The sequence below is a fragment of the Kitasatospora sp. NPDC036934 genome, assembly GCF_055608425.1.
Window position 1 is genome coordinate 168,338 of the sequence record NZ_JBVJQR010000014.1, and the last position, 54,451, is coordinate 222,788.

At 73.3% G+C, this 54,451-nt stretch carries 54 protein-coding genes and 1 riboswitch (2 of these 55 cut by a window edge); of the genes, 33 read left to right on the forward strand and 21 right to left on the reverse strand.

Annotated features, from left to right (window positions below):
• Positions 1-106: riboswitch (FMN riboswitch) on the forward strand (it extends 22 nt beyond the left edge of the window).
• A 217-nt stretch (positions 107-323) separates the two neighbouring features.
• The 10 genes from ACZ7BZ_RS22755 (at position 324) to ACZ7BZ_RS22800 (ending at position 9,077) form a co-directional block, all read left to right on the forward strand.
• Entirely contained in the window at positions 324-1,070 is a 747-nt protein-coding gene (locus ACZ7BZ_RS22755; RefSeq protein ID WP_470359975.1) for a riboflavin synthase, read from the forward strand.
• The gene (locus ACZ7BZ_RS22760; protein ID WP_380457558.1) at positions 1,067-1,714 is read left to right on the forward strand and encodes a nicotinamide mononucleotide transporter family protein; all 648 of its coding nucleotides are present in this window, start codon (positions 1,067-1,069) and stop codon (positions 1,712-1,714) included. The genes ACZ7BZ_RS22755 and ACZ7BZ_RS22760 overlap by 4 nt, the downstream gene beginning before the upstream one ends.
• The gene (locus ACZ7BZ_RS22765) at positions 1,711-3,006 is read left to right on the forward strand and encodes a bifunctional 3,4-dihydroxy-2-butanone-4-phosphate synthase/GTP cyclohydrolase II (protein WP_470359881.1); all 1,296 of its coding nucleotides are present in this window, start codon (positions 1,711-1,713) and stop codon (positions 3,004-3,006) included. The genes ACZ7BZ_RS22760 and ACZ7BZ_RS22765 overlap by 4 nt, the downstream gene beginning before the upstream one ends.
• Before the next feature lie 112 nt (positions 3,007-3,118).
• Positions 3,119-3,592 carry a 6,7-dimethyl-8-ribityllumazine synthase gene (gene ribH, locus ACZ7BZ_RS22770; protein WP_380457562.1) on the forward strand — a complete coding sequence of 158 codons (474 nt, stop codon included), beginning with the start codon at positions 3,119-3,121 and terminating at the stop codon, positions 3,590-3,592.
• A 102-nt stretch (positions 3,593-3,694) separates the two neighbouring features.
• On the forward strand, positions 3,695-3,967 hold the full coding sequence (locus ACZ7BZ_RS22775) for a phosphoribosyl-ATP diphosphatase (RefSeq protein WP_470359882.1): 273 nt from the start codon (positions 3,695-3,697) through the stop codon (positions 3,965-3,967).
• A gap of 67 nt (positions 3,968-4,034) precedes the next feature.
• On the forward strand, positions 4,035-4,883 hold the full coding sequence (gene hisG / locus ACZ7BZ_RS22780; protein ID WP_380457565.1) for an ATP phosphoribosyltransferase: 849 nt from the start codon (positions 4,035-4,037) through the stop codon (positions 4,881-4,883).
• A gap of 103 nt (positions 4,884-4,986) precedes the next feature.
• A complete protein-coding gene (locus ACZ7BZ_RS22785; RefSeq protein WP_470359883.1) occupies positions 4,987-5,427 on the forward strand; it encodes a PH domain-containing protein in 441 nt (146 codons plus the stop codon).
• A 193-nt stretch (positions 5,428-5,620) separates the two neighbouring features.
• A complete protein-coding gene (locus tag ACZ7BZ_RS22790; protein WP_470359884.1) occupies positions 5,621-6,964 on the forward strand; it encodes a hemolysin family protein in 1,344 nt (447 codons plus the stop codon).
• Positions 6,961-8,007 (forward strand): hemolysin family protein, encoded by a 1,047-nt coding sequence (locus ACZ7BZ_RS22795; protein WP_470359885.1) that lies wholly within the window; start codon positions 6,961-6,963, stop codon positions 8,005-8,007. The genes ACZ7BZ_RS22790 and ACZ7BZ_RS22795 overlap by 4 nt, the downstream gene beginning before the upstream one ends.
• Positions 8,008-8,090: 83 nt before the next feature.
• The gene (locus ACZ7BZ_RS22800) at positions 8,091-9,077 is read left to right on the forward strand and encodes an NAD-dependent epimerase/dehydratase family protein (RefSeq protein WP_470359886.1); all 987 of its coding nucleotides are present in this window, start codon (positions 8,091-8,093) and stop codon (positions 9,075-9,077) included.
• Positions 9,078-9,200: 123 nt separating this feature from the next.
• On the opposite strand, the gene ACZ7BZ_RS22805 is transcribed toward ACZ7BZ_RS22800, so the two are convergent.
• Positions 9,201-11,183, reverse strand: coding sequence for an AAA family ATPase (locus tag ACZ7BZ_RS22805; RefSeq protein ID WP_470359976.1), 1,983 nt, complete (start codon positions 11,181-11,183; stop codon positions 9,201-9,203).
• Between the two features lie 389 nt (positions 11,184-11,572).
• Complete coding sequence (locus ACZ7BZ_RS22810; protein ID WP_470359977.1) at positions 11,573-12,202, reverse strand: uridine kinase family protein; 630 nt, start codon at positions 12,200-12,202, stop codon at positions 11,573-11,575.
• A gap of 336 nt (positions 12,203-12,538) precedes the next feature.
• On the opposite strand from ACZ7BZ_RS22810, the gene ACZ7BZ_RS22815 reads away from it, so the two are divergent.
• A complete protein-coding gene (locus ACZ7BZ_RS22815) occupies positions 12,539-13,702 on the forward strand; it encodes an acyl-CoA dehydrogenase family protein (RefSeq protein ID WP_470359887.1) in 1,164 nt (387 codons plus the stop codon).
• A 124-nt stretch (positions 13,703-13,826) separates the two neighbouring features.
• Here the strand turns inward: ACZ7BZ_RS22815 and ACZ7BZ_RS22820 are convergent, their stop codons facing one another.
• Entirely contained in the window at positions 13,827-14,327 is a 501-nt protein-coding gene (locus ACZ7BZ_RS22820) for a hypothetical protein (protein ID WP_470359888.1), read from the reverse strand.
• A 415-nt stretch (positions 14,328-14,742) separates the two neighbouring features.
• Between ACZ7BZ_RS22820 and ACZ7BZ_RS22825 the strand changes: the two genes are divergently transcribed.
• The 5 genes from ACZ7BZ_RS22825 (at position 14,743) to fxsA (ending at position 19,784) form a co-directional block, all read left to right on the forward strand.
• On the forward strand, positions 14,743-15,183 hold the full coding sequence (locus ACZ7BZ_RS22825) for an Lrp/AsnC family transcriptional regulator (protein ID WP_030058365.1): 441 nt from the start codon (positions 14,743-14,745) through the stop codon (positions 15,181-15,183).
• A 50-nt stretch (positions 15,184-15,233) separates the two neighbouring features.
• Positions 15,234-16,850: an amidohydrolase gene (locus ACZ7BZ_RS22830; protein WP_470359889.1), complete on the forward strand. Its 1,617-nt coding sequence runs from the start codon at positions 15,234-15,236 to the stop codon at positions 16,848-16,850.
• A 32-nt stretch (positions 16,851-16,882) separates the two neighbouring features.
• Complete coding sequence (locus tag ACZ7BZ_RS22835; protein ID WP_470359890.1) at positions 16,883-17,335, forward strand: GNAT family N-acetyltransferase; 453 nt, start codon at positions 16,883-16,885, stop codon at positions 17,333-17,335.
• Positions 17,336-17,509: 174 nt separating this feature from the next.
• Positions 17,510-19,150: an apolipoprotein N-acyltransferase gene (lnt, locus tag ACZ7BZ_RS22840; protein WP_470359978.1), complete on the forward strand. Its 1,641-nt coding sequence runs from the start codon at positions 17,510-17,512 to the stop codon at positions 19,148-19,150.
• 55 nt (positions 19,151-19,205) lie between these two features.
• A complete protein-coding gene (fxsA, locus tag ACZ7BZ_RS22845; protein ID WP_470359891.1) occupies positions 19,206-19,784 on the forward strand; it encodes an FxsA family membrane protein in 579 nt (192 codons plus the stop codon).
• Between the two features lie 203 nt (positions 19,785-19,987).
• On the opposite strand, the gene ACZ7BZ_RS22850 is transcribed toward fxsA, so the two are convergent.
• The 3 genes from ACZ7BZ_RS22850 to ACZ7BZ_RS22860 all read right to left on the reverse strand — a co-directional run bounded on the left by ACZ7BZ_RS22850 (position 19,988) and on the right by ACZ7BZ_RS22860 (position 22,558).
• Positions 19,988-20,362, reverse strand: coding sequence for an RNA polymerase-binding protein RbpA (locus ACZ7BZ_RS22850; protein ID WP_380457589.1), 375 nt, complete (start codon positions 20,360-20,362; stop codon positions 19,988-19,990).
• 277 nt (positions 20,363-20,639) lie between these two features.
• The gene (locus ACZ7BZ_RS22855) at positions 20,640-22,250 is read right to left on the reverse strand and encodes a hypothetical protein (protein ID WP_470359892.1); all 1,611 of its coding nucleotides are present in this window, start codon (positions 22,248-22,250) and stop codon (positions 20,640-20,642) included.
• 113 nt (positions 22,251-22,363) lie between these two features.
• Entirely contained in the window at positions 22,364-22,558 is a 195-nt protein-coding gene (locus tag ACZ7BZ_RS22860) for a hypothetical protein (protein ID WP_097238968.1), read from the reverse strand.
• Between the two features lie 449 nt (positions 22,559-23,007).
• Here ACZ7BZ_RS22860 and ACZ7BZ_RS22865 point away from each other — a divergent pair, with 449 nt between their 5' ends.
• From ACZ7BZ_RS22865 to ACZ7BZ_RS22880, 4 genes are all read left to right on the forward strand, one after another.
• On the forward strand, positions 23,008-23,400 hold the full coding sequence (locus ACZ7BZ_RS22865; RefSeq protein WP_470359893.1) for an ankyrin repeat domain-containing protein: 393 nt from the start codon (positions 23,008-23,010) through the stop codon (positions 23,398-23,400).
• 24 nt (positions 23,401-23,424) lie between these two features.
• Positions 23,425-23,943: a GNAT family N-acetyltransferase gene (locus ACZ7BZ_RS22870; protein ID WP_470359894.1), complete on the forward strand. Its 519-nt coding sequence runs from the start codon at positions 23,425-23,427 to the stop codon at positions 23,941-23,943.
• Between the two features lie 29 nt (positions 23,944-23,972).
• Positions 23,973-25,046, forward strand: a complete 1,074-nt coding sequence (locus ACZ7BZ_RS22875; protein WP_470359895.1) for a serine hydrolase domain-containing protein — start codon at positions 23,973-23,975, stop codon at positions 25,044-25,046.
• Between the two features lie 105 nt (positions 25,047-25,151).
• Entirely contained in the window at positions 25,152-25,652 is a 501-nt protein-coding gene (locus tag ACZ7BZ_RS22880) for an NUDIX domain-containing protein (RefSeq protein ID WP_470359896.1), read from the forward strand.
• A 15-nt stretch (positions 25,653-25,667) separates the two neighbouring features.
• Here the strand turns inward: ACZ7BZ_RS22880 and ACZ7BZ_RS22885 are convergent, their stop codons facing one another.
• From ACZ7BZ_RS22885 to ACZ7BZ_RS22895, 3 genes are all read right to left on the reverse strand, one after another.
• Positions 25,668-26,321: a vitamin K epoxide reductase family protein gene (locus tag ACZ7BZ_RS22885; RefSeq protein ID WP_470359897.1), complete on the reverse strand. Its 654-nt coding sequence runs from the start codon at positions 26,319-26,321 to the stop codon at positions 25,668-25,670.
• A gap of 98 nt (positions 26,322-26,419) precedes the next feature.
• Entirely contained in the window at positions 26,420-27,238 is an 819-nt protein-coding gene (locus ACZ7BZ_RS22890) for a DsbA family protein (RefSeq protein WP_470359898.1), read from the reverse strand.
• Positions 27,239-27,373: 135 nt separating this feature from the next.
• The gene (locus ACZ7BZ_RS22895; RefSeq protein ID WP_470359899.1) at positions 27,374-28,045 is read right to left on the reverse strand and encodes a hypothetical protein; all 672 of its coding nucleotides are present in this window, start codon (positions 28,043-28,045) and stop codon (positions 27,374-27,376) included.
• Between the two features lie 239 nt (positions 28,046-28,284).
• On the opposite strand from ACZ7BZ_RS22895, the gene ACZ7BZ_RS22900 reads away from it, so the two are divergent.
• On the forward strand, positions 28,285-29,163 hold the full coding sequence (locus tag ACZ7BZ_RS22900) for a CHAD domain-containing protein (protein ID WP_470359900.1): 879 nt from the start codon (positions 28,285-28,287) through the stop codon (positions 29,161-29,163).
• Positions 29,164-29,255: 92 nt separating this feature from the next.
• Here the strand turns inward: ACZ7BZ_RS22900 and ACZ7BZ_RS22905 are convergent, their stop codons facing one another.
• Positions 29,256-30,029, reverse strand: a complete 774-nt coding sequence (locus tag ACZ7BZ_RS22905; protein WP_470359901.1) for a uracil-DNA glycosylase — start codon at positions 30,027-30,029, stop codon at positions 29,256-29,258.
• Between the two features lie 154 nt (positions 30,030-30,183).
• Here ACZ7BZ_RS22905 and ACZ7BZ_RS22910 point away from each other — a divergent pair, with 154 nt between their 5' ends.
• Entirely contained in the window at positions 30,184-31,230 is a 1,047-nt protein-coding gene (locus ACZ7BZ_RS22910; protein ID WP_470359979.1) for a slipin family protein, read from the forward strand.
• Between the two features lie 97 nt (positions 31,231-31,327).
• Complete coding sequence (locus tag ACZ7BZ_RS22915) at positions 31,328-31,780, forward strand: CBS domain-containing protein (protein ID WP_470359902.1); 453 nt, start codon at positions 31,328-31,330, stop codon at positions 31,778-31,780.
• A gap of 216 nt (positions 31,781-31,996) precedes the next feature.
• Here the strand turns inward: ACZ7BZ_RS22915 and ACZ7BZ_RS22920 are convergent, their stop codons facing one another.
• From ACZ7BZ_RS22920 to ACZ7BZ_RS22935, 4 genes are all read right to left on the reverse strand, one after another.
• Complete coding sequence (locus tag ACZ7BZ_RS22920; RefSeq protein WP_470359903.1) at positions 31,997-34,882, reverse strand: FAD-binding and (Fe-S)-binding domain-containing protein; 2,886 nt, start codon at positions 34,880-34,882, stop codon at positions 31,997-31,999.
• Between the two features lie 91 nt (positions 34,883-34,973).
• Positions 34,974-35,978 carry a glycosyltransferase family 2 protein gene (locus ACZ7BZ_RS22925; protein ID WP_470359904.1) on the reverse strand — a complete coding sequence of 335 codons (1,005 nt, stop codon included), beginning with the start codon at positions 35,976-35,978 and terminating at the stop codon, positions 34,974-34,976.
• A gap of 212 nt (positions 35,979-36,190) precedes the next feature.
• The gene (locus ACZ7BZ_RS22930; protein ID WP_470359905.1) at positions 36,191-36,859 is read right to left on the reverse strand and encodes an aggregation-promoting factor C-terminal-like domain-containing protein; all 669 of its coding nucleotides are present in this window, start codon (positions 36,857-36,859) and stop codon (positions 36,191-36,193) included.
• Between the two features lie 686 nt (positions 36,860-37,545).
• Positions 37,546-38,988, reverse strand: a complete 1,443-nt coding sequence (locus ACZ7BZ_RS22935) for an amino acid permease (protein WP_380463241.1) — start codon at positions 38,986-38,988, stop codon at positions 37,546-37,548.
• Between the two features lie 331 nt (positions 38,989-39,319).
• Here ACZ7BZ_RS22935 and ku point away from each other — a divergent pair, with 331 nt between their 5' ends.
• Together ku and ACZ7BZ_RS22945 are read left to right on the forward strand one after the other, a co-directional pair.
• On the forward strand, positions 39,320-40,330 hold the full coding sequence (gene ku, locus ACZ7BZ_RS22940) for a non-homologous end joining protein Ku (protein ID WP_470359906.1): 1,011 nt from the start codon (positions 39,320-39,322) through the stop codon (positions 40,328-40,330).
• 43 nt (positions 40,331-40,373) lie between these two features.
• On the forward strand, positions 40,374-40,655 hold the full coding sequence (locus ACZ7BZ_RS22945) for a hypothetical protein (protein WP_380463236.1): 282 nt from the start codon (positions 40,374-40,376) through the stop codon (positions 40,653-40,655).
• A gap of 35 nt (positions 40,656-40,690) precedes the next feature.
• Here ACZ7BZ_RS22945 and ACZ7BZ_RS22950 read toward each other — a convergent pair whose 3' ends face one another.
• Both ACZ7BZ_RS22950 and ACZ7BZ_RS22955 read right to left on the reverse strand, forming a co-directional pair.
• Positions 40,691-42,079 carry an NADP-dependent succinic semialdehyde dehydrogenase gene (locus ACZ7BZ_RS22950; protein WP_470359907.1) on the reverse strand — a complete coding sequence of 463 codons (1,389 nt, stop codon included), beginning with the start codon at positions 42,077-42,079 and terminating at the stop codon, positions 40,691-40,693.
• 119 nt (positions 42,080-42,198) lie between these two features.
• The gene (locus ACZ7BZ_RS22955; RefSeq protein ID WP_380463231.1) at positions 42,199-42,480 is read right to left on the reverse strand and encodes a DUF6158 family protein; all 282 of its coding nucleotides are present in this window, start codon (positions 42,478-42,480) and stop codon (positions 42,199-42,201) included.
• Positions 42,481-42,619: 139 nt separating this feature from the next.
• Here ACZ7BZ_RS22955 and ACZ7BZ_RS22960 point away from each other — a divergent pair, with 139 nt between their 5' ends.
• Genes ACZ7BZ_RS22960 through ACZ7BZ_RS22970 form a run of 3 tightly spaced genes read left to right on the forward strand, consistent with a single transcriptional unit; the run spans position 42,620 to position 45,548 of the window.
• Positions 42,620-43,213: an ArsR/SmtB family transcription factor gene (locus ACZ7BZ_RS22960; protein WP_470359908.1), complete on the forward strand. Its 594-nt coding sequence runs from the start codon at positions 42,620-42,622 to the stop codon at positions 43,211-43,213.
• Positions 43,210-44,502, forward strand: coding sequence for an MFS transporter (locus tag ACZ7BZ_RS22965; RefSeq protein ID WP_470359909.1), 1,293 nt, complete (start codon positions 43,210-43,212; stop codon positions 44,500-44,502). Before ACZ7BZ_RS22960 ends, ACZ7BZ_RS22965 begins: the two co-directional genes overlap by 4 nt.
• 47 nt (positions 44,503-44,549) lie before the next feature.
• Positions 44,550-45,548: an adenosine deaminase gene (locus tag ACZ7BZ_RS22970; RefSeq protein ID WP_470359910.1), complete on the forward strand. Its 999-nt coding sequence runs from the start codon at positions 44,550-44,552 to the stop codon at positions 45,546-45,548.
• A 154-nt stretch (positions 45,549-45,702) separates the two neighbouring features.
• Here the strand turns inward: ACZ7BZ_RS22970 and ACZ7BZ_RS22975 are convergent, their stop codons facing one another.
• The 5 genes from ACZ7BZ_RS22975 to ACZ7BZ_RS22995 all read right to left on the reverse strand — a co-directional run bounded on the left by ACZ7BZ_RS22975 (position 45,703) and on the right by ACZ7BZ_RS22995 (position 49,159).
• Complete coding sequence (locus ACZ7BZ_RS22975; protein ID WP_470359911.1) at positions 45,703-46,290, reverse strand: dihydrofolate reductase family protein; 588 nt, start codon at positions 46,288-46,290, stop codon at positions 45,703-45,705.
• A gap of 70 nt (positions 46,291-46,360) precedes the next feature.
• Positions 46,361-47,008, reverse strand: coding sequence for a vitamin K epoxide reductase family protein (locus tag ACZ7BZ_RS22980; RefSeq protein WP_470359912.1), 648 nt, complete (start codon positions 47,006-47,008; stop codon positions 46,361-46,363).
• Entirely contained in the window at positions 47,005-47,799 is a 795-nt protein-coding gene (locus ACZ7BZ_RS22985; protein ID WP_470359913.1) for a DsbA family protein, read from the reverse strand. The genes ACZ7BZ_RS22980 and ACZ7BZ_RS22985 overlap by 4 nt, the downstream gene beginning before the upstream one ends.
• A 92-nt stretch (positions 47,800-47,891) precedes the next feature.
• Entirely contained in the window at positions 47,892-48,551 is a 660-nt protein-coding gene (locus ACZ7BZ_RS22990; protein WP_470359914.1) for a hypothetical protein, read from the reverse strand.
• A 98-nt stretch (positions 48,552-48,649) separates the two neighbouring features.
• Positions 48,650-49,159 carry an SRPBCC family protein gene (locus ACZ7BZ_RS22995; protein WP_470359915.1) on the reverse strand — a complete coding sequence of 170 codons (510 nt, stop codon included), beginning with the start codon at positions 49,157-49,159 and terminating at the stop codon, positions 48,650-48,652.
• A 360-nt stretch (positions 49,160-49,519) separates the two neighbouring features.
• Here ACZ7BZ_RS22995 and ACZ7BZ_RS23000 point away from each other — a divergent pair, with 360 nt between their 5' ends.
• The 5 genes from ACZ7BZ_RS23000 to ACZ7BZ_RS23020 form a co-directional block, all read left to right on the forward strand.
• The gene (locus tag ACZ7BZ_RS23000; protein WP_470359916.1) at positions 49,520-50,389 is read left to right on the forward strand and encodes an Fpg/Nei family DNA glycosylase; all 870 of its coding nucleotides are present in this window, start codon (positions 49,520-49,522) and stop codon (positions 50,387-50,389) included.
• A 606-nt stretch (positions 50,390-50,995) separates the two neighbouring features.
• Positions 50,996-51,733: a polysaccharide deacetylase family protein gene (locus ACZ7BZ_RS23005; protein WP_470359917.1), complete on the forward strand. Its 738-nt coding sequence runs from the start codon at positions 50,996-50,998 to the stop codon at positions 51,731-51,733.
• Between the two features lie 192 nt (positions 51,734-51,925).
• A complete protein-coding gene (locus tag ACZ7BZ_RS23010) occupies positions 51,926-52,252 on the forward strand; it encodes a hypothetical protein (protein ID WP_470359918.1) in 327 nt (108 codons plus the stop codon).
• A gap of 131 nt (positions 52,253-52,383) precedes the next feature.
• A complete protein-coding gene (locus ACZ7BZ_RS23015) occupies positions 52,384-53,256 on the forward strand; it encodes a sulfurtransferase (RefSeq protein WP_470359919.1) in 873 nt (290 codons plus the stop codon).
• A 170-nt stretch (positions 53,257-53,426) separates the two neighbouring features.
• Positions 53,427-54,451: the 5' portion of a M1 family metallopeptidase gene (locus tag ACZ7BZ_RS23020; RefSeq protein WP_470359920.1), read on the forward strand. 502 nt of this gene lie beyond the right edge of the window; only the first 1,025 of its 1,527 coding nucleotides appear in the window; its start codon is at positions 53,427-53,429; the stop codon falls past the right edge of the window.

Consider the following 54,451-nt stretch of genomic DNA (forward strand, 5'->3'; position numbering starts at 1 on the left):
AATCCGAACCGGCGGTTACAGTCCGCGACCCGTCCGCAGCCAGCGGCCGGTTGACCAGGTGAAATTCCTGGACCGACGGTTAAAGTCCGGATGGGAGGCGTGCGCGGGCGGACGAAGAGCAGTATCCGTGGTCCATCACGTACCGGACCGGACCACGGCCAGGTGAGCGGCGGGAGAGGTGTCTCCCGGGTCGGGTGAGCGATCTCCCGGCGGCTTCGGCACCCCGGCGACGGGACGTGTCGACAGCACTGCGAACCGTTGCCCGTCCGTGTCATCTCCCCATGCCGCCCCGGAGTCCGCGCCCCAAGCGCGAGGAGACCCGGGTGTTCACCGGCATCATCGAAGAGCTCGGCGAGGTCGTGTCGATCGAGGAGATCGGCGACTCCTCGCGAATCCGCCTGCGTGGCCCGGTGGTTCGGGACGGCGCACGCCACGGGGACTCCATCGCGGTCAACGGCGTCTGTCTGACGGTCGTCGACAGTGCTGAGCAACTGGCCGACCAGCCGGGTGAGTTCAGTGCCGACGTGATGGCGGAGACGCTGCACCGGTCCAGCCTGGGCGAGTTGGAGCCCGGCTCCCCGGTCAACCTGGAGCGCGCGATGGCGCTCGGTGCTCGGCTCGGCGGCCACCTGGTCCAGGGCCATGTCGACGCCACCGGAAGGCTGTTGAGCCGCGAGCCCGGCGAGCGCGACGCGGACGGCAACCTGCGCTGGGAGGTGCTGCGCTTCTCGCTGCCCGAGTCCGTCTCCCGCTACCTGGTGGAGAAGGGCTCGATCACGGTCGACGGCGTCAGCCTCACCGTGGTGGAGGCCGCCCGCGACAGCTTCACCGTCAGCCTCATCCCGGCCACCCTCGCACTGACCACGCTCGGCTCGAAGGCCGTCGGCGGCAGCGTCAACCTGGAGGTGGACGTCCTCGCCAAGTACGTGGAGCGGCTGCTCGAATCGCGCACTCTGCCCAACCTGCCCAACCCGCCGATCGACCTGCTCGACGCGACAACCAAGCTGCCGGACCGCGCGGCCGGGCCGTCCGCCCCGGCCGCCGACCACACCACGGGGGAGAACAAGTGAGCTGGCTCAGTGGAGAGGCGTTCAGCGTCCTCGGTGAACACGTGAAATGGGCCGACATGATCGGCAACCTGCTCGGCTTCGGCGGTCTGGCGCTCGGCTGGCGCCGCTCGGTGTGGAGCTGGCCGGTCCAACTCCTGTCCGGCGCCGTGCTGATCGCCGCCTACCTCGGGGGCCACGTCCCCGGCCTGATCGGCAAGCAGCTGATCGTCATCGTCACCGCTGCCTGGGGCTGGGCGCAGTGGCGGCGCGGCCGCCGTGACACCGGCACGATCTCGGTGCGGTTCGCGAGCTGGCCGGAGCGGGCCGCCCTGGTGGCCGGCACGGCCGTCGGCACCGTGGCCCTGGCGCTGCTGTTCACCGCCTACCCCAGCCTGTCCTGGAGCCCGTGGTCGGACGCCTACATCTTCGTCGGCACGCTCGCCGCGATGGTCGCCCAGGCACGCGGCTGGCTGGAGTTCTGGTTCGCCTGGATCGCGGTCGACGTGGTCGGCGTCCCGCTCGCCTTCAACAGCGGCTACACCTTCTCCGGCCTCACCTACTCCGTCTACTTCGTCCTGGTGCTGCTCGGCCTGCGTTCCTGGTGGCTGAGCACCCGTGAGCCGCGAGTCACGTCCTCCAACGTCCCGCAGGGAGCCACGGCATGACCGAGAACCAGAACCCCGGCAGCGGCAGCGCCCACGGCACCGCCCACGGCGCCGACGACGAGTTCGTGCTCGACCCCGTCGAGCGGGCGATCGCCGACATCGCGGTCGGCCGCGCGGTGATCGTGGTCGACGACGAGGACCGCGAGAACGAGGGCGACCTCGTCTTCGCCGCCTCCGCCGCGACGCCCGAGCTGATGGCCTTCACCATCCGCTACAGCTCCGGCGTGATCTGCGTCCCGATGACCGGCGAAGAGCTGGACCGCCTCAAGCTCCCGCCGATGACCCAGGTCAACGAGGACCGCAAGGGCACCGCGTACACCGTCTCGGTGGACGCCCGCGAGGGCGTGGACACCGGCATCTCCGCCGCCGACCGCGCCCGGACGGTACGGCTGCTCTCCTCCCCCGGCACTGAGCCGGGTGACCTGACCCGCCCCGGGCACGTCTTCCCGCTGCGCGCCGTCGAGGGCGGGGTGCTGGTCCGCCCCGGGCACACCGAGGCCGCCGTCGACCTGGCCCGGCTCGCCGGGCTGGCGCCGGCCGGCGCGATCGCCGAGGTGGTCAACGACGACGGGACGATGGCCCGGCTGCCCGAGCTGATGGCCTTCGCCCGCGAGCACGGCCTGGCGATCATCTCCATCGAGGACCTCATCGCCTACCGCCGCCGCACCGAGCTGCACGTGGACCGGGCCGCCGTCACCGCCCTGCCCACCGTGCACGGCGAGTTCACCGCGGTCGGTTACCAGGGCATGATCGACGGCGTCGAGCACATCGCGCTGGTGGCCGGCGGCCTCGGCGCGGACGGACGGCTGCCGGACGGCGAGGACGTGCTGGTGCGGGTCCACTCCGAGTGCCTGACCGGCGACGTCCTCGGTTCGCTGCGCTGCGACTGCGGCCCGCAGTTGGAGGCCTCGCTGCAGCGGGTCGCCGAGTCCGGCCGCGGCGTGGTTCTCTACCTGCGCGGCCACGAGGGCCGGGGGATCGGCCTGGCCCACAAGCTGCGCGCGTACGAGCTGCAGGAGCAGGGCCGGGACACCGTCGACGCCAACCTGGACCTCGGCCTGCCCGCCGACGCCCGTGACTACAGCATCGCGGCGCAGATGCTGGTGGACCTCGGCGTCCGCTCGCTCACCCTGCTGACCAACAACCCGCAGAAGCTGAACGCGCTCACCGACCACGGGCTCAAGGTCAAGGGACGCGAGGCGGTCGAGATCGCGCCCGGCGAGCACAACCTGCGCTACCTGCGCACCAAGCGCGACCGGATGGGCCACGACCTGCCCGGCCTCGGCTCCTGACACGACGCGGGCAGTCGAACCCGTAGCGGGTGCGACGCAAGGACCCGAACCCGTAGCGAGTGCGACGCAAGCACCCGAACCCCCGTACCGAGCAAGGACAGGAAGTAGAGACATGAGCGGCCACGGAGCCCCCGAGCTGACCATCGACGGCGCCGCCGACCTCAAGGTCGCGGTGATCGCCGCCCAGTGGCACGACCAGGTCATGAACGGCCTGCTGGACGGCGCCCACCGCGCGCTCAAGGAGCTGGGCGTGTCCGAGCCGACCGTCCTGCGCGTCCCGGGCACCTTCGAGCTGCCGGTCGCCGCCAAGCGCCTCGCCGAGCGCGGCTACGACGCCGTCGTCGCCCTCGGCGTGGTGATCCGCGGCGGCACCCCGCACTTCGACTACGTCTGCCAGGCGGCCACCGCGGGCCTCACCCAGGTCAGCGTGGACACCGGTGTCCCGGTCGGCTTCGGCGTGCTGACCTGCGACAACGAGCAGCAGGCACTCGACCGGGCCGGCCTGCCGGGCTCCGCCGAGGACAAGGGCCACGAGGCCGTCACCGCCGCCGTCGCCACCGCGGTGACGCTGCGTTCCGTGCTCTGACGCGAACTCCTGTGGCCCCGGACCGTGGACGTCCAGCCGACCGTCCACGGTCCGGGACCGTTTACCGTCCGTCCGCCCGCACGCCGTATGGTGAGTCCCATCATGGCTTCGAAGACATTCGAGGAGCTCTTCGCCGAGCTCCAGCAGAAGGCCGCCACCGGCGACCCCTCGTCCTCCCGTACCGCGCAGCTCGTCCAGCAGGGCGTCCATTCGATCGGCAAGAAGGTCGTCGAGGAGGCCGCCGAGGTCTGGATGGCCGCCGAGTTCCAGTCGGACGAGCAGACCGCGGAGGAGATCTCGCAGCTCCTCTACCACGTTCAGGTGATGATGATCGCCCGTGGGCTGACGCTCGACGACGTCTACAAGTACCTCTAGAACGCCCGTGCCCGCACTGGCACGCCTCCCTCTCCCGCAGGTCCGACAGGTAAGGAAGCAACCTCCCATGCTGCGCATCGCCGTCCCCAACAAGGGTTCGCTCTCGGGTCCCGCGGCGGAGATGCTCCATGAGGCCGGCTACCGCCAGCGCAAGGACCCCAAGGAGCTCGTGCTCGTCGACCCCAACAACGACGTCGAGTTCTTCTTCCTCCGCCCGCGCGACATCGCCGTCTACGTCGGCTCCGGCCGCCTCGACGTCGGCATCACCGGCCGCGACCTGCTGCTGGACTCGCACTCCAACGCGGAGGAGGTGCTCGCCCTCGGCTTCGCCGGGTCGACCTTCCGCTTCGCCCGCCCCGAGGGCCTGGACGTGAAGGACGTCCAGGGCCTGGAGGGCCTGCGGATCGCGACCTCCTACACGGGCCTGGTCGAACAGCACCTGGCCGACCACGGCGTGACGGCGACGGTCACCAAGCTGGACGGCGCGGTCGAGACCGCGGTGCAGCTGGGCGTCGCCGACGTGATCGCCGACGTGGTGGAAACCGGCACCAGCCTGCGCAACGCCGGCCTGGAGGTCTTCGGCGAGCCGATCCTGATCTCGGACTCCGTGGTGATCCGGCCCAAGGGCGCCGGCGAGGACGCGCGGGTCGAGCAGTTCCTGCGCCGGCTGCAGGGCGTGCTGGTGGCCCGCCGCTACGTGCTGATGGACTACGACATCCGCGCCGAGAAGGTCGGGGCCGCCGTTGCGCTCACCCCCGGCCTGGAGTCGCCGACCGTCTCCCCGCTGCACACCGAGGGCTGGGTGGCGGTCCGGTCGATGGTGCTCCGCAAGGAGGCCCAGCAGATCATGGACGATCTGTGGGGCATCGGCGCCCGGGCGATCCTGGTCACCAACATCCACGCCTGCCGCCTCTGACCTGCCCGCACGTCCGAGAGTAAAGAACGGTTCAATAGGGCGGGGATGCCGGTCGGCGTCCCCGCCCTACTGCTGTCGCATCCAGAACCACCGGAGACCCCACGTGACCACGCCGCCCGTCGAGTTCCCCGTCACCTGGGCGCCCCGCCGCACCCGCGCGGTGCTGCTGCCGGTCTGCGCCGTGCTCGTCGTCTTGTTCGTGGTGCTGGCCCTGCTGCTCCCGGCGAACTGGCAGCTCAACGACCGGATCATGATGATCGCCAGCGGTGTGCTGTTCGCCGGCGCGGGCCTGATGCTGGCCCGTCCGCGGGTGACCGCCGACGCGGAGGGCGTGACGGTGGTCAACTTCGTCCGTCGGCGCCGGCTGTCCTGGGCCGAGATCGTCCGGGTCAACTTCCGCCAGGGCGACCCGTGGGCCACCCTCGACCTGTCCGACGGCACCTCGCTCGCCGCGGTCGGCATCCAGTCCGGGGTCGGCAAGGCCCGGGCGATCGCGGACGCCCGGGCGCTGCGCGACCTGGTCGAGCACCACGCCCAGCTCTGACCGGAGGCTGCGAACACGCTTCCTACCGGCGCGCCGGTATGGTCTACGCTGGTAAAAGCGGGGCAAAACTTCGGCCCCGCCCAGAACGACCAGTACCGTACCGACCTGAGGAGTGACACTCCCCCTCGATGGACGACCCGTCCGGTAGTACCTGCGCCGCCTCGCTTCCGCTTCCCGGAAGGCAGGCGGCACTGTGATCACCGCCTGGCTGCTGTTGCTCGCCGCCCTGCTCCTGATCCTCGCCAACGGTCTCTTCGTGGCCGCCGAGTTCGCCTTCGTGACCGCCGACCGCGGCGAGGTGGAACGTTCCGCCGGGACCGGCGATGCCAAGTCCCGCCGGGTTTCCCGGGCCCTGCGGCACCTCTCCTTCGAGCTCTCCGGCGCCCAGCTGGGCATCACCGTCACCTCGCTGGTGGTCGGCATGCTCGCCGAGCCGGCCCTGTCCACCCTGCTCCAGCCCGTGATGTCGGGCATCGGGGTGCCCGACTCGGCCGCCCGAGGCGTCGCCGTGGTGGTCGGCATGGTGCTGGCCACCGTCGTGCAGATGGTGATCGGCGAGCTGGTCCCGAAGAACTGGGCGATCTCCCGCCCGCTCCAGGTGGCCCGCGCGGTCGCCGCTCCGCACATGGCCTTCTCCTTCGTCTGCCGCCCGCTGATCAGCTTCCTGAACGGCACCGCCGACCGTACGGTCCGGGCCTTCGGCATCGAGCCGCAGGAGGAGCTGGAGCACGCCCGCACCCCGGCGGAGCTGGTCTCGCTGGCCCGGCACTCGGCCAAGGCCGGCGCGATAGACGAGGAGTCGGCGACCCTGTTCGTCCGCACCCTCGGCCTGGGCGACCTCACCGCTGAGTCGGTGATGACCCCGCGGATCGACGTCGCCGCCCTCCAGCGCGACGCCACCGCCTCGGACGTCATCAACCTGACCCGGGCCACCGGCCTGTCCCGCTTCCCGGTCTACGCCGACACCGTGGACGAGGTCACCGGCATCGTGACGCTCAAGGACGCCCTCGCCGTCCCGGCCGCCCGCCGCGGCCTGGTCCGGGTCGCCGAGCTGGCCTCGCCGCCGCTGCTGGTGCCCGAGACGCTGCCCGCCGAGCGGCTGCTCGACCGGCTGCGCCGCCTCCAGCCGATGGCCATCGTGGTCGACGAGTACGGCGGCACCGCCGGCGTCGTCACCGTCGAGGACATCGTCGAGGAGATCGTCGGCGAGGTGCAGGACGAGCACGACCCGGCCGACCACCCGGACCTGCTCCCGCTGCCGGCCGTCGACGGCCTGCCCGCGTGGGAGGCCGACGGCCGAGCCCGGCTCGACCAGCTGGAGGCGATCGGCCTGAACGCGCCGGACGGCCCGTACGAGACCCTGGCCGGGCTGGTCTCCGACCTGCTCGGCAAGCTGCCCGCGGTGGGCGAGCGGGCCGAACTGCCCGGTTGGCGGCTCACCGTTACCGGCGTCGACCGGCACCGCACCAGCCAGGTCCGGGTGGAGCGCACCAGCGCGCCCGGCCTGTTCGGCGAGGGCGGGGAGGACGTCCGATGACCGTGCTCCAGCTCGTCGTCGCCGTGCTGCTGCTGCTCGGCAACGCCTTCTTCGTCGGCGCCGAGTTCGCCGTCGTCTCGGTGCGCCGCAGCCAGATCGAGCCGCTCGCCGAGGCCGGGCACAAGCGCGCCCGGACGGTGCTGCACGCGCTGTCCAACGTCTCCGCGATGCTGGCCGCCGCCCAACTCGGCATCACGGTCTGCTCGCTGGGCCTCGGTGCGCTCGCCGAGCCGACCATCGCCGCCCTCCTGGAGGGCCCGTTCCACGCGATCGGCGTCCCGTCCGGCCTGATGCACCCGCTCTCGTACGGGATCTCGCTCGCCCTGGTGGTCTTCCTCCACATGGTCTTCGGCGAGATGGTGCCGAAGAACATGGCGATGGCCGGCCCGGAGCGCGCCGCGCTCCTGCTCGGCCCGCCGCTGGACCGGCTGGCCCGCTGGCTCGCCCCGGTGATCCGGGTGCTCAACGCGCTCGCCAACGGCGTGCTGCGGCTGTTCCGGGTCGAGGCCAAGGACGAGGTCGAGTCGGTCTTCACCACCGAGCAGCTGATGTACCTGCTGGTCGACTCCCGGGACGCCGGCCTGCTCGACGAGGACCGCCAGGAACGCCTGGAGGACGCCCTGGAGCTGGGCCGCCGCCCGGTCACCGACGTGCTGCTCCGCCCCGAGCAGCTGGTCACCGTGGACCCGAAGGCGACCGCCGCCGAGGTCGAGGAACTCGCCCTGCGCACCGGGTTCTCGCGCTTCCCGGTCTCCGACGGCGACCCGGCCGGACACGGCTACCTGGGGTATCTCCACCTCAAGGACATCCTCGACGTGGACGACCCGTCGGCGCCCGTCCCGGCCCGGCTGTGGCGGCCGATCACGGTGCTGCGCGGCAGCCTCCCGCTGGACGATGCCCTCGGCGCGATGCGCCGGGCCACCTGCCACCTGGCCGCCGTGCTGGACCAGGACGGCCGGACGGTCGGCGTGGTCATGCTGGAGGACGTGCTGGAGGAACTGGTCGGCGAGATGCACGACCCGGACCACCGCACCACGGCCTGACCGGCCCCCGTTCGCCGACGGCGATTCTGCCCACAGCAGCCAACGGTTCCCATGCCGGCCACCCGCACCGCAGGGTGGTCGGCATGAGACTGCTGCTGCTGGGCGGAACGAAGTTCGTCGGACGGGCCGTCGCCGAGGAGGCGCTGGCCAGGGGCTGGGAGGTGACGGCCCTCAACCGCGGTACACAGCCCGCGCCCGAGGGCGTCCGGGTGCTGCACGGGGACCGCACCGCCGTGGACGGCCTCGCGGTGCTCGGTACGGGGGAGTGGGACGCGGTGGTGGACACCTGGTCCTGGGCCCCGGCCGCGGTGCGCGACAGCGCCCGACGGCTGAACGGCCGGGTCGGCCACTACGCGTACGTCTCCAGCCGCTCGGTGTACGACCACCCACTGCGCGCCGGGGCGGACGAGACGGCGCCGGTGGTGCCCGCCTCGCCCGACGCCACCGGCGAGGTCGGTTACGCCGAGGCCAAGCGCGGCGCCGAGCTGGCCCTGGAGCAGGAGTACGGCGGGCGCGCCCTGCTGATCCGGGCCGGGCTGATCCTCGGCCCGTACGAGGACATCGGCCGACTGCCCTGGTGGTTGAACCGGATCGCCCGCGGCGGCCCGGTGCTCGCCCCCGGTCCGCGCGACCTGCCGCTGCAGTACATCGACGTCCGCGACCTCGCCGGCTGGACCCTGGACGCGGTGGCGGCCCGGCTGAGCGGCCCGTACAACGTGGTCAGCCCGGCCGGCCACACCACCATGGGCGGCCTGCTGGAGTCCTGCGTGCGGACCACCGGCTCGGACGCCGAACTGCGCTGGACCGACCCGGAGCGGATCGTGGCGGCTGGCGTGCAGCCGTGGACGGAGCTGCCGATCTGGCTGGCGCCCGGTGAGCTCTACGACTTCCTGCACGGCGCCTCGGTGGCCCGCGCTGTCGACGCCGGGCTGCGCTGCCGTCCGGTCGCCGAGACGGTCGAGTCCACCTGGGCCTGGCTGCGGTCGATCGGTGGCGAGGCCCCGCAGCGCGCGGACCGGCCGAACGTCGGGCTCGACCCCGAGCGGGAGGCGCGGCTGCTCGACGGGTGAGCCCCGGCGGGGAGCCGGTCGTCAGCCCCGGCCGTCCATCAGCCCGTGCGGTGGACCAGACCGGGCGGTGGACCAGACCGGGCGGTGGATCGGCTCCGGCCGTCGATCAGCCCCGGTGGTGGATCAGCCCCGACCGTCGATCAGCTCCCCGTACGCCTGCACCAGGTCCGGCAGTCGCAGCGTCGCCAGGTCCTCCCGGCCAGGCGGTTGGCGCAGCAGGGAGAGTCTCAAGTCCCGGTAGGCGCAGGACTTCTCGTACAGGGTGCGGATGAACCGCCCGTTGCCCAGCTCGTCGATCCAGCCCTCGCGCACCACGTGGGTGCAGATGCTGGCCAGCTCCTCGGCGGCGTCCTCGTCCCAGCCGTCGCCGTCCCGGCCGGCCAGCGCCGCGCCGATCGCGGTCAGCTCGTTCGGCCGGTAGCTGGGGAAGTCGACCCGGGTGGTGAAGCGGGAGTTGAGGCCGGGGTTGGTGGCGAGCAGACGGTTCATCCCCTCGGGGTAGCCGGCCAAGATCACCACCAGCCGGTCCCGGTTGTCCTCGGCCCGCTTGAGCAGCACCTGGAGCGCCTCGTCGCCGTACGCGTCGCCCTTGGTGTAGCCGGAGTTGGAGAGGCTGTACGCCTCGTCGATGAACAGCACGCCGTCCAGCGCGGAGTCGATCAGGTCGTTCGCCTTGACCGCGGTCTGGCCGAGGAACTCACCCACCAGGTCGGCACGTTGGGCCTCCACCAGGTGGTCGCCGGAGAGCAGGCCGAGGGCGTGGAAGACCCGGCCGAGGATCCGCGCCACGGTGGTCTTGCCGGTGCCGGAGGGGCCGGAGAAGACGAAATGCCGCTTCGGCGGCTGGACCGGCAGGCCCTGTTCGGCCCGCAGTCGGGACATGCTCAACTGTGCGGAGAGAGCCCGTACTTGGCGCTTGACCGGCTCCAGGCCGACCATCAGTGAGAGTTCGGCCAGGGCCGCGTCCAACTCCCGTTCGTTGCCCGCGATCCGGGGCGCCGGAGGGGGAGCGGACCGGGGCTGCGCCTCACCGCGTGCCGGCAGCGGGGAGGGCGCGGCGGGACCGGCCGGGGCGCTCGCCCCGCCGGTCCGCTCGCCGGCTGCCTGCGGGGCGTTGCCCGCCAGGGCGGTGTCCGGCTCGGGCGCGGCGAGCGGGCCGTCCACCAGCGTGGCGTCCACCGAGGGCCCGCCGCCGGCCGGGGTACCGCCGGTGCCGAACTCGGCCTCGTAGAGCGGGCTTTCGGCATACCCGGGATCGTCCTGGAAGGCCGGCTCGGCGCCCGGTCCGCTGCCGTCCGGTCCCGCGCTGTCGAGTCCCGTGCCGTCGAGCCCGCCGTTGTCGAACCCACCGCCGTCCAGGCCGCCCGAGCGCCCGTCGGCGAGCAGCCCGTCCGCGAGCGAGTCCTCCGCCGAGATCGCCGCCAGCCGGGCCGAGGTGTCCATGAACGCCGGATCCGCCCGGTGCACCGCCCGGTACAGCGGCAGCGCCGCCGCGCTGCGCCCCGAGCCCTCGTACGCCCGGGCCAGCCAGTAGCGCAGCTCCTTGCGCTGCGGCTGCTCGGAGCGGCAGCGGGCCAGCGAGGCCGCCAGCGGGGCCTGGGCCTGGGCGCACATGTCCAGCCGCACCCGGGCCATGCCCGCGAAGAGCCCGGCCTCGATGCCGAGCAGGGGGTCGTCCAGCAGTCGGTCGGTGTCCCGGATCAGCTGCTCCCAGTCCTTGAGCAGGTAGGACCGGCAGGCGTACAGGAACTGCGCGGACGGGTCCTCACTGGGCGCCGGGCACTGCTCCAAAGCCCGGTCCAGCTCGGCCAGGTGGCGGCCGTCCAGCCAGTGCGAGGCGTGCGCCAGCGCGAGGTCGCGGGTGTCCTCCAGCACCGGCTGCACCCACCAGCCCAGCCAGTACCAGGAACTGAGCGGGCGCCGGTGCAGCCGCCGTTGCTCGCCGAAGCGGTTCTGGTTACGGTACATGGCCAGCAGTGCCGCCGAGGTGTCGCTGCGCAGTGCGTGCAGGCCGAGCCAGGCGTCGGCCATGCCCGGGTCGAGCCGGACGGCCGCCCGGAACTCCTCCTCGGCCCGGGCGTAGGCGCCCGCCGTGTAGGCGTCCATGGCACGCTGCCAGGCCCGGTCGGCGAGTCGGTCCGGACCGCCGGCCGTGCTGTCGGAACTGTCCACCGTCGTCACTCACGCCCCCCGCGGTGTGGCCCGGGGCTCGGCCGGCGGATCGTCTGTGCGCAGCCGGGCCGGTGGTCGTCGAGCCCCCGGGGCGCATATGCGCCTACCGGGAATCGTACCGGCGCGGGGCTGATCCGGAAGGGTGCCGTACAGGGTCAAATGCGATCGTGCACACGGCGGTTGAGCGGTCGGATGGCCGAAAAACCGCTGGCCCGGCAGGCCGGGGGAGAGGACCGGACGGCGCCCCCGGCTCACGGGGGAACAAGCCGGGGACGCCGGGTCCGAGGCGGCCGGAGCGGTGGGTTCCGGCAGCTGAGGAGAACCTAGATCCTGGTGATGTCGCAGGTCAAGGGCCTAGTTGAAGTTTCACCGACGGTGCTCGGCGCGATCCGTCCGGTCACCCCGTCGACCCTCGTCGCGGCGTGCGGACGGCTCGGGTCGGCGGCGAAGTGCGCCGCCTCCGCGCGGGCCCAACCCGCCCAGAACCCGGCGAGTTCCGGCCCGTCCCGCTCCTCGCCCCGCCGCCGGGCCGCGGCCGCGTCCAACTCCATCCAGATCACCCGGGCCAGCCACGGCCGGACCTCCCGGCGTCCCGCGCCGACCCCCTCCACCAGCACCACCGGCGCGGCCGGCACCCGGGCGGTGCCCGCGAAGCGGCGCAGCGTCCAGTCGTACACCCGGTGCTCGGCGTCCCGGCCGGCCGCCAGCGGTTCCAGCACCTGCTCGCGCAGCCGCCCGGTCCAGCCGAAGAGCTCGGCGTGGGTGGCCAGGTCGTCGAGGTGGATCACCGGCGCCCCGCCGAGCGCCGCCGCCAGCCGCCCGGTGAAGGTCGTCTTGCCGGAGCCGGCGTGCCCGTCCACCGCGACCAGCCGCACCGGCCCGCAGGAGGGCGGCAGCGCGCGCAGCTCCGCGGCCAGCCGGGCGAGCGCCCCGGCGGTGTCGGCCGCACCGATGGCCACCGTCGAGCCGTCGCCGGTCGCGCCGGGGTCCGCCGAGTCGTCGCCGGTCGCGCCGAGGTCGGTCGGCGGATCGGCGGGAGCGGGCGGACAGAGGGAGTGAGCGGTTCCGGATGCAGCCACATCGTCAACCCTACGGTGCCGTAGCCCACCACTGCGGACAGTTGATCTGTGCAGGTCGTGACGGCAGCGCGGGTTTGGGGCATACTCGCCTTCGCCACGCCTGTGAACGGCCGTTCACCGCAACCCGGTGCCGGTCGGGCCGACCTGCCACACCGCGCCGGACCACCCGCCACCCCGGGCCGGCGCCCGATCGAGGAGGCGACCCTCGCCATGACCCCGTCCCCCGTGAAAGCCGTGGACCGCCAGCTGCCCAGCGAGGAGGCCCGCGAGCTGCTGAGCCTCACCCGGGACCTGGTCCAGCGCGAGATGCAGCCGCGCGCGGCGGAGGACGAGGCGGCCGACCGCTTCCCCCGGGAGGTCTTCCGGACCCTCGGCGAGGCCGGCCTGCTGTCCCTCCCGTACGGCGAGGAGTACGGCGGCGGCGAGCAGCCCTACGAGGTGTACCTCCAGGTGCTGGAGGAGTTGGCGGCCGGCTGGCTGGCCGTCGGCCTCGGCGTGAGCGTGCACACCCTGTCCTGTCACGCGCTGGCCACCTTCGGCAGCGAGGAGCAGCGCCGCACGTGGCTGCCCGGCATGCTCTCCGGCGAGCAGCTCGGCGCCTACTGCCTCTCCGAGCCGCAGTCCGGCTCCGACGCGGCGGCCCTGCGCACCCGTGCCGACCTCGACGGCGACGAGTACGTCGTGAACGGCACCAAGGCGTGGATCACCCACGGCGGGCAGGCCGACTTCTACAGCGCGCTGGTGCGCACCGGCGCCGACGGCCCGAAGGGCATCAGCTGCCTGTTGGTTCCCGGTACCCAGCAGGGCCTGTCGGCCGCGCCGCCGGAGCACAAGATGGGCATGCGCTCCTCCCCGACCGCCCAGCTGCACTTCGACGGCGCCCGGGTGGCCCGCGAGCGGCTGGTCGGCGAGGAGGGCCAGGGCTTCCAGATCGCGCTCGCCGCACTGGACTCCGGCCGCCTCGGCATCGCCGCCTGCGCGATCGGGGTCGCCCAGGCCGCGCTCGACCTCGCGGTCGACTACGCGCGCACCCGGCGCCAGTTCGGCCGCCCGATCGCCGACTTCCAGGGCCTGTCCTTCATGCTCGCCGACATGGCCACCCAGATCGAGGCCGGCCGGGCGCTGTACCTCGCCGCCGCGCGGCTGAAGGACGCGGGCCGTCCGTTCTCCAAGGAGGCGGCGATGGCCAAGCTGTTCTGCACCGACACGGCGATGCGGGTGACCACCGACGCCGTCCAGGTGCTCGGCGGCTACGGCTACACCCAGGACTTCCCGGCCGAGCGCTACATGCGCGAGGCCAAGGTGCTGCAGATCGTCGAGGGCACCAATCAGATCCAGCGCCTGGTGATCGGCCGCCACCTCACCAAGGGCTGAGCCGGGGCCGGACGGAGGGCCGTGGCCCTCCCCGATACGGCCTCCGGCCGTCGCTCCAGGGTGCGGAGCGGCGGTCGGAGGCGACTTCCTGGCGGAACGTCAACTCACCGGCAGATCCGGGGAGTCAGCGACGCACGAGCCGCCGACGCTGCTCCGGGATGGTGGCCAGCGGCACGGTCGCGACGATCGGCCGCACGGTCTTCACCGGGGCGGCGACGCCGACCGCCGTGCCGCGCACCGGGCGGTGCACCAGCGCGTGCGAGAACGGCTGGGTGCGCCAGTCGAGTTCGCTCGGGAGCTTGAACAGCGCGCCGAACCCGGTCGGTTCGTCGTCCTCCGGGCTCTCCACCTCGGCCAGGTCGTCGGTGAGGGTGCCCGAGCCGGGGCAGATCGCGGGGGAGAAGGGGTTCCAGGCGGTGGGCAGCAGCGCGTGCTGCGGCAGCCGCTCCTCGTCCGCCACCAGGGCGATCGGGCGACGGCACTCGGGGCAGTGGACCCGGAAGATGTCCCAGCCCTCGGTCTCGCCCGGGTCGCCGCCCGGCACGTGGTCCACCGCGAGGTCCTCGCGGCCGGTCGGATCGTCGGTCTCGTCGGCGGCCAGCACGCGCTGGTCAGTAGCAGGCATGAGGATCCCCCTAGGATCGGGCCCGGCGTGGTCGCTCAGGGCCACAACCAGCACTTCCCTGCCATCCGGGCTCATAATCCTGCGGAGTTGTGCACCGTGATGCACCGGGTGTGTCCTTGGCCACACCGGCTGCCACATTCACCCGGCACATGCCCGCCTGACACCTGCCGTCCCACTGTGATCCGCCCGCTCGCCTCCGTGCGCTCTTGACCCGGCGCCGACGGTCGCCCTCCTCGCCCGCCCTCGGGCAGGAGGGGCTCACCCTCCGGTGTTCGTCCCTCGTTCGTCCCTCGCTTGTCGCTTGTCGCTTGTCGCTCGTCGCTCGTCGCCTTCGACGCCGGCGCGCCCTTCGGCTCGGGGCGGGTGCGCAACCGCCGTGCGCCCCGGTGTCCCCGACCCGGTAGGTTTGCGCACTGTGGAGGATCTCGACCAACGCATCGTCCAGCTGCTCCTAGAGGACGGCCGGATGAGCTACACGGACCTGGGCAAGGCCACCGGCCTGTCCACCTCGGCGGTGCACCAGCGGGTGCGCCGCCTCGAGCAGCGCGGGGTGATCCGCGGCTACACCGCGATCATCGACCCCGACGCCGTCGACCTGGCGCTGACCGCGTTCATCTCGGTCAAGCCCTTCGACCCCAGCGCCCCCGACGACACCCCGGACCGCCTGGCCGGCCTGCCCGAGATCGAGGCCTGTCACAGCGTCGCCGGCGACGAGAACTACATCCTCAAGGTGCGGGTCGGCGCCCCCGGCGACCTGGAGGACCTACTGGCCCGCATCCGCAGCGCCGCCGGAGTCTCCACCCGCACCACCGTCGTGCTCTCCACCCCGTACGAGGCCCGGCCGCCGAAGCTCTGAAGGTCGAGCCGGACTCCGCGGAGCGAAAAGCAAGGTGCAGACTTAGCCGCATGACCGAACGCACCTCCCGGACCGTCCTGCTGCGCGGCGGCGCCGTCTACAGCCCCGCCGACCCCTTCGCCACCGCGATGCTCGTGGAGGGCGGGCACATCGCCTGGGTCGGCAGTGACGGCGCCGCCGAGGCGTACGCCGCGACGGCGGACGAGATCGTCGAGCTGGACGGCGCCCTGGTCACCCCCGCCTTCGTGGACGCCCATGTGCACGCCACCGCCACCGGGCTGGCGCTCACCGGCCTCGACCTCACCGGCAGCCCTTCGCTGGCCGCCGCCCTGGCCGCGGTCACCGCCTTCGTCGAGGCCCGGCCCGAGGACGGCGGGGTGCTGATCGGCCACGGCTGGGACGAGACCGGCTGGCCCGAGGGCCGTCCGCCCACGCTCGCCGAACTCGACGAGGCCGCCCGCGGCGCCGCGCTCTACCTCTCCCGCACCGACGTCCACTCCGCGCTCGCCACCACCGTGCTGCGCACCCTCACCGAGGGCCTCAGCGAGCGGCCCGGCCACGACGCCGAGGGCCCGCTCACCAAGGACGCCCACCACGCCGTCCGGCAGACCGCCCTCGCCCGGCTGACCCCCGAGCAGCGCCGCCGGGCCCAGCGCGCCACCCTGGCCCGCGCGGCCGAACTGGGCATCGGCGCCCTGCACGAGTGCGCCGGTCCGGAGATCTCCTCGGCGGCCGACCTGACCGCCCTGCTGGCCCTGGCCGCCGACGGCGATGGCCCCGAAGTGTACGGCTACTGGGGCGAGTTGGGCGGCGTCGAGACCGCCCGCCGGCTCGGCGCGGTGGGCGCCGGCGGCGACCTCTTCGTGGACGGTGCGCTCGGCTCGCACACCGCCTGCCTGCACGCCCCCTACACCGACGCCGAACACACCGGCACCGCCTACCTGACGGCCGAGCAGGTCGCCGACCACGTCGCCGCCTGCACCGAGGCCGGGCTGCAGGCCGGCTTCCACGCCATCGGCGACGCCGCCCTCGCGGCCGTGATCGAGGGCGTGCGCACGGCCGGCGAGCGGGTCGGCGCCGCCCGGGTCAAGGCACTGCGCCACCGCGTCGAGCACGCCGAGGCCCTGGACGACAAGGCCATCGCCGCCTTCGCCGAGCTCGGCCTGACCGCCTCCGTCCAGCCCGCCTTCGACGCCGCCTGGGGCGGCCCGGACGGCATGTACGTGCAGCGCCTGGGCGCCGAGCGGGCCGCCGTCCTCAACCCGTACGCCGCGCTGCTGCGGGCCGGTGTCCCGCTGGCCTTCGGCTCGGACGCCCCGGTCACCCCGCTCGACCCCTGGGGCACCGTCCGCGCCGCGGCCTTCCACCGGACGCTCGAACACCGGATCTCGGTCCGCGCCGCGTTCACCGCCCACACCCGCGGCGGCTGGCGCGCGATCGGCCGCGACCACGACGGCGTGCTGGTGCCCGGCGCGATCGCCAACTACGCGGTCTGGGCCGCCGACGAGCTGGTCGTCCAGGCCCCCGACTCCCGGGTGGCCGGCTGGTCCACCGACCCGCGCTCCGGCACCCCCGGCCTGCCCGACCTCACCCCCGGCCACGAGCTGCCGGTCTGCCTGCGCACCGTGGTCCGCGGTCGCACAGTGTACGAGCGGCAAACCGGATGAGCGGCGGGCGGCTGCCCCGTAGGGTGCCGACCATGACCGGACTGGTACCCGCCGACTTCACCGTCCCGCGCGAGCTGCTCGCCCCGGAGTTCCGCCTGGAGCCCCTGGGCGAGCAGCACAACGCCTCCGACCACGCCGCCTGGACGGGCAGCATCGAGCACATCCGCGCCACCCCCGGCTGGGCCGGCCGCGGCTGGCCGCCCGTCGACGGGATGTCGCTCGAGGACAACCTCGCCGACCTGCGCCGCCACGCCGCCGACTTCGAGGCCCGTCGCGGCTTCACCTACACCGTCCTGGAGCCGGACCGGGACGAGGTGATCGGCTGCGTCTACATCCACCCGGACCGCGAGGACCCGTCGGCGGTCTCGGTCAGCTCCTGGGTCCGCGCCGACCGCGCCGCACTGGACGCCCCGCTCCACCGCGCGGTCTCCGCCTGGCTCACCGACCACTGGCCGCTGGGGCGCCTCCGCTACTCCGAGCGCTGAGCCGGAACCGGAACCGGAACCGGACGGGAGGGGGAGGAGAGGGGAGGGGCGGGGCCGGAGAGGCGGGGGCGGAGGGCCCTACCACCCTGACCTCACGCGACCCCGGCCTTCCGGGGTACCTTCTTCGCACAGCGTCCGAACAGCAAGCCCCAGGAAGATGGTGCGCCGGTGGCCATTCCCGTCACCCAGGAGCGGTCCGGGACCGCTCCCGAGCCACAGGACCCGGCCCCCGCCCCCGGCCGCGTCGCCCGCGCGCTCGCCAAGGTCCGGGCCGGGTTGCCGCGCACCGGTCTGGCCGCGCTGGCCGGCCTGCTGCTGGCCCTCGCCTTCCCCCCGTACGACCTGTGGCCGCTGTCCCTGCTCGGCGTCGCCGCGCTCTCGCTGCTCACCCGCGGCCGCACCTTCCGTCAGGGCGCCTGGACGGGCTTCGCCTTCGGCTTCCCGTTCTTCCTGATGCTGCTCAGCTGGCTGAGGGTGGTCGGCTGGGACGCGACCGTCGGCCTGTCGGTGATCGAGGCGCTGTTCCTGGCCCTGCTCGGCGGAGCGCTGGCGCTCACCTCCCGGCTGCCGGGCTGGCCGCTCTGGGCGGCGGCCCTGTGGGTCACCCAGGAGTGGGCGCGCGACCGGCTGCCGCTCGGCGGCTTCCCCTGGGGCCGGCTGGCCTTCGCCAACACCGCCACCCCGTACACCCCGCTGGCCGCGCTCGGCGGCGCCCCGCTGGTGACCTTCGCGGTCGCACTCTCCGGCACGCTGCTGGCCTGGGCCGCGCTGCGCGTGCGCGGTCCCGGCCGGGCCCCGAGGGCGGCCGCGCTGGCGGCGCTGGGCGCGGTGGCCGCGTTGCTGGCCGGCTACCTCGTCCCGGTCCCCACGGCCGCGGCCGACACCGTGAAGGTCGCCATCGTCCAGGGCAACGTGCCCAACCCGGGGATGGACTTCCTCGGCCGCCCGATGATGGTGCTCAACAACCACGCCTCGGCCACCGAGCGGCTCGCCGCCGACGTCCAGGCCGGCAAGGTGCCCAGGCCCGACGTGGTGATCTGGCCGGAGAACTCCTCCGACCTCGACCCGTTCAGCGACCCGCTGGCCCGCCAGCGCATCGACGAGGCGGTCAAGGCCGTCGGGGTGCCCACCCTGGTCGGCACCCTGGTGGACGGCCCGGACGCCCAGCACGTCCAGAACGAGGGCATCGTCTGGGACCCGGTCACCGGCCCGGGCGCCTCCTACACCAAGCAGCACCCCGTCCCGTTCGGCGAGTACGTGCCGTTCCGCTCCCAGCTGATGAAGGTGATCACCCGCCTCCAGCGGGTCGCCCGCGACTTCTACCCCGGCGACCACAACGGCGTGATGCAGCTCGGCCCGGCGCGGATCGGCGACGTCATCTGCTTCGAGGTGGCCTACGACGAGATCGTCCGGGACACCGTGGACAGCGGCGCCCGCGTCCTGGTGGTCCAGACCAACAACGCGACCTACGCCAAGACCGGCCAGCCCGAGCAGCAGCTCGCGATGAGCCGGCTGCGCGCCGTCGAGCACGGCCGGGCCGTCCTGATCGCCGCCACCAGCGGCATCAGCGCGGTGATCGCCCCGGACGGCACCGTGGAGCAGCGCACCGCGGAGCTGACCCCGGCCGAGCTGTCCGCCACCGTCCCGCTGCGCGACGGCACCACGGTCGCCGACCGGGTCGGCGCCGCCCCGGAGTGGACGCTGGCCGTCGGAGGCCTGGTGGCCTGCGCCGCCGCCGTGCTGCTCGGCCGTCGCCGGAAGTCCGCGGACGGAACACCGGCCGCCGGGGAATCGTTGGACCAGGTGGTGCCGTAGCCGGCCCGGACCTCCCGTGCGGCGCGCAGAGCACCGCTTGGAGTGGATTCGTACCGTGACCCAGCAAGCTACCCCGACCCGTCCGGTCCCGCGCAGCAGGCTCCGCCGGGTGCTGCCGCTGCTGATCACCGCCTGGCTGGTGCTGGAGATCTGGCTGCTGGTCCTGGTGGGCTCCTGGCTGGGCGGGCTCGTCGTCCTGCTGCTGCTCATCGCCGGCGGGTTGATCGGCGGTTCGCTGATCAAGCGGGCCGGGCTGAGGGCGCTGTCGGCGGCGATCGAGCAGAGCAAGAACCCGCAGTCCCAGCAGCCGCAGACCGGTACCAGCCTGACCGTGCTGGCCGGACTGCTGCTGATCATCCCCGGTTTCCTGTCCGACCTGGTCGCCCTGACCCTGCTGTTCCCGCCCACCAGGGCGCTGTGGCGGGCGGGCGGCCGCCGGGTCGCGGACAAGGCGATGCGCAGCACCACCACGATCGGCACCGACCCGTTCGCTGACGCGATGCGGCTGCAGGAGCAGCTGCGTATCCACCGCCCGGACGGCAAGGTCATCCAGGGCCAGGTGGTGGACCCGGAGAGCGGCCCGCGGGGCCCGCAGGGTCCGGACACCGGCTACCGCCCGCCGATCGACGGCTGACCGGGCAAGCCCTGTCCGGGACCCGGAGGCCGCAGACACACCGGCTGGAGGCCGCGGACACACCTGTGGGCCGCCCGGAGAACCGGGCGGCCCACAGTCGTACCGCGCCCCGCCCGGCCACGGCCGGGCGGACAACGCGAAAGGGACCCTGGTGACCAGGGCCCCTTTTCGCGTCCTCCCGCTCGCGGCGGGAGCGAAGTGGGTCAGGCGCTCTTACGGGTGTCCCGCGGGTGCACCGCGAGATTCATCCCGCCGGAGCGGAGCACGGCCAGCCGTTCGGCCAGCACCTCCTCCAGCTCCTCGCGCGTCCGGCGCTCCATCAGCATGTCCCAATGGGTGCGCGTGGGCTTGGCCTTCTTCTCCTCCGGCTCGTCACCGTCGAGAAGAGCCGCTTCCTGGCCGCAGAAGCGGCATTCCCAGGTCGCGGGGATCTCCGCCTCGACCGAGAAAGGAACCTCGAATCGGTGTCCGTTCTGACATGCGTACTCGACGGTCTGGCGGGGAGCCAGATCGATACCACGGTCGGTCTCGTAGCTAGTGGCCCCGAGTCGCGTGCCGCGGAGAGCTCGCTCGCTCATGAATCGTGCCTCCCGGGCTTATGGCCCACAGGACTAGTGGTCGCTGTTCTTCGTCGTTCGGTCAACGCTCGGCTTCCGACGAAGATTCCCGTCCCGGGACATGCGTCGTCTGTCGTGCCGCCCCTGTTTGTACCCACCGTCGCCCGATTTGTCACATCTGGCCGGTGATATCACCCCAGGTGTCACCTATTTCACATCTGGTGATCGTGCGGACTTTCTGTGACGAGCGTACCCGGAGGGGATTCCGGGGCGGTCGCCGCCCCCGCTTCCCGGGCGGTCAGGAGATCGGTCGGGAACGGATCATCGGCTCGCCCTTGCCGAGGTCGACCGGGTGGGCGGGCGGGGCGTCCGCCGGGACGACCGGCGGGCGGTCCGGTCGGGGAGGGGCCTCGGAGGCCGGCTCGGTCCGACTGTCCCGGTGCGGCAGCAGGGCGATCACCGCGTCCCGCAGCTGGGCCGGGGCGTCCTCGTCCAGCGGGTCGACGGTGGCGGGCACCTGGAGCCGGACCGGGGTGCCGTTGCCGATCCGGGCGTAGCCGCGGCCGACCGGGGCGTGCGCGGCGGGCACGATGTCCAGTGGCGCGCCGAGCGCGGCGCGGCCCTCCTCGGGCCCGGCGGGGCCGAGCAGCACCCGGGCCCGGGTGGTGGACCGGACGGTCGGGGTGATCCGGTCCCGGGCCTCGACGTCGTCGGCGATCACCACGGTGACCCGGGCGGCCCGGCCGTGCCGCAGCGGCAGCTCCAGCAGTTCCTGGGGATCCGGGCGCCCCTCGGCGTGGGCGAGCTCGCCCAGCTCGGTGGGGTGGTCCAGCAGCAGCCACAGCGGCCGGGTGAGGTCCTCGGGCAGCGCGGTGCCGGTGTGCCGGGCGGCGTTCAGTGCGGCGAGCCGGCGCTCTGTCTCCTGGGCGGCCCACTCCAGTGCCGCCAGCGCGCCGTGCAGGCTGGTCTCCACGGTGTGCACGCCGGGCCGGTTGACCAGGCAGGCGTGCTCGCCCGTCCCGGCGCCGTCGATCACCACCAGGTCGCCGTACGGGAGGGCCTGGAGCGCGATCGAGCGGATCAGGCTGGAGGTGCCGTAGCCGGCGACGCCGAGCGCCAGCAGGTGGGGCTCGGAGGAGCGCGGTCCGGTGCGCCAGATCACCGGGGGCTGCTGGGCGGTGGTGCCGCCCTGGTGGACCGGGATGGTGCGGGCGGTGCCGTCCTCGTCGGTGAAGCCGAGCACGATCTCGCCCGGGGCGGCGACGAAGCGCTGGGCGGCGATGTCGGTGGCCAGCGGGGCCAGCGCGGTGATCCGCAGTCGGTTGGACTCCTCGTCCCAGTCGAAGCGGTACTCCCGGGCGCGTCCGGCCTTGCCCTGGACGACCTGCTCGATCCGGGCCCGGGCGGTGGGCTCGGTGTCGGTGAAGTACGCCGGGTAGCTCAGCTCCAGCCGGGACAGCCGGCCCTCGCCGTCGAACTCCCAGGAGCTGAAGGCGCTCTTGTAACTGCCGTCGAAGTGGTACAGCGGGTTGGCGTCCTCGGGTCCGCACAGGTACGGCGTCAGCGCCGAGTAGAGGGCGCCGAGTTTGACGTCGGCGACGTCGGGCGCGGGTGGGGCGGGCGCCGCCTTGGGGGCCCGGCCGGCCCAGGCGGCGCTGGCCATCAGGCCGACCAGGGCGAACAGCAGGCCGTGCGGCAGCAAGTAGATGCCGACCAGCACGGCGGCGGACAGGAACAGCGTCGGGCCGCGGCGCTCCTTCGGGGTGGCCTGCCAGCGGTCCTTGGCCCAGCCGGCGTGGTGGCGCAGCCCGCGGCCGATCACGTTGAGCGGGGCGAACATGTCGGTGGCGTGGTCCCCGGCGGTTCGGGCGATCTCGCGGCCCTTGCTGAGATGGCGGTGGATCGGCATTCCGTGACTCCCCGGAACGAGTGGGACGGGTGGGGTGAGGGGGGACTGCTCGTGGTACGACGGGGCCCGGGGCGGTGGGATCCGCGCCCGGGCCGGTGGGGGAGTGGCGCCGCCTAGAAGCGGATGCCGCCGAGCAGGCTCGCCAGGCTGGCGCCGCCCGCGGTGATGCTCGGGGCGATCGAGGAACCGGCGACGTAGAAGCCGAACAGGGCGCAGACGATGGCGTGCGAGACCTTCAGTCCGTCCCTGCGGAAGAACAGAAAGGCGATGGTGCCGAACAGGACGATGCCGGAAATCGAGAGGATCACTTCTGCTCCTCGGGGAGGGGGACGGGGGACAGTGTTACTTAAAGTGTCATAATCGTGACAAAAAGTAATAGATGACGGAACGGCGCAAATGGGTGGTTCTATCGCCCGATGCCGCTCCCGAAGCCGGACGGCGGTATGCGAACCGGCCGGGGGCGGGGGCTTCTGGCCGCATGGCTGCCGCGTGGAAGCCGCGTGGAATCGGTGCGCGAGGCATTCCCGGGGGGTGGGTGGGAAGTTTCCGGGGGGCCCGGGAAGTTCGCCCGGATGGCGGCGCACCCGTGAGGCCGCACGTCGTACCGCGCCTGCATCGGCACCTGCACACGCACCGGCGCGGCCGCCGTCCGGAATCCGGACGCCTGCTGGCCCCGGGTCGGCGCCGGCCGCTACGGTGCGGTACGCACCGGCCCCCGCCGTCCCGCCGGAACGACCCATAGGAAAGGCAGCCCGACATGACCGATGCCCCCGACGCCGAGGTGATCGCGCTCGCCGGGAAGCTCTTCGACGCCGCCCGCGCCGGAGAGACCGCCACCCTGGTCACCGCCCTGGACGCGGGCGTCTCGGCGGACCTCACCAACGGCAGCGGCGACACCCTGGTGATGCTGGCCGCGTACCACGGCCACGCCGCCACCGTCGAAGCCCTGCTCCAGCGCGGCGCCGACCCGAACCGCGCCAACGACAAGGGCCAGACCCCGCTGGCCGGAGCCGTCTTCAAGGGCGGCACGGAGGTCGTCGAGGCCCTGCTGGTCGGCGGTGCCGACCCGAAGGCCGGGGTGCCGTCCGCCGTCGACGCCGCGGCGATGTTCGGCAAGGCCGAGCTGCTCGCCCGGTTCGAGGGCCGCTGAACCGGCGTCGTAGGCTCTTCCGTCATGGAGAGCACCACCACCACCCGGGTCGCCGGCACCGTCGAGTTCCGCGTCACCGGGTACGCCCACCCCGACGCGCAGGCCCTGTCGGCGGAGGTGCAGCAGGAGTACGTCCGGCGCTACGGCGACCCGGACGAGACCGTGCTGCACCCCGAGGACTTCGAGGCGCCGGTCGGCCTGTTCCTGATCGCCTACCTGGACGGCCGCCCGGTCGCCTGCGGCGGCTGGCGGGCCAAGCAGGCCGGTCCGGACGGCCTGCGCGACGGTGACGCCGAGCTGAAGCGGATGTTCGTCATCCCCGACGCCCGCGGCCGGGGCCTGGCCCGGGCGGTGCTGCACCGGCTGGAGCAGGCCGCGGTCGAGGCCGGCCGCACCCGCCTCATCCTGGAGACCGGCACCGAGCAGCCCGAGGCCGTCGCGCTGTACGGCTCCGAGGGCTACGCCGCGATCCGCAAGTTCGGCATCTACAAGGACCACCCGCAGAGCATCTGCCTCGGCAAGGAACTCCCGGCGGCGGTCTGAGCACTCGCCGCCCCGGGTAGACACCCGGGGTGAATCACCGAGCACCCGAGGCGGAGCGCCTCCCCGCCCTGGCCGCGCCCGGCGGGGAACTGGACCGGCTGGTCCGGGACGGCGCCCACGACGTCGGCCTGGGCGCCGTCTGGGCCGTCGGCGACGCCGGCGGCACGCTCGGCGGCGGCAGCCACGGCACCCTCGGGCAGGGCCCGTACGCGCGGCTGCGGCCGGGGCCGGACACCCTGTACGACCTCGCCAGCCTCACCAAGATCGTGGCGCTCTGGCCCTGCGCCGGGGTGCTGTGGCAGTCCGGCCGGCTGCCGCTGGACGAACCGCTCGGCCGCTGCTGGCCGCCCGCCGCCGGGCACCCGGTCGGCGTGGTGACGGTTCGTCAACTCCTCGCCCACACCGCCGGGATGCTGCCGTACACCCGTTTCGAGCAGCTCTACGGGCGGGAGCCGGCCGCGATCCGGGCCGGGGTGGTCGCCGCCCCGCTGCACCGGGCGCCGGGGGCCGCCGTCGAGTACACCGACCGTGCCGCCGTGCTGCTCACCTACCTGGTCGAGGACCTCGGAGGTGCGCCGCTGGGCGGACTCGCCGCCCGCTGGGTCTGGCGGCCGCTCGGGATGACCGACACCCGGTACGGGCCGCTCGGCGGCGCGGACCTGGCCCGGACGGCCCCCACCGAGTACCACGAGCCGACCGGCGCCCACCTGCGCGGCGTCGTGCACGACCCGTCCGCCCGGCTGCTCGGCGGCGTCTCCGGCAACGCCGGCGCCTTCTCCACCGCCCGCGACCTCGCCCGCTTCCTCACCGCCCTGCTGGCCCCGCCGCCCCGACTCCCCTGGGGCGAACCGTGGATCACCGAATCGCTGCGGGAGCAGACCGGCGGTCTGGCCCCCGCGCGCGGCCTGTCCTGGCTGTACGCCGCCGGCACCGAGCCGGCCGAGGGCACCTTCGTCCACTACGGCTTCACCGGCACCGGCATCTGGGTCTCCCCCCGGCTCGGTCGCTGGGCCCTGCTGCTCACCAACCAGGTGCACCACAGCAGGGTCACCCAGGGGCTCACCGATCTGCGCAACGCCCTCCGGCGAGCGGTCTTCGGCTGACCGGGACCGGCACCCGATCGGGTGGATTAGGTACGAACCACCTTTCGCGCGGCGGTGATTGCGGCAGAGTGGCCGCGACGGGGAACAGCCGGCGAAGGAGGCGCGATGACGGAGACCTGGGCACTCTCGGAGGAGGAGTGGCTCTCCGGGATAGTGCGCGCCTACGTCGGGTGCAGCGTGCTGCTCACCGGCGAGGACGGCAAGGTCCTGTTGCTGAAGGCGACTTACCGCGACCAGTGGCAGTTCCCCGGCGGCGGGATGGACCCGGGGGAGGGGCCCGCCGAGTGCGCGGCCCGCGAACTGCGCGAGGAGACCGGGCTGTTGGCGGGCGAGCTGCGGCTGCTGGTGGTGGAGTGGCGGGAGGCGATCCCGGACCAGGGCCGGCACGCCCACCCCGCCGTGCACTTCATGTTCGACGGTGGCGAGCTCGAACCGGGCACGGCGGTCCGGCTGCAGGCCGAGGAGATCGCCGGCTACGGCTACTTCACCCCCGCCCGGGCGGCCGCCCTGCTGCACCCCTGCGCGGCACGCCGGCTCACCGGGGCCCTGGAGGCCCGGCGGACCGGCGCCGTCACCCTGCTGCACTCGGCGGGGTACGTGGGGTGAGCCCGCTCCGGGCGGTCAGAGCAGGGTGCTCCAGTAGTACCAGAACCGGTTGAGCACCAGCAGCGCGATCACCGCGGCCCACAGCACCGGCAGCGCCCAGTGGTAGCGCGCCGCCTCCCGGACGACCGCCCGCATCCTGGGCCCGACCGGGATCACGCCCGTGCGCAGGTTGTGCAGCGTGGTGTACCAGAACAGCACCACCACCGTCGCCCACACCACCATGCAGTAGGGGCACAGTGCGCCGATGTCGTACAGCGCCTGGTCGACCAGCCAGTGCACGAACACCACGCCCAGGGCCGTCCCGGCGTGCAGGCCCAGCCAGAACCAGCGCCGGTAGGCGGCCCCGGCCAGCAGCCCCGCCCCGATCGCCGTCAGCGCGCCGAAGGCGGCCAGCCCGAGCAGCGGGTTGGGGAAGCCGAAGACCGACGCCTGCTCGGTGCGCATCACCGAGCCGCAGCTGATGATCGGATTGATGTTGCAACTGGGGACGTACGACGGGTTCTCCAGGATGCGGAGCTTGTCGAAGGTCAGGACGGCCGAGGCGGCCAGCCCGACCAGTCCGCCGAGGAACAGCAGCAGGGCGAGGGCCCGGCCCGCGCCGATCGGGGCCCGGCCGGCGGCGTCGGGGGCGGGCGGGGAGGAGGGGTGCACGGTGGTCGCGGCGGTCATGGCAACACTCCGGTGGCTGGCTGGGAGGGGCCGGCCCGGCCGGGAGTTCGGCCGGGCCGGTGGTGCCGTGCGGTGCGGTGGGGTGCGGTGGGGTGGGCCTACTGCAGGCCGGCGGCCTGCTTGACCTGGGCGGTGAACTGCTCGGGCGTCGCGGTGGTGTTGCCCGCGAACAGGTTGATCGCCTTGCCGTCCACCTTGACCGTCGGGGTGCCGGTCACCCCGCTGTCGTTGAACGCGTCGGCCACCTTCGCCGCCCACGGCGCGTAGGTCCGGTCGGTGACCGCCTTCACGAAGGCGTCCGTCTTCAACCCGGGGACCTGGCCGGCCAGGTCCAGGAGGTGGTTGACGTCGCCGAAGTCGTCGCTGCGCTCATCGGGCTGGTTGGCGTACAGCACGTCGTGGAAGGCCTTGAACTTGTCCACGCCCTCGTTCAGCGCGGCCCCGGCGGCGGCCAGCGCGGTGCGCGAGCCCTTGCCGCCGAGGTTCTTGTCCAGGAAGGCGGCCAGGTGGAACTCCACCTTGATCCGGCCGTCCTCGGTGAGCTGCTTGACGGTCTGGCCGTTCGCCGCCTCGAAGTGCTTGCAGACCGGGCAGCGGAAGTCCTCGTACACCTCCATGGTGTGCGGGGCGTCGGCCTTGCCCAGGGTGATCACCGTGCCGTTCGGGCCGGTGGCGTTGGCCGGGACGACCAACGGGGCGGCGGACGCGGCCGCGGCAGCCTTGTCGTCGTTCTTCTTGCCGCCGTTGATGGCGAGCGCCACACCGCCCGCCAGGGCCAGCACGACGACGGCGGAGACCGAGACGACGATCAGCTGACGGCGCTTGGCGGCCTGCTGCTCGCGGCGCTGCGCCTCCTGGATGCGCTCACGGGCGCTGATGCGCTTGGCCTCGCGCTTGGTGGGCTGGTTCTGAGCCATGGGGAAGTCAACTCCTGTACGCGGCGCGCGGGTGCGCGCGGGTGGCCGCACACGGGTGCGGCGGGGCAAGTGACGCGGGAGTCGTGCGCACTGCCTGGGGGCGTACGGAACCGTGCTTACGGAAGGGGTACGCGCTCAGCAGACAGGCGCGAAGACCGGCGGACCACGCCGGGGAGCCGGGCTCAGCACCACGTCCTCGCGGCGCGGCCGCTCGTGGTCCGACACCGGCAGTGGCACCCGCAGCACCGGGCGCACCGGGGCGGGGACCAGCAGCAGGAGCAGCGCCCGCAGCGGGCGGGCCAGTGACTGGTGCAGCGCGCGCAGCGCCCGGGCGAGGCCGGACAGCGCCGCGTCGCCCAGCCGCAGCCAGGCCGAGGCGGCCAGCGCGATCGCCAGGTGCACCACCAGGAGCAGCAGCTGGGTCGCCACCGGCGCCAACTCGCCGGCGTGGCCCAGCGGACCGCCCAGCAGCGAGCCGTCCACCGAGCCGCCGCCGCAGACCAGCAGGTTCACCCCGCGCGCGGACACGTGCTCGGACAGCACCGGCCCACAGCCGGTCTGGCCCAGGTTGAAGGTCGTGTTCAGCAGCAGCTCGACCGGCACCATCACGGCGGAGATGTGCAGCAGCCGCCGCTCCCCGCCGGCCAGCACGGCCGAGACCAGGAACACGACGGCGCTCGCTGTGGCCACCAGCGACAGCGGCAGCGGGCGACCGGTGATGACCACCTGGCCCAACGCGGCCATCGGCACGGCGAGCGCGGTGAACACCGCGGCCCGCAGGGCCCTGGTCGCATGGGTGGAGGTCATCACGCTCCGGAGTATGCCATGGCCCTCACACCGGGCACGAGGGCGCGTACGGGTGCTCCCCCGGGTGACAGCCCCTCGGCCGGTCGCCGGGTCGCCGGGTCGCCGGGTCGCCGGGTCGCCGGGTCGCCGGGTCGCCGGGTCGCCGGCGCGGCGCGACCAGCTCCTGTGCGGCAGGACCGGCCGGAAAGGACCTAGCCTGGAAGGCGTTCCCAGTGACCCCGACGAGGGGGTGCACGTCCATGGCGAGACCCGAGACCACGGCGGGGCGGGTCCTGCTCGACCGCATCGAGGCCCAGGCGGCGGTGCTGGCCGGGCTGGAGGACGCCGTCCGGGCGGACGAACCCGACGCGGTCCACCGGATGCGGGTCGCCTGCCGGCGGCTGCGCAGCGCCCTGCGGACCTTCCGGCGGCTCCTCGACCCCGGCGCCACCGACGCCCTGGTCGCCGACCTGCGCTGGCTGGGCGCCGCCCTGGGCCGGGCCCGGGACCGCGAGGTGCTCACCGAACGCCTGGCCGCCCGGGCCCGCGAGCTGCCCGCCGCCTGCGGGCCGGAACGGGTCGCCGGGGTGCTGGAGCAGTCCGGCGCGGCCGAGTACCGGCGGGTCCGGCCCGAGGTGGTCGCCGCCCTCGACAGCCCCCGCCGCCGGGGCCTCACCGCCGCCCTGACCGCGCTGCTCGCCGACCCGCCGCTGCGCCCGCGCGCCGCCCGGGCCGCCGCCCCCGAGCTCTCCCGGATCGCGGCCCGCGAACAGCACCGCACGGCCGCCCGGGTCCACACCGCCCTCGCCGCCGGCCCTGCGGAGCGCGATGGCGCCCTGCACGCGGCCCGCAAGGCCGCCAAACGCGCCCGCTACGCCGGCGAGACGGCGGCCCCCGCGATCGGCGCGGCGGCGGAGCGGTACGTGGAGCGGATGAAGGCCGTCCAGGAGGTGCTGGGAGAGCACCAGGACGCGGTGGTCGCGGCGGCGGCGCTGGCCGACCAGGCTGACGCCGACGGCGAGCCCTTCGCCTACGGCGTGCTCTACGCGGGCCAGCTCGTGGAGGCGGAACGGGCGCGGGACCGGCTGCCGGGGGTGTGGGCGGCGGCGTCGGGCCGGAAGCTGGCCCGGTTCGGTTAGGGGCCGTCCGGGGTGCCTGCTGCCAGGGCCGGGGGAGCCAGGGCCGGGAAGCGCGGCCGGGGGCGGGCGGGAGGCGGTTCGACGGGGTGGCCCTACCGGGGGCTCAGCCCCGCCGAACGGGCTGCCTCGCGCAGCAGGTCGCGGAGCATCGTGGTGGTCAGCCGACCGGTGTTGGTGTTGCGCGGGCTCACGTGGTAGCAGCCGTAGAGGCGCAGGTCGGGGCCGCCGTCGCGGGCGGGGAGGGTGGCCAGGGCGGCGTGGCCGAAGGCGGGGCGGGGGCGGGGGACGGTCCAGCCGGCGTCGGCGATCACCGGCAGCATGGCCTGCCAGGCGAAGCCGCCGAGGGCGACGACCGTCCGTACGGTGGGGCGCAGCAGCTGGAGTTCACGGGTGATCCAGGGGCGGCAGGTGTCGCGTTCGACGGTGCTGGGCTTGTTGTCGGGCGGGGCGCAGCGGACCGGGTCGGTGATCCGGACGCCGTACAGTTCTAGCCCGTCGCCGTGGCGGACGGACTCGGGGCGGTTGGTGAGCCCGAGGTCGTGGAGGGCGGCGTAGAGGAGGTCGCCGGAGGGGTCGCCGGTGAAGATCCGGCCGGTGCGGTTGGCGCCGTGGGCGGCGGGGGCGAGGCCGACCAGGACGAGCGGGGCGTCGGGCGGCCCGAAGCCGGGGATGGGGCGGGCCCAGTAGTCCCAGTCCTGGTAGGCGCGGCGTTTGGTGCGGGCGGTCTCCTCGCGCCAGGAGACCAGCCGGGGGCAGGCCCGGCAGTGGGTGACGACCCGGTCGAGGTCGGTGAGCCCGCCGGCGCGGGCGGCGGCCTCGGCGGGGTGACGGGGGTGGTTCGGGTCATCGGCGGGGGCCGGCTGCATGGCCTGATCCTAGGGGCCCGGGCCCTGTCCCGGTCCGGCCCGGCGGCCTTCGGGCAGGCGTAGCGTTGAAGGAGTTGCTCCGGTGGCCCCCGGCCCGGCCGGGCCGGGGGTGGTCGGGCGCGCCGGTGTGCGCGGAGGCCGCGAGGAGGCCGCGATGATCGTCGATGCGGTGCTGGGGGCTCTCGGGGGGCTGGTCGGGCTGGGGGTGGTCTGGGCGGGGCTGAGCATCCGGGTGGTCCAGCAGTTCCAGAAGGGCGTGGTGTTCCGCTTCGGGCGGGTGCGCGAGGAGGTCCGGGAGCCCGGGCTGGTCGCGTTGATGCCGATCGCGGACCGGCTGCGCCGGGTGAACGTGCAGATCGTGACGATGCCGATCCCGGCGCAGGAGGGCATCACCCGGGACAACGTGACCGTACGGGTGGACGCGGTGGTCTACTTCCGGGTCGAGGACCCGGTGAAGGCGACCGTCAACGTGCAGGACTACAACTTCGCGATCTCCCAGGTCGCGCAGACCTCGCTGCGGTCGATCATCGGCAAGAGCGAGCTGGACGACCTGCTGGCCAATCGCGAACCGATCAATCAGGGGCTGGAGTTGATGATCGACAGCCCGGCGCTGGGCTGGGGCATCGAGATCGACCGGGTGGAGATCAAGGACGTCGCCCTGCCGGAGTCGATGAAGCGCTCGATCGCGCGGCAGGCGGAGGCCGAGCGGGAGCGGCGGGCCCGGATCATCACGGCGGACGGCGAGTACCAGGCCTCGGAGCGGTTGTCGGAGGCGGCGGCGGTGATGAGCGCGACTCCTGCGGCGCTCCAACTGCGCTTGCTGCAGACCGTGGTGGAGGTGGCGGCGGAGAAGAACTCGACGTTGGTGCTGCCGTTCCCGGTGGAGCTGCTGCGGTTCCTGGACAGCGCGACGGAGTCCCAGCAGCGGGATCTGCTGGCCGCCGCCGCGGTGGCCGCGGCCGCGAAGTCGGCGGAACGGGCAGTGGAGAGCGGCGAGGTGTCGGAGGCCGAGGTCAACCGTGAGGTGCCCAGGCACGAACTCCCGCCGCTGGAAGAAGTGTTGACCAGATCGCCGATGGAGCCTTCGGATCTGGGGGAGCCTACGGACCTGGAGGAGCGTACGGACCCGGAGGACCGCCCGGTGGAGCCGGACGCCCGGCAGCAGACGGCGGAGCGCGGCGAGCCCGGGACGACGGCCTGAGCGGGCCCGGGGCGGCCGGGCGCGGTGCCCGGTGGCGTGGGTCACCCGGTCGGACCAGGATGGACGGGGGGCTGGAAGCCAGGTCAGGAGGCGGACCATGACCATCGCCAGCGACATCATGCACCCGGGGGCGGAGTGCATCCGCGAGCACGAGACGCTCGCCGCCGCCGCCCGGATCATGCGGGAACGGAACGTGGGCGCACTGCCCATCTGCGGGGAGAGCGACAAGCTGTTGGGCATCGTGACCGACCGCGACATCGTGCTGCGCTGCGTCGCGGAGGGGCGCGACCCGGCCGCGGTGACGGCGGGCGAACTGGCCCAGGGGCGGCCGATGACGGTGGAGGCGGACGAGGACTGCGAGCAGGTGCTGCGGGTGATGGAGCAGTACCAGGTGCGCCGGCTGCCGGTGATCAACCACCCGGAGCACAAGCTGGTCGGCATGATCAGCGAGGCCGACATCGCGCGCGGGATGCCGCAGGCCCGGGTCGCGGAGTTCGTGTCGGCGGTCTGCGCGGAGGAGGCACCGAAGACGGAGGCCCTGCAGGACTGATCCGGACGGGCGGCGCCGGTTCGGCCCGGCCGGGAGCCGGTTCCGGGCGGGTCGGCCAGGGGTGTGGTCGGCCCGGGGTGTGGACGGAGCCGGTCCGGGCGGCGGGCTCCTCGGCTCCCTCGGCGGCGGTGAGGGTGACGTCGAGGAAGGCGATCCGGCGCCCCGGCCGGTGGGCACGGAGGTCGCGGGGCCTTCCTCGCCGTCCGTTCCTGAGCGCTACCGGCGCAGCTCCCGGGCGATCAGCTCCGCCAGGTGCAGGGCCCTGCGCCCGTCCGCGAGTTGGGCGATCTGGGTGCGGCAGCTGAAGCCGTCCGCCAGCACCACGGTGTCCGGGTCGGCCGCCCGTAGCTCGGGCAGCAGCACCCGTTCGGCGATCGCCTCGGACACCTCGAAGTGTCCCTGCTCGAAGCCGAAGTTGCCCGCCAGCCCGCAGCAGCCGGAGTCCAGCACCCGGTTGTGCAGGCCGAGTCGGGCCTCGACCCGGCGGTCGGCGGCGCTGCCGAGCACCGCGTGCTGGTGGCAGTGGGTCTGGGTGACGGCCTCCAGCCGGACCCGGGGGAGCGGGGCGTCCGGGGCGTACTCGTCGATGAACTCGGCGAAGGTGCGGGTCCGTTCGGAGAGCGGGCGGCCGTCCCCGCCGAGCAGTCGGGGGAGGTCCTCGCGCAGGGTGGCGGTGCAGCTGGGGTCCAGGCCGACCACGGGGGTGTCGGCCGGGAGACCGGCGGCCGCCAGCGCGTCCAGGCTGCGCTGCAACACCCGCCGGGCGGTGCCGAGTTGGCCGGTGGAGTACCAGGTGAGGCCGCAACACACCGGGCCGTCCGGCAGCCGGACGTCGAAGCCCAGGTGTTCCAGCACCTCGACGGCCGAGCGCAGCACGTTCGGCTGGAGGTGGTTCGAGAAGGTGTCCGGCCACAGCAGCACCGGCCGGGCGCCCGCCGGGGCCGGGTGCTCCGGGCGCCGCCGCCGGTACCAGCGGGTGAAGGTCTCGGGCGGGAAGACCGGCAGCACCCGCCGCCGGTCGATCCCGCCGAGCCGCTTGAGCAGGGCGCCGGCCGGGGAGCGGACCAGGGTGTTGGCCGCCGCGGGCGCCCGCTCGACTGCCCGCAGCCACAGCGGCAGCCAGCCCATCGAGTAGTGGGCGAGCGGGCGTGGGCGGTGCCGGTAGTGCTGGTACAGGAACTCGGTCTTGTAGGTCGCCATGTCGACGTGCACCGGGCAGTCGCTCGCGCATCCCTTGCAGCTCAGGCAGAGGTCCAGCGCCTCCCGCACCTCCGCCGAGCGCCAGCCGTCCGGGACGGCGTCGCCGCGCAGCATCTCGGCGAGCAGCCGGGCCCGGCCCCGGGTGGAGTGCCGCTCCTCGCCGGTGGCCATGTAGCTGGGGCACATCACCCCGGTGGTCGGGTCCACGCACTTGGCGACGCCCACGCAGCGGTGCACCGCCCGGGCGAGGCTGCCGCCGTCCTGCTCGTACGGCAGGGCCAGCGGCAGCGGGCGGCGCGGGGCGGTGACGAAGCGCAGGTCGGCGTCGAGCGGGCGCGGGTCGACCAGTACGCCCGGGTTGAGCAGGTGCTCCGGGTCCCAGATTCGCTTGAACTCGCCGAACAGGGCGATGACTTCGGGCGGGTACAGGCGCGGCAGCAGCTCGCCGCGGGCCTGTCCGTCGCCGTGCTCGCCGGAGAGCGAACCGCCGTAGGAGACCGCCAGATCGGCCGCCTGCTCCAGGAACTCCCGGAACAGCGGCAGTCGTTGCGGGTCGTACAGTGGGAAGTCGATCCGCAGGTGCACGCAGCCGTCGCCGAAGTGCCCGTACGGGACGCCGTGCAGGCCGTGTCGGCGCAGCAGGGCGCGCAGTCCGCGCAGGTAGTCGCCGAGCCGCTCGGGCGGGACGGCGGAGTCCTCCCAGCCGGGCCAGGCCTCGCCGCCCCCGGGCAGCCGGGTGACGATCCCGGCGCCCGCCTCCCGCACGGCCCACAGCTGGCGCTGCTCGGCCGGGTCGGTGACCAGGGAGACGGTGGCGGTGCGCTCGCGGCGCACCGCGTCGGCGAGCCGGCGGGCGCCCTGGTAGGCCTCCAGGGCGTTGGCGCCGCCGGTCTCCAGGAACAGCCAGCACTCGCCGGCCGGCAGCCGGTCCAGGGCCGGAGGGCGCGGGCCGGTCGCGAGCAACGCGGCGATCAGGTCGGCGGCCATGCCCTCGGCGGTCAGCGGGCCGTACGGCAGCAGTGCGGGGACGGCATCGGCGGCGGCGCCCTCATCGGGGTAGCCGGCCACCACCAGGGCGCGGGCCGCGGGGGCGTGGACCAAGCGGACGGTGGCGCCCAGCAGCAATGCGCAGGTGCCCTCGGTGCCGGTCAGGGCCCGGGCGAGGTGGTGGCCGCGCTCGGGCAGCAGGGCGTCCAGCGGGTAGCCGGACGTGCGGCGGGGCAGTTGCGGCATGCCCTGCCGGATGGTGGCGAGGTTGCGGTCGGTGAAGTCCTGGAGCTCGCGGTGCAGCTGCCCGACCCGGCCGGGTGCGTTCGGCAGCGCCGCGCGCTCGGCGGGGGTGAGCGGGCCGCCGACGGTCAGCTCGGTGCCGTCGGCGAGCAGCAGCTCCAACTGCTCCACGTTGTCGGAGGTGCGCCCCCAGGCGAGCGAGCGGGCGCCGCAGGCGTCGTTGCCGATCATGCCGCCGAGGGTGCAGCGGCTGTGGGTGGACGGGTCGGGGCCGAAGCGCAGCCCGTACGGCGCGGCGGCGCGCTGGAGGTCGTCCAGCACGGTTCCGGGCTGGACGCGCGCGGTGCGGGCCCCGGGGTCGACCGCCAGCACCGCGCCGAGGTGGCGGCGGAAGTCCAGCACCACCGCGCCCGGCCCGATCGCCTGCCCGCCGATGCTCGTCCCGGCCCCGCGCGCCACCACCGGCACGCCGTACTGCCGGCACAGCGCCAGCGCGGTGCGCACGTCGTCCTGGTCGGCGGGCTTGACCACGCCGAGCGGCAGTTGCCGGTAGTTGGAGGCGTCATGGCCGTACACCGTGCGCTCGGCGGCGCCGAACCGCACCTCGCCGCGCAGCACGGCGGCCAGCTCACGGGCCAGTTCGGCGCCGGGAACGGCGGACGGACGGCTCACCAGGGCCTCCCGGGAAGTGGACTCCGCCGATGATGGCAGCCACCCCGCCGCCCGGCCGCCGGGCACGACGCCCGGCTCACCCGGCTGGCGGCTACTTCCGGCCGGTGAGGGTGCCGCGGGCGATGTGCGAGAGCTTGGCGACCTCGAAGGCCGGGTAGGCGCCGCCGGCCAGGAGGGAGAACTTGATGCCCTCGCGGCCGGTGGGCTTGCGGTGGCCTGGGGGCTGGAAGCGGCGGTGGTGTTCGGCGGCGCGGTGGAAGAACTGGGGGCGCTCGGCGCGGGTGACGCAGCCGGCGAGGTCGAACACGAAGAGGTAGTGCCGGATCATCCGGACGAACAGGGCGTCGCGCACCGCGTAGAGGTGGGGCTGCTCCTCCAGCAGGGCGAAGCTGCGCTCGTACTGGTCGAAGAGGTCGAAGACGCTGCTGCCAGGGCCGCCGGCCGGGTGGACGGTCTCCCGGCGGCGCAGCTGGACGCACTCGCGCGGAAGCACGGCGGCCTTGCGGGCGCCGAGCAGGGCCGCGTGGACGACCGGGATCTCCTCGTAGCGGCCGTCGGGGAAGGCGAGCCCGAGCTCCTCCCAGTGGCCGCGGCGGATCAGCCGGTCCCAGATCAGCGGCGGCGCGCCGAACAGCTCGGGCCGGTCGAAGGGGGCGAAGGGCTCGGGGCCGACCTCGGCGAGCAGGGCCTCGGCGCCGCCCGGCCAGTCGCGGTCGTTGTGGCGGCGGGAGTGGCCGAACAGGAGGACGTCGACCGGGCCGGTCTGCTGGAGCCGGTCGGCGAGCGTCTGGAGGGCGTCCCGGGGCAGCAGGTGGTCGGCGTCCAGGAACAGCAGGTACTCGCCGCTGGCCCGCGCCGCACCCGCGTTCCGGCTCACCCCGACCCCGACCGACGCGTTCAGGTGCAGCGCGGACACCCGCGGGTGCTGCCCCGCGTACGCGTCGGCGAGCCCGCCCGGGGTTCCGGGGGAGCGGTCGGCGACCACGATCACCTCGACGTCCGCCAGGGTCTGGGCGAGCAGCGAGTCCAGGCAGTCGGCGAGCTGTCCGTGCTGGTCGTAGGCGGGGAGCACGACGCTGATCAGGGGTGAGGCCATGACGCCGGAGCGTAAGAGGGCCCGCGAACCGTGGCAAAGTGCTGACGGCGTGTAATTACGAGCAATTAGCGGCAAATCGTACGAGCGTACGCCATATCTTCACGCCGCCTTCCGGGCGCGTCCACGTCAGGCGACGACGCCGCGAGGCCCGCGACGCGGAGTGCGTCGCGGGCCTGGGGCGTGTACGGAGGGCGGCTCGGCCGGGGGCCGGCTCAGTACCAGTGGTGGCTCTGCCAGAACGCCCAGGCGCCGCAGGGGCTGCCGTAGCGGGAGTTCATGTAGTCCAGGCCCCACTTGATCTGGGTGGCCGGGTTGGTCTTCCAGTCCGAGCCCGCCGAGGCCATCTTGGAGCCCGGCAGCGCCTGGACCAGGCCGTAGGCGCCGGAGGAGGCGTTGACGGCCATCGGGTTCCAGCTGCTCTCGCGGGAGACGATGTTGCTGAAGCACTGCAGCTGGCCGGCCGGCACGATCTGCGCGGCGATCTGCTGCGGGGTGCCGGAGGGGGCGGCGAGGGCCTGGCGCTGCTGGGAGCGGGAGGCGGCGTCGGCCTGGGCCTTGGCGTCGGCCTGGGCCTTGGCGTCCGCCTGGGCCTGCGCGTCGGCCTCGGCCTGGGCCTGGGCGGCGGCGTCCGCCTCGGCCTTCGCCTGGGTCGCCTGGGCGTCCTGAGCGTCCTGGGCGGCCTTCTGGGCAGCGGCAGCGGCGTCGGCCTGCACCTGGTCGGCCACCGGCTTGCCGTCCACCGTGACGGCGGCCGCGGGGGCGGCGGCCTCGGTGGAGGTCCCGCCCTGCGGGACGGCGAGCGCGGCGGTGGCGGCGCTCGCGACCACGAGGGTGGCGATGCCGGTGATCAGGGAGTTGCGGCGGGCATGGCTGAGCTGCATGGAGCGGTCGATCCTTTTCCGTCGGGGGCCGTGCCGGGGGCACCGGGCGCGGGGCATCGCACGGGCTCCGGGTGAGCGGGGCCCGCGCGGCCGTCCGGGACGGCCGTGGCGCCCCGGCGGAGAACGGCGGGGCGGGCGGGCTGCGCACGGCGGACGGGGCCGGCCGGCGCTGCCTGGCGACGGGCCATTCTTGGCAGGGCCGGGGACGGGTGGCAAAGGCGCTCGCTACTACGCCGCGTAGTGGCTGAGGGCCGGGTGCGGCCGGACATGCCGATGGCTTTGAGGAGGTTTGTCCGCTTTTGGCGTCCGAGGGTCAGGGGTGGGCGGCGCCGGCGGAAGATGAGGCCCGGAGGCTCGATGGCCTGGGTTCTTCAGGCCGGGCCCCGCCTGAGGGCGGGCGGCCGGCGGGCGGCGGCCGGTGCCGGGCGCCGGGTGCGCCGACCCTGACAACTATCCAGGACCGTAGACGCGAAACCCCCTGTGGGCGGGCTCACACGGGCGCGGTGCCGACATCGACACAGCGTGACCGGCCGATGGCGGCCCGGTGGACGGGGGCGGACCGGGAGGGAACGGCGCCGGGCGGGGAATGGCGCCGGGCGGGGAACGGGGCCGGGTGGGAACGGCACCGGGCCCGGGAGCCTCCGCAACGGCTCCCGGGCCCGGCGTTCAAGCGCGGCGCGGACGGGTCAGGAGCCCACCGCCGCCGCGGCCCGCCGCCGTCGGCCCACCACGGCCGAGGCGCCGAGCACGATCGCTGCGGCGACCAGCGAGAGGTACATCTGCTTGCGGCCGTCCTCGGTGGTGAACATGTAGGCCATCACGAACCCGATCATGCCCATCGCGGTCCAGGTCAGGTACGGGAAGAGCCACATCCGCACGGTCAGGCGCTCGGGCGTCTCCCGCTCGATGATCCGGCGCATCCGCAGCTGGGTCGCGCAGATCACCAGCCAGACGAACAGTGCGACCGCGCCGGAGGAGTTGAGCAGGAAGGCGAAGATGGTGTCCGGCGAGTAGTAGTTGAGGAAGACGGCGATGAAGCCGAAGACCACCGAGGAGAGGATGGCCACCCGCGGCACGCCGCGCGAGGTCACGGTCGCGAAGGCCTTCGGCGCGTCGCCGCGCTGACCGAGCGAGAAAGCCATCCGGGAGGCGGTGTACATCCCGGAGTTGAGGCAGGACAGCACGGCCGTCAGCACGATCACGTCCATCACCTGGCCCGCGTGCGGGATTCCCACGTGGTTCAGGACCGCCACGTACGGGCTGGCCTTGACCTCGGCCGAGTCCCAGGGCAGCAGGGTGACCACGAGCAGGATCGATCCCAGGTAGAAGACGCCGATCCGCCAGATCACGCTGTTGGTGGCCTTGGTGACAGCCTTCTGCGGGTCCTCCGACTCGCCGGCGGCGAGCGTGACGATCTCGCTGCCCATGAAGGCGAAGACGACGGTCAGCATGCCGGTGAACACCGCGCCCACGCCGTGCGGCAGGAAGCCGCCGTGGCCGGTCAGGTTGCTGAGGCCGACCGCGTGGGTGTTCGGCAGCACGCCGAAGACGGCGAGGGCGCCGATCACCAGGAACGCCGCGATCGCGACCACCTTGATACCGGCGAACCAGAACTCGAACTCGCCGTACGAGGACACCGAGAAGAGGTTGGTGGCGGTCAGCACCGCCATCACGATCAGTGCCCAGCCCCACTGTGGGACGCCGGGCACCCAGTTGTGGAGGATCTTGGCGCCGGCCGTCGCCTCGACCGCGAGCACCACGACCCAGAAGAACCAGTACAGCCAGCCGATGCTGAAGCCGGCCCAGCGGCCCAGCGCGCGGTCCGCGTACGCCGAGAACGAGCCGCTCTGCGGGTCGGCCGCCGCCATCTCGCCGAGCATCCGCATCACCAGCACCACCAGCACGCCGGCCAGGGTGTAGGAGAGCAGGATGCCGGGACCGGTGGTGGCGATGCCCGCGCCGGATCCGACGAACAGGCCCGCGCCGATCACACCGCCGATGGCGATCATCGACAGGTGCCGGTTCTTCAGCCCGGCCTTCAGGTGGCCGTCGCCGCCGTGTCCGACGGGGCCGAGCTGGTGGGGGACCTGGGTGGTGTCCGCCGCCTGCTTGGTGGTGTCCGCACTCATGGAGGGTGTCCTCTGTTCTTTCCCGCGCGGCATGACCCTCGGCTCGTCGCGCCGGAGGGTGGGGGGACAGACCCGCGCATTGCGGTGCAACCTACTTTCTACGCCCGAGTATCGGAACAGCTGTTTGGTAACTGTTCGCTCACCGGACACAAAAGGCCAGGTCAGAGCCGGTGGAAAAGTGGCGGGAAAGGCTCAAATCTGACGCATCGTCACCATGGCGGGAACCCGCCAGGCCGTGCGGAGGCCCGGACTCCCCGCCCGCGGCCGGCGGCCCCGCACCCGGAGCCCCGCGCTGTGGCCGATCCGGGCGAACGCGCGCACAGTGGGAAACATGCAGACCACCTGGAAGGGGACGATCAGCTTCGGGCTGGTCAGCATCCCCGTCCACCTCTACTCCGCGACCCAGGAGCACGACGTCCCGCTGCACCAGGTGCACGCCAAGGACGGTGGCCGGGTGCGGATGAAGCGGTACTGCGAGCGGGAGGAGAAGGAGGTCCCGTACGCGGAGATCGCCAAGGGCTACGAGTCGCCCGACGGCCGGACGGTCACGCTCAGCGACGAGGACCTCGCCGACCTGCCGCTGCCCAGCAAGAAGGTCATCGACGTGCTGGCCTTCGTGGACGCCGGCGAGATCGACCCGCTGATGTTCTCCAAGGCCTACTACGTGGGCGTCGCCGACAAGGCGGCCGCCAAGCCGTACGCGCTGCTGCGCGACGCGCTGGTGGAGTCCGGGCAGATCGCGGTCACCAAGATCGCGCTGCGCACCCGGGAGTCGCCCGCGGTGCTGCGGGTGCACGACGGGACGCTCGTCCTGCAGACCTGCATCTGGCCCGACGAGGTCCGCCCGGCGGCCGGGATCGCGCCCGAGGAGGACGTCGCGGTGCGGCCGCAGGAGCTCAAGATGGCGCGCTCGCTGATGGACACCCTCTCCGAGGACTTCGACCTCGCCCAGCTGCACGACGACTACCAGCAGGCGCTCCAGCAGGTGATCACCGCCCGGCTGGAGGGCGTCGAGCTGCCGCACGAGGAGGAGGCCGGCGAGGCTCCGGACAACGTGATCGACCTGATGGAAGCGCTGCGCAGCAGCCTCAAGCAGGCCAAGGGCGGGCGGGCACCGGCTGCGGCGGCGCCGGAAGAGCCGGAAGAGCCGGAAGAGCCGGAGAAGGCGGAGGGCGGGAAGCCCGCGCCCCGCAAGCACGCCGCCGCGAAGAAGACCGCCGCGAAGAAGACCGCCGCGAAGAAGACCGCCGCGAAGAAGACCGCCGCCGGGGCGGCCGGGAAAGCCGCCGCTGCGAAGAAGACCACCACCCGTAAGTCCACGGCTCCGCGCAAGGCCTCTTGACCGCGCGGGCCGGGGAGCCCCCCGACGACCGCAGGAGATCCCGATGGACCTGCTCACCTACAAGGAGCTCGACAGCGGCCCCGACGCCCCGAAGGACCGGAGCTGGGGCTACCGGGCCTGGCACTGGCTGCTCAGCCTCAGTCCAACCGTCGTGACCTTCATGGTCGCGCTCTCGATCGGCCTGCTCATGGTCGAGGTCCAGACGGAGTGGGACCCGATGATCGGGCTGATGGCCTTCTTCTGGCTCCTGACCTTCATCGCCCTGGTCGGCATGGTCGCCCGCTGGGCGACGCCCGGCCGGGGCAGGCACCGGATGGCGGCCTGACGGTTCGGCCGGGCGGCACGCGGCTCCGGGCGTACTCAGCCGATCCACACCGTGGTGACGTTGCAGAACTCCCGGATGCCGTGCCCGGACAGCTCCCGCCCGAAGCCCGAGCGCTTGACCCCGCCGAAGGGCAGCGCGGGGTGGGAGGCGGTCATCCCGTTGAAGAACACCCCGCCGGCCTGGATGTCGCGGACGAAGCGCTCCTGCTCGTCCTGGTCGGTGGTCCAGACGTTGGAGCTGAGCCCGAACGGGGTGTCGTTGGCCAGCGCCACCGCCTCGTCCAGGTCGGCGACCCGGTAGACGGTGGCGACCGGGCCGAAGGCCTCCTCCTGGTGGATCCGCATCGCCGGGGTGACGCCGGTCAGGACGGTCGGCTCGTAGAACCAGCCGGTGTCCCAGCCCATCGGGCGGTTGCCGCCGCACTCGACCCGGGCGCCGTGGGTGCGGGCGTCCTCGACCAGCTCCTCCAGGTCGTCCCGGCCCTGGCGGCTGGCCAGCGGGCCGACGTCGGTGGCCTCGTCCATCGGGTCGCCGATTCGCAGCGCGCGCATCGCCTCGGTGAAGGCGGCGGTGAAGCGGTCGTAGACGTCGGTGTGCACGATGAAGCGCTTGGCGGCGATGCAGGACTGGCCGTTGTTCTGCACCCGGGCCCGGACGGCGGTGGCCACCGCAGCGTCCAGGTCGGCGCTCGGCAGCACCACGTACGGGTCGCTGCCGCCCAGCTCCAGCACCGCCTTCTTCACCTCGTCCGCGGCGGTGGCCGCGACCGCCCGCCCGGCCGGCTCGCTGCCGGTGAGGGTGACGGCGGCGACCCGGCGGTCCCGGATCACGCCCTCGACCGCGCCCGAGCCGATCAGCAGGGTCTGGAAGCAGCCCTCGGGGAAGCCGGCCCGCCGGAACAGCTCCTCGATCGCGAGCGCGGTCCGCGGCACGTTGGAGGCGTGCTTGAGCAGGCCCGTGTTGCCGGCCATCAGGGCCGGCGCGGCGAACCGGATCACCTGCCAGAACGGGAAGTTCCACGGCATCACGGCGAGCACCGGGCCGAGCGGGCGGTAGCGGACGTACGCGCGGGCGGCCCCACTGTCGGCCACGTCGGCCGGGGCCGGGTGCTCGTCGGCGAGCAGCGCCTCCGCGTGGTCGGCGTACCAGCGCATCGCCTTGGCGCACTTGGCGGCCTCGGCCCGGGCGGCGGCGAGCGGCTTGCCCATCTCCTCGGTCATGGTGCGGGCGAGCGGTTCCTGGTCCCGGTCCAGGAGGTCGGCGGCGCGGTGCATCAGTTCGGCGCGGGCGGCGAAAGGGGTGCTGCGGTAGCCGTGGAAGGCGGCCTCGGCGCGGGCCAGCCGCCGCTCGACGCCGGCCGCGTCGAGGGGTTCGAAGGTCTGGATGATCTCGCCGGTCGCGGGGTTGACGCTGGCGATGGGCATGCGGGGCTCCCAGTGGCGGGTTCGGGTCCGGTGCGTCTGCCCTCACACCCTCCCCGACGGCCCGCCCCCGGGCGCGCCACCGCTGCCCGGCGTGTCCCGCCGGGCGGCGGCGGCGCCCCTCACTCGGGCAGTGACTCCACCCGGGCCGCCGCCTCCCGGGCCCGGGCTCCGGCCCTGGTCCGGGCGGCGGTCACCTGCCGGAGGGGGAAGCGGTGCAGGTACTCGGCCTCCAGCTCGCCGGTGCGCAGCGTGTGCCGGTTCAGCGCCTCCTCCGAGCCGTACAGGAAGGTCTCGTGGCGGGTGCGGTGCAGCTGCTCCAGTTCGTGCAGCAGGGTGTCGTTGCCCAGGGCGTGCGGAGAGACGCCCCCGGGCCGGATGTGCGGGTCGTTGACGTGGCGCATCTCGGTACCTCCTCGGCGCGGGCCCCTCCTCCAGTGTCGGGTGCCCGGCGCCGGTGCACCCGTTCTCGTCGGACCCAGTGCACAAGGGGTGTTGTAAAAGAGATGTCGTACAAGAGATCTTGTGGATATTCTCCGGGGCATGGACGACACCACGGACCGATCGCGCGGCGCCCGGGAGATCCAGGACTCCCGGGTGCTCGCCGCCCTCACCCACCCGCTGCGCCGCCGGCTGATCGACCTGCTCAAGGTCGACGGCCCCGCCACCGTCGGACGACTGGCCGAGCGCACCGAGCAGGCGGTCGGCAACGTCAGCCACCACCTGAAGGTGCTGGCCGAGAGCGGACTGATCGAGGAGGCGCCCGAGTTCGCCCGGGACCGGCGCGAGCGGTGGTGGCGGCGGACCGACCGCGAACTCACCTGGACCAGGGCCGACTTCGACGGGGACCCGGTCACCGAGGCGGTCGCCGACGCGGCCGGGTCGATCCTGCTGGAACGCCAGGTCGAGCTGGTCCGCGAGTGGGCGGTGCGACGCGGCGGCTACCCGCCGGACTGGCGGGACGGCTGCTCGGTGGCCACCCAGACCTGGCTGCGGCTCACCCCGGCGGAGGCCCGGGAGCTGGCGGCCGACCTGCACGCGGTGATCCAGCAGTGGGCGCAGCGGCCGGTGCCCCAGGACGGGCGGGAGCGCGAGACCGTCCTGGCCTTCGCCCACAGCGTCCCGGCGCGGCCGTGACCGCCGTCGCCGCCCCGCCCGGCGCGACCGAAGTCCGGTCCAGCTGGGGCCTGTTCGCCCAACGGGACTTCCGCCTGCTATGGGCCGGGCAGACCGTCAGTCGGCTGGGCAGCAGCGTGACCACCGTCGCGCTGCCCCTGGTCGCGGTGCTCACCCTGGACGCCGGGCCGCTCGCCACCGGCCTGCTGACCAGCGCGGTCTGGCTGCCCTGGCTGCTGTTCGGCCTGCCCGCCGGGGTGTGGGTGGGGCGGGCGCCCCGGCGGGCCGTGATGATCGGCTGCAACCTCGGCTCCGCCGCGCTGTTCGCCAGCGTGCCGGTGGCGGGCCGGCTCGGGGTGCTCACCCTGGCGCAGCTGCTGGCCGTGGCCTTCCTCAGCGGGGTCTCGGCGGTGTTCTTCGGTGCGGCCGAACAGGCCTACCTGCCCGAACTGGTGGCGCCGGAGCACCTGATCGAGGGCAACGCCAAGTTGGAGGGCAGCGGCTCGGCGGCCGAGGTGGCCGGCCGCGGACTGGCCGGGCTCACCGTTCAACTGCTCGGCGCGGCAGCTGGGTTGCTCATCGACGCGGTGAGCTTCCTGATCGCGGCCGGCACCCTGCTGCGGATCCGCTCCCGGCCGCAGTCGGTGGCCCCCGAGCGGGCGGGCCTGCTCGGACAGGTCCGGGAGGGGCTGTCCTTCCTGCTGCGTGACCCCTACCTGCGGGCCTTCCTGTGCTTCGGCGCGGCGGCTAACTTCGCGCTCATGGCCTACCAGTCGATCCTGGTGCTGTTCCTGGTCCGGGAGGCCGGGGTCGCCCCCGGTTGGGTCGGCGCACTCGCCTCCGCCGCCGCGGTCGGCGGGGTGCTCGGCGCGTCCGCGGCCCGACCGCTGTGCCGCCGGCTGGGCACGGCCCGCGCGGTGCGGATCGTGTTGCTCACCGCAGTACCGCTCGGGCTGCTGATGCCGCTGGCCGCCCCGGGGCTCGGCACGGCGCTGTACGTCGTCGGCGCGCTCGGGGTGGTCGCGGCGGTGGTGCTCTGCAACGTGGTGCTCGGCAGCTTCCGGCAGTCCTACACCCCGCCCGCGCTGCTCACCCGGGTGGCGGCGGGCTCGATGTTCGCCATCCACGCCACCATCCCGCTCGGCGCCCTGGCCGGCGGCGCGCTGGGCGCGGCGATCGGGCTGCGGACCACCATGTGGGTGATGACCGGCCTGCTGGTACTGGCCGGCACGCTGCCGCTGTTCTCGCCACTGCGCACCCTGCGGGATCTGCCCTCGGCGCCCCCGAAGATCGGGAAGATCGTAGGATGAATTCCGTTCCTTCCATCCCGTTCCCCGACAGCTCGGACAGATCGCCCATGCCGCTTCCCAAGGCCGAACTCCACCTGCACATCGAAGGCACCCTCGAACCCGAGCTCGCCTTCGCCCTCGCCGCCCGCAACTCCGTCACGCTGCCGTACACCGACACCGAGGCACTGCGGAAGGCGTACTCCTTCAGCGACCTGCAGTCCTTCCTCGACCTCTACTACGCGCTGATGGCCGTGCTGCGCACCGAGCAGGACTTCGCCGACCTCGCGGACGCCTACCTGGCCCGGGCCGCCGAACAGGGCGTGCGGCACGCGGAGATCTTCTTCGACCCCCAGGCGCACACCGGGCGCGGGGTGCCGCTCGGCGTGGTGGTGGACGGCCTGACCCGGGCACTTTCGCGCAGCGAGGAGCGGTACGGCATCAGTACCCAGCTGATCATGTGCTTCCTGCGCGACGAGTCCGCCGAGTCCGCGCTGGACACCTTCGAGGCCGCCCGCCCGTACTTCGACCGGATCGCCGGCATCGGCCTGGACTCCGCCGAGGTCGGCAACCCGCCCGCGAAGTTCCGCGAGGTCTACCGCCGGGCCGCCGAGGCCGGGCTGCGCCGGGTCGCCCACGCGGGCGAGGAGGGCCCGGCCTCGTACGTCACCGAGGCACTGGACGTCCTCGGCGTCGAGCGGATCGACCACGGGCTGCGCTGCCTGGAGGACGGCCAACTCGTCGCCCGGCTGGTCCGTGAGCAGATCCCGCTCACCCTCTGCCCGCTCTCCAACGTCCGGCTGCGCTGCATCGACACCCTCGCCGACCACCCCCTGCGCGAGATGCTGGACGCCGGCCTGCTGGTCACCGTCAACTCCGACGACCCGGCCTACTTCGGCGGCTACGTCGAGGACAACTTCCGGGCCGTCCGGCAGGCTCTGGCCCTCGACCAGGAGACCCTGCGCCGGCTGGCCGCGAACTCCTTCCGGGCCTCCTTCATCGACGACCGGCGCCGGGACGAACTCCTGGCCGAGGTCGAGCGGTTCAGGTTCGAGCCGGCCGAGGAGTGAGCACGGAGCCGGGCGAACCTACGACGGATCGAGCGTGACCGTGGCCGGAGGGAGAAGCCGGAGGCGTCGTCCTTCGTCACGGTCGAGGACTTCTGGGGCGGCGTGCTGATGGGCTTCCTGGTCGGCTACTCGGGCACTGCCGCGTTCGCCCGGCTCACCGGGGTGTCGACGTAGCGTCGCGGTCCCGGGCGTAGTGCAGCAGGGTCACGCCGTTGGTGAAGCGGTGGGTCTCCAGCAGGGTGAGCGGGACGGGCTGCCCGGTGGGGCGGAACAGCAGGGTGCCGCGGCCGAGGACGACGGGGTGGACGTAGATCCGGAACTCGTCGATCAGGTCTTGGGCCAGGAAGGACTCGGCCAGATCGGCGCCGCCGAGGGAGAGGTCCCCGCCGGGGCCGGCGGTGAGGGCGGCCACGGTCTCGGGGGTGACCTCGCGGACGACGGTGGTGTTCCAGTCGGCGTGGTCGAGGGTGCGGGAGAAGACGGTCTTCGGCATCGCCCGCCAGATGCCCGCGAACTCCTTCATCGGGCCGTCGGCGGCCGGGTCCCGGTCGGCGGTGGGCCAGAACGAGGCCATCAGCTCGTGGGTGCGCCGGCCGGAGACGAAACCACCCATCCGGGCGAGTACGCGGTTGAAGTGGGTGTGCACCTCGTCGTCGACCCGGTGCCAGCCGAGGTCGTGGTCCGGGCCCTCGAAGTAGCCGTCCAGGGAGACGTTGGAGAAGAGGACGATCTTGCGTCGCATGGCGGCCTCGTCAGGGGGAGGGTTCGCCGCCCCCTCGGCTGGGAGGTGGAGAGGGGGCGGCGGACGGGGATCAGAGCAAGGTGCTCCAGTAGTACCAGAACCGGTTGAGCACCAGCAGCGCGATCACCGCGTACCAGAGCGCCGGGACGACCCAGTGGTAGCGCACGGCCTCCCGCACCACCGTCCGCGTCCTCGGGCCGCCCGGGATCACCCCGGAGCGCAGGTTGTGCAGGGTGGTGTACCAGAACAGCGGGATCATCGCGGCCCACACCACCATGCAGTACGGGCAGAGCGCGCCGATCCGGTACAGCGCCTGGTGCATCAGCCAGGTCACGAAGCCGACCCCGAAGACCGTCCCGGCCTGCAGGCCGAGCCAGAACCAGCGCCGGTACGCCGCCCCGGCGAGCAGCCCGGCGCCGATCGCCATCACCACCCCGAAACCGACCAGGCCGATCAGCGAGTTGGGGAAGCCGAAGGCCTCCGCCTGCTCGCTGCGCATGATCGAACCGCAGCTGATGATCGGATTGATGTTGCAGCTGGGGACGTACGACGGGTCCTTCAGCAGCCGGATCTTGTCCAGGGTGAGGACCGTCGAGGCGAACAGGCCGACCGCGCCGCCGATCAACAGCAGCCAGGCGAACGGGCGGCTAGCGCCGAAGGTCCGCGCGGTGGGGGTTTCGGTGGCCGGGGTTTCGGTGGTGGGGGCGGGGATGGTCACCCGGTCACCTGCTTGACCATCGCGGTGAACTGCTCGGGGGAGGCGGCCTTGCCGTTGGTCAGCACGTCCAGCTTCTTGCCGTCGAGCTTGACGGTCGGGGTGCCGGTGACGTCGCTCTTGTCGAACTGCTCGTTCACCTTGGCCGCCCACGGGGCGTAGGTGCCGTCCTGGACGGCCTTGACGAAGCCGTCGGTCTTCAGGCCGGGGACCTGGCCGGCCAGGTCCAGGAGGTGGTTGACGTCGCCGAAGTCGTCGCTGCGCTCGCCGGGCTGGTTGGCGTACAGCACGTCGTGGAAGGCCTTGAACTTGTCCACGCCCTCGTTCAGCGCGGCCCCGGCGGCGGCCAGCGCGGTGCGCGAGCCCTTGCCGCCGAGGTTCTTGTCCAGGAACGTCGCCAGGTGGTACTCGATCTTGTACGTGCCGTTGTCGGCCAGCTGCTGGATGGTCGTGCCGGTGGTGGTCTCCAGCTGCTCGCAGAACGGGCAGCGGAAGTCCTCGTAGATCTCCAGGGTGTGCGGCGCGTCGGCCTTGCCGTAGCTGATCACGGTGCCGTCGGCGCCGCCCGCGTTGGCGGGGACGACCAGAGGGCCGTTCGCCCCGGCGGCCGAGGAGGAACCGGAGGAGCCGCCGACGGCGAAGGCGACACCGGCCGCGAGGGCGAGGACGGCGGCGGAGGCGGCGCCGACCACCACCCGGCGGCGGATCCGGTCGGAGCGCTCGGCCTGGGCGCGGGCGGCGCGCATGCGGTCGGTGGCGTTGGTCTTCGGGGCGGTCTTGCGGGTGTTGCTCATGGGGTGTCGTCCTGTGCTCTCGGGCGTACGGGTGTGCGGCACGACCGGTATCGGGTCGGCGCGACGGAGAGACGACCGCTGGGCGAAGGGGCTCAGACGGCCAGGGCGAACACCGGCGGACCGCGCCGGACTGCTGGGCGCACCACCACGTCCTCGGCCGGGACCAGCACGCGGCTGGTCCGGGGGAACGGCACCCGGACCACCGGGCGGGCCGGGACGGGCGCGGCCAGCAGCCGAAGCCAGCGGGCGGCGGCCGGCAGGTGGGAGTGCAGGAACTCGCCCAGCACCTGGAGGGCCCGGGTGAGGCCGCTCAGCGCGGCGTCGGCGCGGCGCAGCCAGAAGGCGCCGACCAGTGCGATCGCCGTGTGCAGCAGCAGGAGCAGCAGGACGCCGCTCTGCTCGGACACGCCGTGACCGAGCAGGAAGCCACCGAGCGAGCCGCCGCCGCAGAGCAGCGGGCGGAAGCCCTGCCCGGCGTCGGCGGGCAGGGAGGGGCAGGAGCGCTGCGCCAGGTCGAACAGGGCGCTGACGCCGAGCTGGAGCGGGAGGAACGCCGCCGCGACCGCCGGGTAGCCGCGTTCGCGGCCGGCCAGGGCGAGGGCGAGGACGAAGACGGCCGCCGCGGCCAGGCCCATCGTGCCGACCGGCAGCGTCCGGCCGGTGACCAGCACCTGGCCCAGCCCGGCGAGCAGCACGACCAGCGCGGCGAAGACCGCCGCGCGGAGCGTCCTGGTGACCGGTCCGATGTCCATGGCATCCGAGTCTGCCACAGGTTGAAAGCGGAACGGTCTTGTCGTCGGCGGGCTGTGAACAGCCTCACGACCCGTGCTGAGCTGGGCTTATGTGGTTCTTATGGGGCATCGTGGGGTTCGGCGCGGGGGCTGGCGTGGGGTTCGGTGGGGGTGGTGCGGGGGTGGCTGTCGGCGGCGGTCACCCGGGCCTCCAGCAAGTCCCGGAAGTGTTCGAGGTCCCCGCGCACCGCGCGCTCGATCGCCCCGGCCTGGGCGAAGCCGCGAGGGCCGCCGAACTCCTGGTGCACGGCCTCCGGGTCGTACTCCACCCGGATCTGCAGCCGGGTGTGCCGGGGGTCGAGCGGCAGCAGCGCGAACGCGCCGCTCAGGTGGACGGAGTCCAGGGTCCGCCAGGCCATCACCCGGCCCCGGCCGCGGTCGGTGATCTCGGTGTCCACCGACCGTTCGGTGTTGCCGACCAGGACTCCGAGGTGGGCGAGGTTCCGGCCGTGGGGGTGGGCGCTGCGGACGCCGTCGACGAACTGGGGGTAGTCGTGGACGCGGTGCAGTTGCTCCCAGGTGGCGAGGACGGGGGCGGCGATGTCGATCTGTTCCTCAAGGGTGGTCATGGGGGTTCCTCCGGGGACCAGCCTGCGCTTTGTTGGGGGGTGGGGCAAAGGGGGGCGTTGCGGGGGGCTGTTGTTGTGTGGGTGGGCTTTCGGGAGGGTGGGTGGTTCCGGGGGCGGTTCCGGGGGTGGGTGCTCCGGGGGCTGGGTGATTTTCGGACCGCCGACCCTCATCGCGCGGGGTGCTCGTCGTTGGCGGTCTGAAAATCACCCGTCACGCCCCTCTCCGCGCCCACCCCCTCCACCGCCCCCTTCCGCAGCGCGTCCCTCTCGCCTGGGGCGGGTGGGAGGTGGGGGCGGTGGAGGGGGTGGGCGCGGGGGCTTTGGCCTGCGTGCTCGTGGGGGGTGGGGGAGACTGGGCGCATGCCGGAGTTGCCCGAGGTGGAGGCGCTGTGTGCGTTCCTGACCGAGCGGTTGACCGGGCGGGAGATCGCTCGGGTGCAGCCGGTGGCGATCAGTGCGTTGAAGACGTACGACCCGCCGGTGACGGCCCTGGAGGGGCGGGTGGTGGGGGCGGTGGGGCGGCGGGGGAAGTTCTTGGACGTGGAGGTGGGTGGGCTGCACCTCGTGGTTCATTTGGCGCGGGCCGGGTGGTTGCGGTGGCGGGATGTCCTGCCGGTGGAGCCGCCGCGGCCGGGGGCGAGGAATCCGTTGGCGGTGCGGGTGCGGCTGGCGGGGGAGGCCGGGGACGGGTTCGACCTGACCGAGGCGGGGACGAAGAAGGGGCTCGCCGTCTACGTGGTGAGGGATCCGGCGGAGGTGCCGGGGGTGGCCAGGTTGGGGCCGGATCCGTTGGACCCGGGGTTCGGGGTGGAGGAGTTCGCCGCTTTGTTGCGGGGCGAGAGGCGTCGGCTCAAGGGGGTGTTGCGGGACCAGAGCGTGTTGGCGGGGGTGGGCAACGCCTATTCGGACGAGGTGTTGCACGCGGCGCGGATGTCGCCGTACAAGTTGGCGTCGAGCTTGACGGAGGAGGAGACGGCGCGGCTGTACGAGGCGCTCGGGGGGACGCTGCGGGAGGCGGTGGAGCGGTCGCGCGGGTTGGCGGCGGGGGAGCTGAAGGCGGAGAAGAAGCTGGGGATGCGGGTGCACGGGCGGACGGGGCTGCCCTGTCCGGTGTGCGGGGACACGGTGCGGGAGGTGTCCTTCGCGGACTCGTCGTTGCAGTACTGCCCGACATGCCAGACCGGGGGCAAGCCGTTGGCGGACCGGCGGATGTCGCGGCTGTTGAAGTGAGGCCGGCTTCAACAGCCGCGACGGGGGGTCAGTGCTTGGTGGCGACGCCGCCCCAGTCGTAGGCGGCCCTGGGGTCGGCCGGGGGCTCGCCGTCCGGGCGCCAGGCGAGCACCGGGGAGAGGAGCGGTTGGCCCTGGCCATCTCCTTGACGCTCGGGACTGCCTTCGTGCCACCCAGCCGGTAGTCGTAGACCCGTGCGGAGTGGTGGTGTCGACGCCGAAACGTTCCCACTGGCTCGGCTCGGCGGCGTCCTCGTCCTGTGGGCCCTGTTGGGGGAAGTCCTGACCCACCGTCATGGCTATGTCCTCTGATGGCAGATCATCACACCGGTGGATGCACGGTGTGGCGGTCGTGGGGGCGGCGCGGCCGTGGGCCGTCGGAGTGGTGATCGGGGCCGTCCGGGGTGCCCGGGGAGAGGGCCGGTGAGCGGCGGGGCAAGCATCAAGAATGCTGTCTGATCGTCAGATTAAGTTGTCGGTGACCTCTCGGATCACCTCGCGCAGGCTGTTGATGGTGGCGGCCGGGATGTCATTGCTCGGCGGTGCCGCCGCCTGCAAGAGCCCCTGGGCTGCCACTGCTGCTCCGGAGGGGCGGACGGAGGTCCTGGTGACGGAGACGCCCGGGGCGCCGGTGCCCTCGGCGGCCGCGTCCCCCACGTCGTCCTCTCCGACGCCCTCCCCGGCGCCGCCGTCCGCCGGTCCTTCGGTCGCGCCGACCGTCCAGCCCGTCCGCAAGGCGCTCAGCGAGGCGGAGAGCAAGCCGGTGTACGACCTGGACCCGTCCCAGCGGGTGGTGGCGCTCACCATCGACGACGGGCCGGACCCCCGGTACACGCCCCAGGTGCTGGCGCTGCTCCAGCAGCACGGGATCCGGGCGACCTTCTTCCTGATCGGCGAGAACGCCGTCGAGCACCCGGCCCTGGTGAAGGAGATCGCGGACCGGGGCCACCACATCGCCAACCACACCTGGACCCATCCGGATCTGCGGCACATGTCGGAGAGCGCCGTTCGGGACGAGCTGGAGCGCACCTCGGACCTGCTGCACCGGACCACCGGGCGGCTGCCCACCTGGTTCCGGGCGCCGGGCGGGGACTTCTCGCCGGTGTCGCTGCGGGTGGCCGCCGACCTGGGGCTGCGGAACATGAGCTGGACGGTGGACCCGAGGGACTGGTCCCGGCCGGGGACGTCGTCGATCATCGACACCGTCCTCAAGGACGTCCGGCCCGGGTCGATCGTGCTCAACCACGACGGCGGCGGGGACCGCTCGCAGACGGTGGCGGCGCTGAAGGCGTACCTGCCGGTGCTGATCGACTCGGGATACCTCTTCACGGCGCCGCCGAACTGACATACGGATGTCAGGGAACCGGATATCGAAATGTCGATGGATATCGATGGTGGGCGTAGGTGGCGGCTTTGGCGGCTAAACCACTCGAACGGGTGGATTGGGAGAACCGTTTCTGCGGATTTCGGGCCTTTAGGGTGATCTCGCACCAGTTCACCAGGTACCCGTCCGGGTACCGCCTGAAAGGCTTTTTCCATGCGTCTCCGCAATGCCGTGCTCGCCGTCGCCAGCGCCGCCGCCCTCGTCCTCGCCGTTCCGATGTCGGCCAACGCCGCCACCGGCGATTTCCTCTACAAGGTCGGCCCGGGCGTTCCGGCCGGGCTGGCCGACCCGGAGAGCGGGAAGTGCATCGACCTGTTCGGCGCTACCGAGAACGACCCGGCCTTCGCGCCGGAGAACTTCACCACCTCGACCGCGACGGTGTTCCTCGACTTCGACTGCAGCGGTGACGTCTTCTACGTGATGAACCCCGGGAAGAAGCTCGGCGACCGGCTGAAGCTGCGCTCGGTCGTCTTCTCCTGAACGGAGCCTTCCGCGAGGTGGCCCGGGCCGGACGGTCGGCGTAGCGTCGAACTGTCCGGCCCGGTCGCCGGTGCTTCGTGATGTCCGGTGGTCGGGTGCCGCAGCCTGGGCGGAGCGAAGGAGGTCCCGGGATGACCGGCAACGGTTATGCGCATCCTGAGGCGCTGGTCGGCACGGAGTGGCTGGCCCGCCATCTGGACGACGGGACGGTTCGGGTGGTCGAGGTCGACGAGGACGGCAGCGCGTACGAGCGGGGCCACATTCCGGGTGCGGTCGGCTGGAACTGGACCGCCGACCTGCACAGTCAGGTCGGGCGGGACTATGCGGACCGGGGGGCCGTCCAGCACCTGCTGCGGGCGGCCGGGGTGGAGGACGACACCACGGTGGTGCTGTACGGCGGCAACAACAACTGGTTCGCCGCGTACGCGTTCTGGCTGCTGCGCCTGCGGGGGTTCGGGCCGGTGCGGCTGCTGGACGGCGGGCGCAAGAAGTGGGAGCTGGAGGGGCGGGAGCTGACCCACGAGGTGATGGACTACCAACACAGCTCGTACGTTCTGACCGGGCCGGAGCGGCCCGAACTGCGGGCCCTGAGGGACGAGGTGCTGGCCAAGGCGGAGGTGTTCGCCAAGCCCGGGGCGGACTCGGTGCTGGTGGACGTGCGCTCGCCGGCGGAGTTCCGGGGGGAGCTGATCGCGCCGCCCCATCTGCCGCAGGAGCAGGCCCAGGTGCCCGGGCACATCCCGGGGGCGGTCAACGTGCCCTGGTCGCAGGCGGCCAACGACGACGGGTCGTTCAGGTCGGCGGAGGAGCTGCGGGCGCTGTACGGGGGCAAGGGCGTCGGGCCGGAGCGTGAGGTGATCGCCTACTGCCGGATCGGCGAGCGGTCGGCGCACACCTGGTTCGCGCTCACCGAGCTGCTCGGGTACCAGCACGTGAAGAACTACGACGGCTCCTGGACGGAGTACGGCTCGCTGGTCCGGGCGCCGGTGGTGCTCGGGGCCTGAGGCGGCGTCGGGCGGCGCCGGTGGGGCGGGTGGGGCGCGTGACGGCGGTGGGACGCCGTCATTTCGGCGCGTTTCTTTTCATGAACATCTCATCGTTGGGGAGTGGACTGCGGGCCGCCGGGACAAGGATCGATCCGACCCGATCGTTCCGGTGATCCTGGAGGACCACGTTGCGCAAGAGACTGATCGTCTCCGCCGCCAGTGCCCTGAGCCTGTTCCTGGCCGTCCCCGCCTCGGCAGCCGACTTCCAACCCGGCGCGGCCGGGATCGGCGACCCCTACTACCCGACCTACGGCAACGGCGGCTACCGCGTCTCGCACTACGACATCCGGCTGAAGTACCAGCCCGCGACCGACGAGTTGGAGGGCACCACCACCATCCTGGCCACGACGACCCAGGACCTCTCCCGGTTCGACCTGGACTTCGCGCTGAACGTCTCCGAGGTGCGGGTCAACGGGCGGCCCGCGACCTTCGCCACCAGTGGCGAGCAGGAGCTGCAGATCACCCCGGCCCGGCCGCTGGCCAAGGGCAGCCAGGCCACCGTGGTGGTCCGGTACAAGGGCGTGCCGTCGGAGGTCAAGAAGTACGGCTTCACCGCCTGGCACCGCACGCCGGACGGCGCGGTGGCGGCCGACGAGCCCGAGGCGGCCTGGTGGTGGTTCCCGAGCAACGACCACCCGAGCGACAAGGCCACCTACGACGTCTCGGTGCTGGTGCCGGACGGCAACCAGGTGATCAGCAACGGCGTCCTGACCGGCACCAGCTCGCAGGCCGGCTGGACCCGCTACAGCTGGCGCGAGAACAAGCCCCAGGCGACGTACCTGGCCACGCTCGCCGTCGGGAAGTTCGACATCACCACCGACACCACCGCGAGCGGGGTGCCGGTCTACAACGCGTACAGCAAGGACCTCGGCGAGAACGCGGACGCGGCCCGGGCCAGCGTGGAGCGCACCGGCGAGCTGGTGGACTGGCTGAGCGGCTACTTCGGCGACTACCCGTTCAGCTCGGTCGGCGGCTACGTGCCCAACGTCCCGACCGGCTACGCCCTGGAGACCCAGACCCGGGTCTTCTACAGCCCCAAGCAGTTCGCCAAGGGCACCAACACCTCGGTGGTCGTGCACGAGTTGGCCCACCAGTGGTACGGCGACAGCGTCTCGCTCTCGCGCTGGAGCGACATCTGGCTGAACGAGGGCTT

Excerpts from the sequence above, each read along its gene's own strand:
- ACZ7BZ_RS22765 (WP_470359881.1), top strand. The coding sequence starts at position 1,711 with ATGACCGAGAACCAGAACCCCGGCAGCGGCAGCGCCCACGGCACCGCC.
- ribH (WP_380457562.1), top strand. The coding sequence starts at position 3,119 with ATGAGCGGCCACGGAGCCCCCGAGCTGACCATCGACGGCGCCGCCGAC.
- ACZ7BZ_RS22775 (WP_470359882.1), top strand. The coding sequence starts at position 3,695 with ATGGCTTCGAAGACATTCGAGGAGCTCTTCGCCGAGCTCCAGCAGAAG.
- hisG (WP_380457565.1), top strand. The coding sequence starts at position 4,035 with ATGCTGCGCATCGCCGTCCCCAACAAGGGTTCGCTCTCGGGTCCCGCG.
- ACZ7BZ_RS22795 (WP_470359885.1), top strand. The coding sequence starts at position 6,961 with ATGACCGTGCTCCAGCTCGTCGTCGCCGTGCTGCTGCTGCTCGGCAAC.
- ACZ7BZ_RS22800 (WP_470359886.1), top strand. The coding sequence starts at position 8,091 with ATGAGACTGCTGCTGCTGGGCGGAACGAAGTTCGTCGGACGGGCCGTC.
- ACZ7BZ_RS22805 (WP_470359976.1), bottom strand. The coding sequence starts at position 11,183 with ATGGACGCCTACACGGCGGGCGCCTACGCCCGGGCCGAGGAGGAGTTC.
- ACZ7BZ_RS22815 (WP_470359887.1), top strand. The coding sequence starts at position 12,539 with ATGACCCCGTCCCCCGTGAAAGCCGTGGACCGCCAGCTGCCCAGCGAG.
- ACZ7BZ_RS22820 (WP_470359888.1), bottom strand. The coding sequence starts at position 14,327 with ATGCCTGCTACTGACCAGCGCGTGCTGGCCGCCGACGAGACCGACGAT.
- ACZ7BZ_RS22830 (WP_470359889.1), top strand. The coding sequence starts at position 15,234 with ATGACCGAACGCACCTCCCGGACCGTCCTGCTGCGCGGCGGCGCCGTC.
- ACZ7BZ_RS22835 (WP_470359890.1), top strand. The coding sequence starts at position 16,883 with ATGACCGGACTGGTACCCGCCGACTTCACCGTCCCGCGCGAGCTGCTC.
- ACZ7BZ_RS22850 (WP_380457589.1), bottom strand. The coding sequence starts at position 20,362 with ATGAGCGAGCGAGCTCTCCGCGGCACGCGACTCGGGGCCACTAGCTAC.
- ACZ7BZ_RS22855 (WP_470359892.1), bottom strand. The coding sequence starts at position 22,250 with ATGCCGATCCACCGCCATCTCAGCAAGGGCCGCGAGATCGCCCGAACC.
- ACZ7BZ_RS22865 (WP_470359893.1), top strand. The coding sequence starts at position 23,008 with ATGACCGATGCCCCCGACGCCGAGGTGATCGCGCTCGCCGGGAAGCTC.
- ACZ7BZ_RS22870 (WP_470359894.1), top strand. The coding sequence starts at position 23,425 with ATGGAGAGCACCACCACCACCCGGGTCGCCGGCACCGTCGAGTTCCGC.
- ACZ7BZ_RS22880 (WP_470359896.1), top strand. The coding sequence starts at position 25,152 with ATGACGGAGACCTGGGCACTCTCGGAGGAGGAGTGGCTCTCCGGGATA.
- ACZ7BZ_RS22885 (WP_470359897.1), bottom strand. The coding sequence starts at position 26,321 with ATGACCGCCGCGACCACCGTGCACCCCTCCTCCCCGCCCGCCCCCGAC.
- ACZ7BZ_RS22890 (WP_470359898.1), bottom strand. The coding sequence starts at position 27,238 with ATGGCTCAGAACCAGCCCACCAAGCGCGAGGCCAAGCGCATCAGCGCC.
- ACZ7BZ_RS22895 (WP_470359899.1), bottom strand. The coding sequence starts at position 28,045 with ATGACCTCCACCCATGCGACCAGGGCCCTGCGGGCCGCGGTGTTCACC.
- ACZ7BZ_RS22900 (WP_470359900.1), top strand. The coding sequence starts at position 28,285 with ATGGCGAGACCCGAGACCACGGCGGGGCGGGTCCTGCTCGACCGCATC.
- ACZ7BZ_RS22905 (WP_470359901.1), bottom strand. The coding sequence starts at position 30,029 with ATGCAGCCGGCCCCCGCCGATGACCCGAACCACCCCCGTCACCCCGCC.
- ACZ7BZ_RS22910 (WP_470359979.1), top strand. The coding sequence starts at position 30,184 with ATGATCGTCGATGCGGTGCTGGGGGCTCTCGGGGGGCTGGTCGGGCTG.
- ACZ7BZ_RS22915 (WP_470359902.1), top strand. The coding sequence starts at position 31,328 with ATGACCATCGCCAGCGACATCATGCACCCGGGGGCGGAGTGCATCCGC.
- ACZ7BZ_RS22925 (WP_470359904.1), bottom strand. The coding sequence starts at position 35,978 with ATGGCCTCACCCCTGATCAGCGTCGTGCTCCCCGCCTACGACCAGCAC.
- ACZ7BZ_RS22930 (WP_470359905.1), bottom strand. The coding sequence starts at position 36,859 with ATGCAGCTCAGCCATGCCCGCCGCAACTCCCTGATCACCGGCATCGCC.
- ACZ7BZ_RS22935 (WP_380463241.1), bottom strand. The coding sequence starts at position 38,988 with ATGAGTGCGGACACCACCAAGCAGGCGGCGGACACCACCCAGGTCCCC.
- ku (WP_470359906.1), top strand. The coding sequence starts at position 39,320 with ATGCAGACCACCTGGAAGGGGACGATCAGCTTCGGGCTGGTCAGCATC.
- ACZ7BZ_RS22945 (WP_380463236.1), top strand. The coding sequence starts at position 40,374 with ATGGACCTGCTCACCTACAAGGAGCTCGACAGCGGCCCCGACGCCCCG.
- ACZ7BZ_RS22950 (WP_470359907.1), bottom strand. The coding sequence starts at position 42,079 with ATGCCCATCGCCAGCGTCAACCCCGCGACCGGCGAGATCATCCAGACC.
- ACZ7BZ_RS22955 (WP_380463231.1), bottom strand. The coding sequence starts at position 42,480 with ATGCGCCACGTCAACGACCCGCACATCCGGCCCGGGGGCGTCTCTCCG.
- ACZ7BZ_RS22960 (WP_470359908.1), top strand. The coding sequence starts at position 42,620 with ATGGACGACACCACGGACCGATCGCGCGGCGCCCGGGAGATCCAGGAC.
- ACZ7BZ_RS22970 (WP_470359910.1), top strand. The coding sequence starts at position 44,550 with ATGCCGCTTCCCAAGGCCGAACTCCACCTGCACATCGAAGGCACCCTC.
- ACZ7BZ_RS22975 (WP_470359911.1), bottom strand. The coding sequence starts at position 46,290 with ATGCGACGCAAGATCGTCCTCTTCTCCAACGTCTCCCTGGACGGCTAC.
- ACZ7BZ_RS22985 (WP_470359913.1), bottom strand. The coding sequence starts at position 47,799 with ATGAGCAACACCCGCAAGACCGCCCCGAAGACCAACGCCACCGACCGC.
- ACZ7BZ_RS22990 (WP_470359914.1), bottom strand. The coding sequence starts at position 48,551 with ATGGACATCGGACCGGTCACCAGGACGCTCCGCGCGGCGGTCTTCGCC.
- ACZ7BZ_RS22995 (WP_470359915.1), bottom strand. The coding sequence starts at position 49,159 with ATGACCACCCTTGAGGAACAGATCGACATCGCCGCCCCCGTCCTCGCC.
- ACZ7BZ_RS23000 (WP_470359916.1), top strand. The coding sequence starts at position 49,520 with ATGCCGGAGTTGCCCGAGGTGGAGGCGCTGTGTGCGTTCCTGACCGAG.
- ACZ7BZ_RS23010 (WP_470359918.1), top strand. The coding sequence starts at position 51,926 with ATGCGTCTCCGCAATGCCGTGCTCGCCGTCGCCAGCGCCGCCGCCCTC.
- ACZ7BZ_RS23015 (WP_470359919.1), top strand. The coding sequence starts at position 52,384 with ATGACCGGCAACGGTTATGCGCATCCTGAGGCGCTGGTCGGCACGGAG.